Source organism: Shinella sp. (genome assembly GCF_052438155.1).
In the GTDB taxonomy this organism is placed as follows: domain Bacteria; phylum Pseudomonadota; class Alphaproteobacteria; order Rhizobiales; family Rhizobiaceae; genus Shinella.
Genome location: NZ_JBQVPI010000035.1, coordinates 1 through 41,668, shown reverse-complemented (window position 1 = coordinate 41,668; position 41,668 = coordinate 1). Strand labels below are relative to the sequence as shown.

General features: G+C 62.6%; 45 protein-coding genes and 4 pseudogenes. 20 read left to right on the top strand and 29 right to left on the bottom strand.

What is annotated here, in order from left to right; genetic code table 11:
- Positions 1–717: 717 nt before the first annotated feature.
- Complete coding sequence (locus ACT6VE_RS30860; protein WP_444802066.1) at positions 718–933, bottom strand: hypothetical protein; 216 nt, start codon at positions 931–933, stop codon at positions 718–720.
- A 178-nt stretch (positions 934–1,111) separates the two neighbouring features.
- The gene (locus ACT6VE_RS30855; RefSeq protein WP_444802065.1) at positions 1,112–1,609 is read right to left on the bottom strand and encodes a DUF1269 domain-containing protein; all 498 of its coding nucleotides are present in this window, start codon (positions 1,607–1,609) and stop codon (positions 1,112–1,114) included.
- A gap of 342 nt (positions 1,610–1,951) precedes the next feature.
- On the opposite strand from ACT6VE_RS30855, the pseudogene ACT6VE_RS30850 reads away from it, so the two are divergent.
- Positions 1,952–2,706, top strand: a pseudogene (locus ACT6VE_RS30850) (IS5 family transposase).
- A gap of 551 nt (positions 2,707–3,257) precedes the next feature.
- Here ACT6VE_RS30850 and ACT6VE_RS30845 read toward each other — a convergent pair.
- From ACT6VE_RS30845 to ACT6VE_RS30820, 6 genes are all read right to left on the bottom strand, one after another.
- Positions 3,258–3,620, bottom strand: a complete 363-nt coding sequence (locus ACT6VE_RS30845) for a c-type cytochrome (RefSeq protein ID WP_444802064.1) — start codon at positions 3,618–3,620, stop codon at positions 3,258–3,260.
- An 83-nt stretch (positions 3,621–3,703) separates the two neighbouring features.
- Positions 3,704–5,866 carry a molybdopterin cofactor-binding domain-containing protein gene (locus tag ACT6VE_RS30840; RefSeq protein WP_444802063.1) on the bottom strand — a complete coding sequence of 721 codons (2,163 nt, stop codon included), beginning with the start codon at positions 5,864–5,866 and terminating at the stop codon, positions 3,704–3,706.
- 13 nt (positions 5,867–5,879) lie between these two features.
- Positions 5,880–6,311, bottom strand: coding sequence for a (2Fe-2S)-binding protein (locus tag ACT6VE_RS30835; protein WP_444802062.1), 432 nt, complete (start codon positions 6,309–6,311; stop codon positions 5,880–5,882).
- Positions 6,312–6,396: 85 nt separating this feature from the next.
- The gene (locus ACT6VE_RS30830) at positions 6,397–6,972 is read right to left on the bottom strand and encodes an Isoquinoline 1-oxidoreductase subunit (RefSeq protein WP_444802061.1); all 576 of its coding nucleotides are present in this window, start codon (positions 6,970–6,972) and stop codon (positions 6,397–6,399) included.
- Positions 6,973–6,977: 5 nt separating this feature from the next.
- Complete coding sequence (locus ACT6VE_RS30825) at positions 6,978–9,128, bottom strand: molybdopterin cofactor-binding domain-containing protein (protein WP_444802060.1); 2,151 nt, start codon at positions 9,126–9,128, stop codon at positions 6,978–6,980.
- The gene (locus ACT6VE_RS30820) at positions 9,128–9,583 is read right to left on the bottom strand and encodes a (2Fe-2S)-binding protein (RefSeq protein WP_444802059.1); all 456 of its coding nucleotides are present in this window, start codon (positions 9,581–9,583) and stop codon (positions 9,128–9,130) included. The genes ACT6VE_RS30825 and ACT6VE_RS30820 overlap by 1 nt, the downstream gene beginning before the upstream one ends.
- 160 nt (positions 9,584–9,743) lie before the next feature.
- On the opposite strand from ACT6VE_RS30820, the gene ACT6VE_RS30815 reads away from it, so the two are divergent.
- The 5 genes from ACT6VE_RS30815 (at position 9,744) to arsK (ending at position 14,698) form a co-directional block, all read left to right on the top strand.
- Positions 9,744–10,463: a response regulator gene (locus ACT6VE_RS30815; RefSeq protein ID WP_444802058.1), complete on the top strand. Its 720-nt coding sequence runs from the start codon at positions 9,744–9,746 to the stop codon at positions 10,461–10,463.
- A complete protein-coding gene (locus tag ACT6VE_RS30810) occupies positions 10,457–11,779 on the top strand; it encodes an ATP-binding protein (RefSeq protein WP_444802057.1) in 1,323 nt (440 codons plus the stop codon). The genes ACT6VE_RS30815 and ACT6VE_RS30810 overlap by 7 nt, the downstream gene beginning before the upstream one ends.
- A 99-nt stretch (positions 11,780–11,878) precedes the next feature.
- Positions 11,879–12,991, top strand: a complete 1,113-nt coding sequence (locus tag ACT6VE_RS30805) for an XdhC family protein (protein WP_444802056.1) — start codon at positions 11,879–11,881, stop codon at positions 12,989–12,991.
- A 128-nt stretch (positions 12,992–13,119) separates the two neighbouring features.
- Positions 13,120–13,488: an ArsR/SmtB family transcription factor gene (locus ACT6VE_RS30800; RefSeq protein WP_444802055.1), complete on the top strand. Its 369-nt coding sequence runs from the start codon at positions 13,120–13,122 to the stop codon at positions 13,486–13,488.
- Positions 13,436–14,698, top strand: a complete 1,263-nt coding sequence (gene arsK / locus ACT6VE_RS30795) for an arsenite efflux MFS transporter ArsK (protein WP_444802054.1) — start codon at positions 13,436–13,438, stop codon at positions 14,696–14,698. The genes ACT6VE_RS30800 and arsK overlap by 53 nt, the downstream gene beginning before the upstream one ends.
- On the opposite strand, the gene arsH is transcribed toward arsK, so the two are convergent.
- The 7 genes from arsH to ACT6VE_RS30760 all read right to left on the bottom strand — a co-directional run bounded on the left by arsH (position 14,690) and on the right by ACT6VE_RS30760 (position 19,812).
- The gene (gene arsH / locus ACT6VE_RS30790) at positions 14,690–15,436 is read right to left on the bottom strand and encodes an arsenical resistance protein ArsH (protein ID WP_444802053.1); all 747 of its coding nucleotides are present in this window, start codon (positions 15,434–15,436) and stop codon (positions 14,690–14,692) included. The genes arsK and arsH overlap by 9 nt on opposite strands.
- Positions 15,393–15,815, bottom strand: coding sequence for an arsenate reductase (glutaredoxin) (gene arsC, locus ACT6VE_RS30785; RefSeq protein WP_444802052.1), 423 nt, complete (start codon positions 15,813–15,815; stop codon positions 15,393–15,395). The genes arsH and arsC overlap by 44 nt, the downstream gene beginning before the upstream one ends.
- Positions 15,816–15,817: 2 nt before the next feature.
- Positions 15,818–16,876, bottom strand: coding sequence for an ACR3 family arsenite efflux transporter (arsB, locus tag ACT6VE_RS30780; protein ID WP_444802051.1), 1,059 nt, complete (start codon positions 16,874–16,876; stop codon positions 15,818–15,820).
- Positions 16,876–17,403, bottom strand: a complete 528-nt coding sequence (locus ACT6VE_RS30775; protein ID WP_444802050.1) for an arsenate reductase ArsC — start codon at positions 17,401–17,403, stop codon at positions 16,876–16,878. The genes arsB and ACT6VE_RS30775 overlap by 1 nt, the downstream gene beginning before the upstream one ends.
- 38 nt (positions 17,404–17,441) lie before the next feature.
- Positions 17,442–17,795, bottom strand: coding sequence for an ArsR/SmtB family transcription factor (locus tag ACT6VE_RS30770; RefSeq protein ID WP_444802049.1), 354 nt, complete (start codon positions 17,793–17,795; stop codon positions 17,442–17,444).
- A 46-nt stretch (positions 17,796–17,841) separates the two neighbouring features.
- Positions 17,842–18,879, bottom strand: a complete 1,038-nt coding sequence (locus tag ACT6VE_RS30765; RefSeq protein ID WP_444802048.1) for a threonine aldolase family protein — start codon at positions 18,877–18,879, stop codon at positions 17,842–17,844.
- A gap of 102 nt (positions 18,880–18,981) precedes the next feature.
- The gene (locus ACT6VE_RS30760; RefSeq protein ID WP_444802047.1) at positions 18,982–19,812 is read right to left on the bottom strand and encodes an AraC family transcriptional regulator; all 831 of its coding nucleotides are present in this window, start codon (positions 19,810–19,812) and stop codon (positions 18,982–18,984) included.
- A gap of 269 nt (positions 19,813–20,081) precedes the next feature.
- Between ACT6VE_RS30760 and ACT6VE_RS30755 the strand changes: the two genes are divergently transcribed.
- Together ACT6VE_RS30755 and ACT6VE_RS30750 are read left to right on the top strand one after the other, a co-directional pair.
- A complete protein-coding gene (locus ACT6VE_RS30755; RefSeq protein ID WP_444802046.1) occupies positions 20,082–20,375 on the top strand; it encodes a DUF1330 domain-containing protein in 294 nt (97 codons plus the stop codon).
- 119 nt (positions 20,376–20,494) lie between these two features.
- The gene (locus tag ACT6VE_RS30750) at positions 20,495–20,899 is read left to right on the top strand and encodes a helix-turn-helix domain-containing protein (protein ID WP_444802045.1); all 405 of its coding nucleotides are present in this window, start codon (positions 20,495–20,497) and stop codon (positions 20,897–20,899) included.
- On the opposite strand, the gene ACT6VE_RS30745 is transcribed toward ACT6VE_RS30750, so the two are convergent.
- Complete coding sequence (locus ACT6VE_RS30745; protein WP_444802067.1) at positions 20,874–21,215, bottom strand: DoxX family protein; 342 nt, start codon at positions 21,213–21,215, stop codon at positions 20,874–20,876. The two genes, ACT6VE_RS30750 and ACT6VE_RS30745, sit on opposite strands and share 26 nt — an antisense overlap.
- A 121-nt stretch (positions 21,216–21,336) precedes the next feature.
- Here ACT6VE_RS30745 and ACT6VE_RS30740 point away from each other — a divergent pair.
- Positions 21,337–22,084 (top strand): annotated as a pseudogene (locus tag ACT6VE_RS30740) (IS5 family transposase).
- A gap of 76 nt (positions 22,085–22,160) precedes the next feature.
- Here the strand turns inward: ACT6VE_RS30740 and ACT6VE_RS30735 are convergent.
- From ACT6VE_RS30735 to ACT6VE_RS30685, 11 genes are all read right to left on the bottom strand, one after another.
- Positions 22,161–23,114, bottom strand: coding sequence for an alpha/beta hydrolase (locus ACT6VE_RS30735; protein ID WP_444802044.1), 954 nt, complete (start codon positions 23,112–23,114; stop codon positions 22,161–22,163).
- 138 nt (positions 23,115–23,252) lie between these two features.
- Positions 23,253–23,720, bottom strand: coding sequence for a VOC family protein (locus ACT6VE_RS30730; RefSeq protein ID WP_444802043.1), 468 nt, complete (start codon positions 23,718–23,720; stop codon positions 23,253–23,255).
- Positions 23,713–24,768, bottom strand: a complete 1,056-nt coding sequence (gtdA, locus tag ACT6VE_RS30725) for a gentisate 1,2-dioxygenase (RefSeq protein ID WP_444802042.1) — start codon at positions 24,766–24,768, stop codon at positions 23,713–23,715. The genes ACT6VE_RS30730 and gtdA overlap by 8 nt, the downstream gene beginning before the upstream one ends.
- A complete protein-coding gene (locus ACT6VE_RS30720; RefSeq protein ID WP_444802041.1) occupies positions 24,758–26,056 on the bottom strand; it encodes an MFS transporter in 1,299 nt (432 codons plus the stop codon). The genes gtdA and ACT6VE_RS30720 overlap by 11 nt, the downstream gene beginning before the upstream one ends.
- Entirely contained in the window at positions 26,053–26,703 is a 651-nt protein-coding gene (maiA, locus tag ACT6VE_RS30715; RefSeq protein ID WP_444802040.1) for a maleylacetoacetate isomerase, read from the bottom strand. The genes ACT6VE_RS30720 and maiA overlap by 4 nt, the downstream gene beginning before the upstream one ends.
- Positions 26,700–27,389 (bottom strand): fumarylacetoacetate hydrolase family protein, encoded by a 690-nt coding sequence (locus ACT6VE_RS30710; RefSeq protein ID WP_444802039.1) that lies wholly within the window; start codon positions 27,387–27,389, stop codon positions 26,700–26,702. The genes maiA and ACT6VE_RS30710 overlap by 4 nt, the downstream gene beginning before the upstream one ends.
- A 31-nt stretch (positions 27,390–27,420) precedes the next feature.
- On the bottom strand, positions 27,421–28,185 hold the full coding sequence (locus ACT6VE_RS30705; protein WP_444802038.1) for an SDR family NAD(P)-dependent oxidoreductase: 765 nt from the start codon (positions 28,183–28,185) through the stop codon (positions 27,421–27,423).
- Positions 28,186–28,313: 128 nt separating this feature from the next.
- The gene (locus tag ACT6VE_RS30700; protein ID WP_444802037.1) at positions 28,314–29,195 is read right to left on the bottom strand and encodes an alpha/beta fold hydrolase; all 882 of its coding nucleotides are present in this window, start codon (positions 29,193–29,195) and stop codon (positions 28,314–28,316) included.
- On the bottom strand, positions 29,192–29,530 hold the full coding sequence (locus ACT6VE_RS30695; protein ID WP_444802036.1) for a metal-sulfur cluster assembly factor: 339 nt from the start codon (positions 29,528–29,530) through the stop codon (positions 29,192–29,194). The genes ACT6VE_RS30700 and ACT6VE_RS30695 overlap by 4 nt, the downstream gene beginning before the upstream one ends.
- Complete coding sequence (locus ACT6VE_RS30690; RefSeq protein WP_444802035.1) at positions 29,523–30,599, bottom strand: amidohydrolase family protein; 1,077 nt, start codon at positions 30,597–30,599, stop codon at positions 29,523–29,525. The genes ACT6VE_RS30695 and ACT6VE_RS30690 overlap by 8 nt, the downstream gene beginning before the upstream one ends.
- 69 nt (positions 30,600–30,668) lie before the next feature.
- A complete protein-coding gene (locus tag ACT6VE_RS30685) occupies positions 30,669–31,616 on the bottom strand; it encodes a LysR substrate-binding domain-containing protein (RefSeq protein WP_444802034.1) in 948 nt (315 codons plus the stop codon).
- 290 nt (positions 31,617–31,906) lie between these two features.
- Between ACT6VE_RS30685 and wrbA the strand changes: the two genes are divergently transcribed.
- The 5 genes from wrbA to ACT6VE_RS30660 all read left to right on the top strand — a co-directional run bounded on the left by wrbA (position 31,907) and on the right by ACT6VE_RS30660 (position 35,619).
- A complete protein-coding gene (gene wrbA, locus ACT6VE_RS30680; RefSeq protein WP_444802033.1) occupies positions 31,907–32,506 on the top strand; it encodes an NAD(P)H:quinone oxidoreductase in 600 nt (199 codons plus the stop codon).
- A gap of 101 nt (positions 32,507–32,607) precedes the next feature.
- Positions 32,608–33,375, top strand: coding sequence for an SDR family NAD(P)-dependent oxidoreductase (locus tag ACT6VE_RS30675; protein ID WP_444802032.1), 768 nt, complete (start codon positions 32,608–32,610; stop codon positions 33,373–33,375).
- A gap of 30 nt (positions 33,376–33,405) precedes the next feature.
- Complete coding sequence (locus tag ACT6VE_RS30670; RefSeq protein ID WP_444802031.1) at positions 33,406–33,843, top strand: ester cyclase; 438 nt, start codon at positions 33,406–33,408, stop codon at positions 33,841–33,843.
- Between the two features lie 30 nt (positions 33,844–33,873).
- Positions 33,874–34,644 carry an SDR family oxidoreductase gene (locus ACT6VE_RS30665; protein ID WP_069063355.1) on the top strand — a complete coding sequence of 257 codons (771 nt, stop codon included), beginning with the start codon at positions 33,874–33,876 and terminating at the stop codon, positions 34,642–34,644.
- A 30-nt stretch (positions 34,645–34,674) separates the two neighbouring features.
- Complete coding sequence (locus ACT6VE_RS30660; RefSeq protein WP_444802030.1) at positions 34,675–35,619, top strand: quinone oxidoreductase family protein; 945 nt, start codon at positions 34,675–34,677, stop codon at positions 35,617–35,619.
- A gap of 6 nt (positions 35,620–35,625) precedes the next feature.
- Here the strand turns inward: ACT6VE_RS30660 and ACT6VE_RS30655 are convergent, their stop codons facing one another.
- Positions 35,626–36,552, bottom strand: coding sequence for a LysR family transcriptional regulator (locus ACT6VE_RS30655; RefSeq protein WP_444802029.1), 927 nt, complete (start codon positions 36,550–36,552; stop codon positions 35,626–35,628).
- Between the two features lie 130 nt (positions 36,553–36,682).
- Between ACT6VE_RS30655 and ACT6VE_RS30650 the strand changes: the two genes are divergently transcribed.
- The 6 genes and pseudogenes from ACT6VE_RS30650 to ACT6VE_RS30625 form a co-directional block, all read left to right on the top strand.
- Positions 36,683–37,588 carry a pirin family protein gene (locus ACT6VE_RS30650; protein WP_444802028.1) on the top strand — a complete coding sequence of 302 codons (906 nt, stop codon included), beginning with the start codon at positions 36,683–36,685 and terminating at the stop codon, positions 37,586–37,588.
- A 32-nt stretch (positions 37,589–37,620) separates the two neighbouring features.
- Positions 37,621–38,217: an NADPH-dependent F420 reductase gene (locus ACT6VE_RS30645; protein WP_444802027.1), complete on the top strand. Its 597-nt coding sequence runs from the start codon at positions 37,621–37,623 to the stop codon at positions 38,215–38,217.
- A gap of 256 nt (positions 38,218–38,473) precedes the next feature.
- Positions 38,474–38,908 carry a DoxX family protein gene (locus ACT6VE_RS30640; protein WP_444802026.1) on the top strand — a complete coding sequence of 145 codons (435 nt, stop codon included), beginning with the start codon at positions 38,474–38,476 and terminating at the stop codon, positions 38,906–38,908.
- 83 nt (positions 38,909–38,991) lie between these two features.
- Positions 38,992–39,468, top strand: coding sequence for an ester cyclase (locus ACT6VE_RS30635; RefSeq protein ID WP_444802025.1), 477 nt, complete (start codon positions 38,992–38,994; stop codon positions 39,466–39,468).
- Positions 39,469–39,566: 98 nt separating this feature from the next.
- Positions 39,567–39,857 carry an alcohol dehydrogenase catalytic domain-containing protein gene (locus ACT6VE_RS30630; protein ID WP_444802024.1) on the top strand — a complete coding sequence of 97 codons (291 nt, stop codon included), beginning with the start codon at positions 39,567–39,569 and terminating at the stop codon, positions 39,855–39,857.
- 89 nt (positions 39,858–39,946) lie between these two features.
- Positions 39,947–40,184, top strand: a pseudogene (locus ACT6VE_RS30625) (IS3 family transposase); the annotation flags it as partial.
- Between the two features lie 253 nt (positions 40,185–40,437).
- Here ACT6VE_RS30625 and ACT6VE_RS30620 read toward each other — a convergent pair.
- A pseudogene (locus tag ACT6VE_RS30620) lies at positions 40,438–41,586 on the bottom strand (IS3 family transposase).
- Positions 41,587–41,668: the final 82 nt, after the last annotated feature.

Here is a 41,668-nt window from a genome sequence, read left to right as displayed (position 1 = left end):
TGGGTGAGCTACGATGAGCCGAAAATCCTCTCTTCTCAATTAACCCAATTCTGTCTCATGGGCGCTGATGTCGGACACGTTTTGTTCTTCAGTCCGCATCGATTTCCCCCGAAATCCTGAAACCAAATGTGCCAATTTTCATTGAAGTGCGGTCGTATCCCCCCTTGATGCGGCACCCACTTCGTCAGGCGTGATCAAATCGCTGACGGGAGGCGTTTTCGAAAAACCATTGGCCGCATTCGGAAGCACCGACACACCTCCGCCGAAACGGACAGAACCATCGGCCGCAACTCGCAAAAAGGGTACGTGTTGTGGTTTGCCGCTCTTGTCCGCGGCCATAATCACGCGGGGCGGAGCAGCAACCCGCGTCGGCGGACGAGCGGAGACGGAGCAGGCGAAACAAGTGGCACCATGTTGCACATTTATGAATTCGACAGTGCCAGCGGTCATTTCTAGTGGTGAACTCCGCTGGCAGCAGAGGTCGCGCGGTTCTAAGGCAATGTCACTAGCCGGAACGGAGGAAGGCGCCGAACCTGCCGCTAAGTCGATTGTCCCAACAGAAAAGCAATACGCTGCCATTCCATTCCCCCCAGCGAACAATACTCCAAATGGGACGGCGAGCTACGAAGCGGAGCCATACATCCGAACCGTAGTTGCCAACCATAACGTGTTTTTTTCATTATAAAAGCACATTCTAAGTCAGAGAAGGCTGGCTGGTTAATGCTCGGTAATCCCATCGCAAAGTTGGTTTTTTTGGTACAGAAAGCTATGGAGCCAATCGCCTTGCGCGCCATCAACGCAAGCGAACTGCAGAGCGGCCGCAAAGAGGGGCGGGAATCCAGTTGCGACAAACAACCCGAGAAGCGGGATGCAGTTGATCACAAATCCCCAGACGACGAGACCGGTGAATGCTCTGGCGAGCGTGCGCACCATCAGGTGCCCGACGTCGCACGCCAGAGTTTTGCTGTATCGCGCGTGCTGGCACCACGGTCAGCGAGCATGACCCCGACGGCATTTGGGGAGTGCTTCCGTACCCTCCTGCAACTGGTTAGGCGGAGCGCCCCTGGTCAAACGCTGGCTTCGGCGGGATAACGGTATTGAGTGCAAGGATTTATTCGGCTGACGCGGTCTTTTGCAATGCGTCGCGCAGAACCTGTTCCTTTGTTTCGTCGAGCGACGTCTTGAGGACTACACCGCCATAGCCCGCTATTTCCTTGAGGACCTTGTCGGCAGTCATCTCCCGGATCAGAACGAACAACGCTGCGTTGCCCGGCTGAAGGTTGCTGGCTAGATCCTTCATGAAGGTGTCGTTGATGCCGACATCTGTCAGCGCACCGCCGATAGCACCAGACGCAGCGCCAACGGCCACACCCACGAGCGGGTTGAGGAACAGTACGCCAATGAGCAACCCCCAGAAGCTACCCGACGTCGCGCCGGCAGCTGTGGTGTTAACCATTTGATTCAATTTTACTTTTCCATTGTCGGTTTTGACTGCTATGACGGCGTCGCCGAGTTGGATCAGGTACTCTTTTTGCAGCCCGAACAAGCGCTGGCGCACTTCCTCAGCTTTCGTTTCGGTCGGGTAAACGATCGCGATCAAATCAGACATGGCTGCTCCAATAAATAAAAACTCAGAACGCGTGCACTGCACAGGCCTCAAATCATATCGCCTAATGCCCCGAAGGAACTAGCGCAGAATCCTGCGGCTGTGCATTGCGTCCCTTTCTCGATGGCAGTCCTTGAATTACGCCGGCCCTTGCGCCCGTGCCAGGCCAAGGGAGAACCTGGCCCGGCGATCCATTGCTCTTGCCATAGGAAAACCGCATCAATTTGCAGAGGTTTTTGGGTTGCCTAGCTTAACGTTACCCTTAGGCGGGATCGACATTCAGGATTCCCAAATCACCTGATCGCTGATTCATAGGACAGCGTGTTGAAGCACGGAGGTCTCTGGATGGCAGCCAAGCGATATGAATTAAGCGATGTTCAGTGGGTGAAGATTGCGGCGTTGCTACCGGGCAAGGTTGGCGATCCAGGCCGGACAGGCCTGAATAATCGGTTGTTTCTCAATGGCTGCCTATGGATCCTGCGCTCAGGATCGCATTGGTGCGCCTGCCGGAACGGTATGGCAAGTGGAAGACCGTGCATAAGCGCTTCAGCCGCTAGTGCCATGCCGGGGTCTGGGAACGGGTGCTTGAAAGGCTGATGGCCGACAGCGACAACCAGTATCTGATGATCGACAGCACGATCGTTCGTGCCCATCAGCAGGCGGCCTGCGGAAAAGGGGGCAAGGATCAGGCGTTGGGGCGTTCCCGAGGCGGACTGACCACCACGATCCACATGCTGGCCGATGCACTGGGCCGACCATTGCGTTTCATCGTGACCGCCGGTCAGTTCGGCGACATCACGCAAGCGCCGGCTCTTCTGCAGGGCCAGAATGGCGATGCCGTTCTGGCTAACGAGGCCTATGACAGCAACGCCTTGCGGTAAACCATTGCCGACATGGGCGCCGAGGCGGTGATCCCGTCAAACTGCTCGCGCAAGATCATCATCCCCCAGAATGAACGCATCTACAAACATCGCAACCGTATTGAACGCTGCTTCAACCGAATGAAGCACTTCCGCCGTTTCGCCACGCGATACGACCGAAGAACCATTCACTTCGAAGGCTTCGTCTATCTCGTCGCCGCAATGATCTGGCTGCGATGAATGTCGATTCGTCTTAGTGCTCTCCAGTCCCCTCGTGTCGACGGAGCTGGCCGCCAAGGTGTTCGGCGTGACAGCAGGGCGGTGCTGCGGATCGTGGAGGAACTCAAGCTGCGGGAGTTGATGGGCAGGGGCATTTTCTCATGGGGCCTCGCGCCTGGTCGTACGGTGTCGATGTCTCAACCGGGCCCGATCGATGTCTTCTTACGGGGAGACTGCGGAAGGAAAGCGTTGATGGTCTCCATGCAGGAAGCGGACCTGCGGGCAGGCGGTTTTACATGCGGTGCAACTTTTGCAGGGCTAAATTGCCAATGAATGTTTCCCAAACGGTAAAAAAGGGCATAGATGCCGCCATTTGATGCACATGGCGGTCTCCTCCCATGTCCGTTGCATCCGCTGTTCACCTCTGGAGGTTTAAATATCTCCACACTTCATGGGCCGCGGTTTTCCGTTGGCCCATTTTTTTTGCTTCGCGCGCAGTGCGGGAGAAACCGCTGTCGCCTGCCTCGTCCGAGGCTTTTCGATACCAAGGCTGCCGGGCGATAGCGAAATCCCTACGGCTGCGGGCTGTCCGCTCCGGCCGCGGCGAGCGTCTTCAGATAGGCGATGATGTCGGCGCGATCCTGGGCCTGGGCGAGGCCTATCATCATTGTCGTTCCGGGAACGAGCGTCCGCGGCGCCTGGAGGAACCGATCGAGGGTCTCGTCGTTCCAGACGACCCCCGAACCTTTCAAGGCACTGGAATATCGCGCGCCGGTGCTTGCGCCCGCAAGCCGGCCGACGACGCCGTCGAGAGACGGTCCCATCCTGTTCTGACCGGTCGTCGAATGGCAGGTGCCACATCGGTTGAAGACGGTTTTTCCGCGTAACGGATCCCCGTCGGCAAAAGCCGGTGCGGCGGGGAGGAGGACCGTCATGAGAGCGAGCCCCAATTTGCAGCGTTCGGGCGCGTACCGTCGGCGAGCAACGGCAGGCCTTTCCTTCGTCATGCTTTGCTCCCCTAGGCAGGAACGAGACCGCTCTTTGTGAGCGGCAAATGGCGAATGCGCCGACCGGTGGCGGCGAAGACGGCGTTCATGACCGCGGGCGTGGCCACGGCGATCGGCGGCTCTCCGCCGCCGCCCCAGAAATCCCGGGATTGAAGCACGACCGTTTCGATCTTCGGCATGTCAGCCAGCCGGATGACCCGGTAGGTGTCGAAATTGCTCTGCTGTATGGCGCCGCCCTCCATGGTACATTCGCCATAGAGCGCCGCCGACAGGCCGAACACACAGGCGCCTTCCGCTTGCCGGGCGATCAGTTCGGGATTGGCGGCATTGCCGACATCCGTCGCCACGACGAGCCTGTCGATCCGGATGAAATCGCCGTTCAGCGAGACTTCCGCCACCGCCGCCACATAGCTGCCATAGCCGTTGGCGACGGCAAGGCCGCGGAAAACGCCCTCCGGCGGCCGTTCGTCCCAGCGCGCGCGCTCGGCAGCCGCATTCAGCACGGCCAGGTGTTTCGGGTGGCTTCCCATCATGGCGCGGCGGAATACCAGCGGGTCCTTCCCAGCGGCATTGGCCAACTCGTCGATGAAGCTCTCGAGATAGAAGAGGTTCTGATTGAGATTAACGCCGCGCCAGGAACCCGGCCGGATCGGTGGATTGACCATGACATGGTCGATCAGGAGGTTTTCGATGTCGTAGCCCAGAATGCCGTTGCCAGCCGATTGGTTCAGCCCATGGAAGGCGCGGGCATCACCACCGCCTTGAAGGCTCTCCGGCCTCAGCGATCCCTGGATGGACTGGCCGCAAATGCGCATGTGCAGGCCGGCGATGTTTCCGTCCGCATCAAGGGCGCCGGTCATCCGGCAGCGGGTGACGGGATGGTAGTAGTCATGCGTCATGTCCTCCTCGCGCGACCAGATCATCTTGACCGGCGTATCCGGCACCTGTTTGGCGATCAGCACGGCCATGCGAGCGTAGTCGTGATAGAGGCGCCGGCCGAAACCGCCACCGAGATGCAGCCGATGAACCTCGCAGTTTTCGATCGGCACGCCGCTCGCCTCGGCAATGGTTTCGAGACAGGCGCCGGCATGCTGGGTCGGAGCCCAGATCTCGCAGCGACCCTCGGTATAAAGGGCGGTCGCGTTGATTGGCTCCATCGCTGCATGCGCCTGGTAGGGATAGCTGTAGTCCGCCACGACGACCCGTCCACCGCCACCGATGGCAGTCCGTGCGTCGCCCGATTCCGCGCCGGCAAAACCGTCCGGCGCCGCAAGCCCCTTCGTCAACTGCTCGGTGACGGCCGCGTCCGTGAGTTTTTCGTGCGGGCCGGGATTCCACGCGATCGCCAGCGCATCGAGGGCGCTGCTGGCCTGCCACCAGCGATCCGCCACGACGGCGACGGTGGTATCGTCGACCTTCAGGACATGACGCACGCCGGGCAGGGCGAGGGCGGCCTCGGCATTGAAACTTTGCAGGCTGCCGCCCGCGACGGGGCAGGCCCGCACCGCCGCATGCAGCATTCCAGGCAGGGTGACGTCGATGGCATAGACCTGCTTGCCGGTCAGCTTGTCGGGCGTATCGAGCCGGCGTAGCGGCTGGCCGGCGACCCGCCAGCTTTCCGGGTTCTTGAGCGGCACGATTGGCGGGGGTTCGATGCCGGCGGCAAGTGCGGCGACTTCGCCATAGGTGACGCGGCGCTGGCTGCGCGGATGGCGGATGAGGCCCGCGGCCACCCGGCATTCGTCCGACGGCACGTTCCAGCGCTTCGCGGCGGCGGCGATCAGCATGATGCGGGCGGCCGCCCCCGCATGGCGCAGGGGTTCGTGCAATTCGCGGATCGAGCCGCTGCCGCCGGTCTGGAAATCGCCCCAGACCTCGCCGCGGGCGAGATTTTCCCGCGGCGAGACATATTCGGTGCGGACATGCTGCCAGTCGCATTCCAACTCCTCCACCAGAAGCTGCGCCAGTCCCGTCAGCGAGCCCTGGCCCATTTCCGAGCGGGAAAGCCGGAGCACGACCGTATTGTCCGGATGGATCACGATCCAGTGGTTGATCTCGCCGGGACTGGCTTCCTGTGCCCCGACATCCGGCGCGAAACCGAGCACGAAGGCACCGACGGCCGTCGCCGAGGACTTGAGGAAAAAACGCCGGGAAATGGGCATGATCGCGGTCATGGAAGCGTCACTCTCAGTTCTTGTCAGCGGGTGTTGCCGCCGCCTGCGCGATGGCGGCGGCGACGCGGGCATAGGTGCCGCAGCGACAGATGTTGGTGATCTGCTCGGCGATGAGGGCAGCGGCGGCCATGATCATTCCGGATTGGCAATAGCCGCATTGCGGCACGTCGAGGTCCAGCCATGCCTGCTGGACGGGATGCAGCCCATCCTTCGCTAGGCCTTCGATGGTGACGATCTTCTGGTCGACCGTGACGGCCTCGACCGGGATCGAACAGGATCGCACGGCAAAGCCGTCGATATGCACGGTGCAGGCGCCGCATTGGGCGATTCCGCAGCCATATTTCGTGCCGGTCAGGCCCGCCTGTTCGCGCAGCACCCACAGAAGTGGTGTGCCCGGTTCCGCTTCGAGATCGCGATTTTCGCCGTTGATGTTCAAGCTGACCATGAGGCACCTTCTTTCGAGGGGCGGCCGTGGGCGACGGCCGGCAGGGATGTTTTGGATGGGGCCGGCGACCTGGGGCGGCCGGCCGTCAATCCGGGCATTGCGCACCGTTCTCGACCCAGGCCTGCACCAGTTCGCCAAACGCGCCTGCCGGAATGGGCGGCTTTTCCCGCGGCAGACCGTTGAGGTCGTTGCCGGGGTTCCATGCCCAGAGCACCAGCGGGTCGTGTCCCATATGCTCTACGAGCTGTTCGGACGTCATCGTGCTGCGCGCAGGATCGGTGAGCTGGCGGCAGATGCCGCGCCTGTCGAGGCCCTCCCAGGCCATCGAGAGCGGCGCGAGATGCCAGCTAGCATTGCCCGGCACGCCGGAGGGCGAATTGTTGTCCTGGTGGCAGGTCGCGCATTGCAGGGCCGGCGTGCCGTGATTGTCCGGCCCGCGTGCCACACCCATATTGTGGCGAAGGCGCGCATTGCCCTGGCGCGGGAAATCCGTGTTGGTGTGGCAGTTCATGCAGCGGGGATGCTCGATCACCGTCACCAGCCGGTCGAAAGCGGCGAGTGAGGCCGCCCTGTCCTGCTGCGAGGCCTGTTCCTGAGCCGTTACGGCAATGCTTGTTGCGGCGATCAGCGCCGGAGCGAGAATGAGGTAGGTAGCGCGCATCGTCGTCACGCCCCAAGATCATGGTTGCTGATCGGCAGGCTGCGCAGGCGCTTGCCGGTTGCAGCATGGATCGCGTTGGTCAGTGCCGGTGCGAGCGGTGGCAGGCCGGTTTCGCCGATCCCGCCCCAGCGTTCTCCGTAGCGGCCGAGGCTCGGCACCAGCGCGACATCGATGACGGGCATCTCCTCCATACGCAGGTAGCGGTAGTCGTGGAAATTGGTCTGCTGAACGCGGCCGTCCTCGATCGTCACCGCGCCGTAGAGCGCTGCCGCAAGACCTTGCACGATGCCGCCCTCGATCTGCTGCATCGTGATGTCGGGGTGCACGATGAAATTCGGATCGACCGCACAGCTGATCCGGTGCACCTTGAGGCGCCCGCCGGTCACCGAGATTTCGGCGATCTGCGCGCACCAGGCATCGTCACCCTCGACGATGGCGATGCCCTGGTGGCGTCCTTCCGGGGGCTTGCCCCATCCGGCGAGCTTTGCAGCAGCGTCCAGCGTGGCGAGCGCGCGCGGGTTGTCGGCCAGCAGTTCCCGCCGGAGAAAGTAGGGATCGATCCTTCGCGCCACGGCGATCTCGTCGAGGAAGGCTTCGCGGAACCAGCCGTTCTGGGAGAGATTGACGCCGCGCCAGAAGCCGACCTGGATATGGCTGTCGCGGCGAGCAACCCCCACCTCGAAGTTTGCGACGGCATAGGGCATGTCCTCTTCGACGAAACCGTCCATCAGCGCGTTGTCGACACCCTCCCTCAGCCAGAAGGGTGCAAGGGAGGCGGCGATCGAGGAGCCGGAAATCCGCACCTTCCAGCCGAGCATCCTGCCGTCGGCGTCAAAACCCGCCGTCTGGCGCGCCAGAACCATCGGCCGGTAGTAATCGTGGGTGAAATCCTCCGTACGGGACCACATCATGCGGACCGGCACGCCAGGCACCTGCGCGGCGATCTGCACGGCCTGGCGCGCCCAGTCCTGCGCGAGCCCCCGCCGTCCGAAGCCGCCGCCGAGTTGCAGCTTGTGCACGAAAATCTGCGAGGCATCGCGTTCCATGACGCGGGCGATGGTGTTCGTCGTGCCTTCGCCGTTCTGGGTCGGCGCCCAGAGGTCGATGCGCTCCGCGGTGACCTGTGCCGCGCAGACCTGCGGCTCCATGGTGGCGTGGGCGAGGAAAGGCGCCTCGTATTCCACGTCGATGACCTGTGCCGCGTCGCGAAGGCTCACGTCCACGTCGCCGATCCGGTGACCGATGGCCGCAGCGGGATCGGCGATGCCCGCGCGGAACATCGCCCTCAGCGTCTCGTTCGTGACGCCGGCGCCGATGCTCTCATCCCAACTGACGGGAAGCGCCTCGACCGCCGCATTCGCCTGCCGCCAGGTATCGGCAGCGACGGCGACCGCGTCCTTGCCGACCTGAACGACGTGCCGCACACCCGGCAGGCCGGCCACGGCTGCGCGATCGAACGAGACCACGCTGCCGCCGATCGTCGGACAGTTCTTGACGGCGGCATGCAGCATGCCGGGGAGGTTGACATCCGTTGCGAAGATCGGCTCGCCGAAAACCTTGGGTCGGGCCTCGAGCCGGGCGGCGGACGTACCGATCAACCGCCATTCGGACGGGTGCTTCAACGCGACAGCCTCGGGAACCGGCCGTCGCGCGGCGGCAGCCGCAAGTTCGCCAAACCGGAAGGTGCGTCCGGTAGCGCTGTGCGTGACGATGCCGGCGCGTGCGCTGCAGGTATCCGGCGCCACATCCCAGCGCGCCGCCGCCTCGGCGATCAGCATCTCGCGTGCCTGCGCCCCGGCCTGGCGCAGATATTCCTGCGAGGCGCGAACGGAAATCGAGGTCGACGTCGCCATGTCGCCCCAGGGCTTGTCGCGCGACAGGTTCTCGTTCGTGTCGGCATATTCCGCGCGCACCTTCGCCCAGTCGCATTCGAGTTCCTCGGCGACCAGCATCGGCAGGGCGGTAAAAATGCCCTGGCCCATGTCGCTGCGGGCGACGCGGATCGTCACCGTGTCGTCCGGCGCGATCACCACCCATGCGGTGACTTCGCCAGCGGAAGCGTGGGCGTGCAGTTCCGGAAGACCGACCAGCATGCCGCCGGCGACGGCCGAAACACCGAAGAGAAACTGTCGTCGGTTGAGCGCGGGCGTCTTCATCAGATCATCTCCGCAGCGCGGTGAATGGCGGCGCGCACGCGGCTATAGGTGCCGCAGCGGCAGAGGTTTCCGGACATCGCCGCATCGATATCCGCGTCACTTGGCCTCGGGATTTCCCGCAGCAGCGCGGCGGCCTGCATCATCTGCCCGGATTGACAGTAGCCGCATTGCGCGACGTCGATTTCGAGCCAGGCGGCCTGCACAGGATGCGGTACGGCGGCGGTTCCCAACCCTTCGATGGTGGTGATCTCGGCGTCTGCGACATCCGCCAGCGTCGCAACGCAGGAGCGCATGGCCCTTCCATCCGCATGTACGGTGCAACAGCCGCAGAGCGCCGCACCGCAGCCGTAGCGCGTGCCGAGCAGTCCGAGTTCGTCGCGAAGCACCCAGAGAAGCGGCGTATCCTCCGGTAGATCGATGTCGTGCTGCGTTGCGTTGATCGTGAGAACCGGCATTCTTGCCTCCAGCAATTGAGCGGATGGCAAGGTAGGCGCGACATGTCGCAGAACTTTCCCGCGAGGGCAAAGAATTGTATCCGATTGTCGCAGACGCCTGATGCAATTTTTTACAATTTTTCGCTGCCGCGAGGGCGCCTCGATCCTGTATTAAAATGCCATGGCTCCGCTCCCCCACATCGTCGTCACCGACGACAATCCTGATATCCGCGAACTCCTCGCCGACTATCTCGGCGCGCGCGGCTTTCGCGTCGACACGGCCGATGGCGGAGGCTCGCTCCGGCAAATCCTGCAAGTCTCATCGCCGGACCTGATCATCCTCGACATCATGATGCCGGGGGAGGATGGTTTTACGCTCTGCCGCGACCTGCGCGCCAATACGGAAATTCCCGTTCTCTTCCTGACGGCGATGACGGACGAAATGGACCGCATTGTCGGCCTGGAGCTGGGGGCCGACGACTATCTCACAAAACCCTTCAATCCACGCGAACTGCTGGCCCGCATCAAGGCGATCCTGCGGCGGGTTCAGTCCCTGCCGCCGCAGCGCGACGTCATCCGGGCGAGCTTCGTCCACTTCGGCTCCTGGCGGCTCGATACCGGCCGGCGCGAGCTCGTGAATGCCGACAATGTCGGCGTGCCGCTCTCCTCTGCGGAATTCCGCCTGCTGAAGGCCTTTATCGACCATCCGGGCATTGTGCTCAGCCGGGACCAGCTTCTCGACCTTACGGCCGGCCGTATCGCCGACCCGTTCGACCGGGCGATCGACAACCAGGTCAGCCGGCTGCGCAAGAAGATCGAGGCCGATCCGAAGAGCCCGGAAATCATCCGCACGCATTGGGGAGGGGGCTACAGTTTCACGCCCTCCGTCGCAAAATGCTGAAACTGTGGAGACGAAGCCTCGCCGGCCAGTTTATCATCGTGATGCTGGTTGCCCTCTTCATCTCGCAGGCGATCGGCTACATCCTTGCCTCCGGCGACCGCATCCGCGACCTGCGCGCATCGGAGGAGACGGAGTTCCGCCGGGCCGCCAAAGCGCTGGCGGATGCTCTCGCCTCGGCGACGCCGGAGATCGCCAAACGGGTGACGGCCGCAAGTGGAACGGCCTATACGCGCTTCTGGATCGCCGACGCGCCGGCGCCGCAACCCGGTGCTGTCTGCGTGCCGCCAGGCACGGCCGGCAGCAACCCGCCGGGGGCGTTCCCGGAAAAGCCGCAGGCCGATTGCACCGAGAGCAGCTACATCGATGGCAACGGGCTCGGCCTGGCCGTCCCCTCCGGCGAACGCTGGCTGAACGGTATCTACTACAAGCGGTTCAGCAGCGGCTCGCTGCAGCGCCAGTCCATCATCAGCTTTGTCCTGTCAGCGCTTGTGCTCGCCGTCGGCGGCGGTGTTTTCGCGCGGCGCATCGCTCGGCCGCTCACGGCGCTCAGCGATGCCGCGGATCGTCTCGGCCGCGGTGAGCAGCGCCGCCCCCTGCCCGAAACAGGCCCGGATGACCTGCGCAAGACAGCCGCCGCGTTCAATCGCATGCAGGCCCGGCTACATCGCTTTGTTTCAGATCGGACGCAGATGCTCGCCGCCATCGGCCATGACCTGCGCACCCCGCTGACGACGCTGCGATTGCGCGCGGAATATATCAAAGACACCGCTTTGCAGGAGCGGATCATCGCCACGGTCGACGAGATGCAGTCCATGGTGGATGCAACGCTCGCCTTTGCCAAGGGCGAGGCGACGGCCGGCGGGACCCGGACGATCGATCTGAACGCGCTGGTGGAAAGCCTCTGCGAGGACATGGCGGCGGTCTACCCGGATATCGCCTTTGCCGAAGGCGAGCGGCTCGCCTTCGGCTGCCGACCGGAAAATCTGCGTCGCGCCCTGCGCAACCTCATCGAAAATGCTGTGCGTTATGGCGGTGTGGCGCGCGTCAGTGTTGCTGCCTCCGACAGCGAGGTAAGGATTTCCATCGAGGATGACGGTCCGGGCATTCCGGAAAACCAACTCGAAGCGGTATTTTCACCCTTTCTGCGCCTCGAAGACTCGCGCAATCGCCAGACCGGCGGCGTCGGCCTCGGCCTTTCCATCGCCCGAGCGATCGCCCACCAGCATGGCGGCGACATCCACCTGTCCAACCGCAACCCGGGCCTGAGGGCGGTGCTGATCCTGCCGCGCGAAAATCGCGATGACGTCGCCGCCTGAACCCCGCCTGCGACAAAGGAATACAAAATCCTCCCGATCTGGCAAAGCTGCGCGACAGCACCGGCGTAGGCTCCTCCCATCATAAGAGAGGAGTTGGCAATGTCTGCACACGAGATCGCAAAGGCGGAATGGCCCGTCCATGGTCTGGAAGACGACGTTCGCGATTTTCTCACCAGGGCGGTGGAAGAACGAAGGCATGTCGCGCTTGCGACCGTCTACTCGACATCCGGTTCCGCCATGCGCGGCATCGGCGCCCAGATGGCCCTCACCGAATGGGACGTTGCCGGATCGCTCGCCGGCGGCTGCATCGATGCCGATCTGGTCCACAGGGGCCTGGAGGCGCTGGAAACTGGTATGCCGCACTGGCTGACCTATGGGGAAGGCGGGCCGATGGACCTTCCGTTGCCCTGCGGCAAAACCATCGAAGTGCTGATCGAAACGGTGCCGCCGGGCGACCCGGCGCTTCGCGTCCTGCTCGAAGCAAGACGCGACCGCAGGCATGTCGTCTGGATGTCGGACGGGCACCGCCGCTCGTGCCATCGCTTCGAAGGCGAGGGCCGGTCGCGCGCGCTCGCCGGCGCCATAGGTAGCCCCCGCTTCATTTGGCGCCGGCACCTTCCCCGTCAAAGGCTGGTCGTCTGTGGCCATGATCCGAGCATGCTGATCCTGTGCCGGATGGCGCTGCTGTTCGGCCTGGAAACCGTTCTCCTGCGCCCAAATGGGCCGGAAGCCGCGCCGCCGATCGAGGGGCTGCGCTACCTGCGCTCCTGCTCGGCGGAGACCATCGCCCATCTGCTGCCCGATCCCTGGACGAGCATCATCGCGGCAACCCATGACTCGGACCGTGACTTGGACATTCTGAGTGCGGCGCTTGCGACGGACGCCGGCCATATCGGCCTCCTGGGAAGCCGAAGCCGCTGGCAGCGCCTTGCCGGGGCCTTGCTCGACCGCGGCTTTGACACCATGGAAACCGGGCGGATCCGCGCGCCCGTCGGCCTGCCGCTCGCCAGCAAGACCCCGCACGCCATCGCCACCTCGATCCTCGCCGAGGTCATCAATGATCTTTCCGATCAGGGAGAAGGCTTGCCCGAGATCGAGGCACCTCAAGGTCCCGCGGCCCGATCGGCCAGCGGCGCTATCGGGGATCCTGGCTTCCGGCAGGCCAAACCAAGGGAGCGGCCTACCGAAACGGTTAATGCTGCCGTGCCCTGAGACGGATTCCCTCCGGTCGCCTGCAAGCGCCTTAAGAAGGCGACCAAGCCTATGTGTGAAAAAACTGTCTTGTCGATGACCTTCATGTGCACTACTCATCGATTCAATAATTCAAGGATTATTGAATCATGGACGAGCGCCAAGCCCTCACATCCTTTGCCGCACTTTCCCAGGAGACACGCCTGGCCATCGTCCGCACCCTGGTCGTCGCCGGTCCCGAAGGGCTTGCCGCCGGCCTGATCGCGGACCGCATGGGGGTCTCGCCTTCGAATGTCTCGTTCCATCTGAAGGAACTGGAGCGGTCGGGCCTGATCTCGCAGAGACGGGAGTCGCGCTCGATCGTCTATAGTGCCAGCTACGGGACCTTGGCCGGTCTCGTGACATTCCTGATGGATGACTGCTGCGCGGGACATCCCATCATCCGCGAAGGTGTGGCGCGCTCCGATGCTTGCTGTACGACCGAACCTGCCCCGGGCGAGGACGACGTCGTTGCGTGAAGCAAAGGTACCCCTCGGCATCGTCTCCGCGCTCGGCCTGACGCAGATCATCGGTTATGGCAGCCTCTATTATAGCTTCAGCATCCTGGCGCCCGGAATGGCGAAGGATCTCGGTCTCACCGTCGCGCAGGTCTTCGCCGTCTTCTCCGCGTCGCTGTTCGTCGGCGGTTTGTCGGCGCCCTATATCGGCAGGCAGATGGATCGCATCGGTGCCGCAATGGTGATGGCGATCGGCTCGGCCCTGGCTGCGCTGACCCTGATCCTCTGCGCGTGGTCGCCGTCGGTGGCCGTCTTCGCGCTGGCAATCGTCCTCCTGGAGATATCGTCCGGAATGGTCCAGTACCAGGCCGCTTTTGCGGCACTGGTGGAATCCGATCCCCGATCCGCCTCCCGAAGCATCACCTATCTCACGCTTATTGCCGGCTTCGCTTCCACGATCTTCTGGCCGATCTCCACGGTGCTGATGGGCTATCTGTCCTGGCGCGAGATCTATCTCGTCTATGCCGGTCTCAACCTTGCCGTCTGCATGCCGCTTCACCTCTGGATCATGCGGAAGGGGAAGGTTGCCACGGCCAGCGGGTCAAGGCCGGCGCGCGAGCCAGTGATCGGAACCATTCCGCGCGAACGCCGCCGCGCTGCCGTGCTTGTCGTGTCCGCTGCCTTTGCGCTTGTGAGCTTCACCCTGGGGGCGATGCTCGCGCATATGGTGCCGATGCTTGGCGCGCTCGGCCTTGGAAGCGCCGCCGTCGTCATCGGTTCGCTGTTCGGCCCGGCGCAGGTCCTCAGCCGCCTGATCAACATGATCTTCGGCACGCGGCTGCCCCCACCCGGCCTTGCCGTCGTATCCGCAGCCCTCATGGTGGTCAGTGTTCTCATCCTGGCGCTGTCAGGCGACTGGCTTGCGGGTGCGGTCGCCTTTTCCGTTTGCCTCGGTCTCGGATCAGGCATCAACAGCATCGCCCAGGGCAGCCTGCCTCTCTATCTGTTCGGCTCGGATGGGTACGGCGCTCTCACCGGCAAGATGGCAGCGGCAAGGCTGGTAACTGGCGCTGCCGCTCCCTTTGCCTTTGCGGCGGCGATGGAGCAGTTCGGGATAGGCGCTTCGCTGGTCTTGAGCGCCGCCCTTGGTGCGATCGGCATCCTAGCGTTTATCGCCGTCGCGATGGCGACGAAGCGAAGCCTCGTCGCCACCCCCAAAACGTCAGATTGACCGCAACGACACGCGCTTCTCGAGGTCTGCCGCCTGTTCCTTGCGCTCGCTGTAGCGGTCGGTCAGATAGGCGGAGGCATCGCGTGTCAGCAGGGTGAACTTCACCAGTTCCTCACAGACGTCAACCACCCGGTCATAATAGGACGACGGCTTCATCCGGCCGTCGGCATCAAACTCCTGGAATGCCTTGGCGACGGAGGACTGGTTGGGAATGGTGATCATCCGCATCCAGCGGCCGAGGATGCGCATCTGGTTTATGGCGTTGAAGGACTGGCTGCCGCCGGAAACCTCCATGACCGCAAGCGTCTTTCCCTGCGTCGGGCGGACCGATCCCAGCGAAAGAGGGATCCAGTCAATCTGCGACTTCATGATGCCGGTCATTGCGCCGTGACGTTCTGGACTCACCCAGACCTGGCCTTCCGACCATTGGGAGAGATCGCGCAATTCCTGCACCTTCGGGTGGCTGGCCGGCGTTTCGTCGGGCAGCGGAAGGCCCTTTGGGTCGAAGATCCGCACCTCGCAGCCGAGCCGCTCCAGAAGCCGCCTGGCCTCGAATGCCAGCAGGCGGCTGTACGACACCTCGCGGAGCGAGCCGTAGAGGATCAGGATGCGCGGCTTGTGTGTCGAGAACGCCGGCCGCAAGGCCGCAAGGTCGGTCGAATGCAGATGTTGTTCGTGCAATGCCGGGACTGTATCAGGCAAGACGCTTTCCTTCCTGGTCGAGAACCTGCTCGCCATCTTCCTTGAAGAACGGCCCCTTGAAACTATCCGGCAGGATATCGAGGACGGCCTCGGAAGGACGGACCAGCCTTGTTCCGAGCGGTGTCACGACGAAGGGGCGATTGATGAGGATCGGGGTCTCGATCATGGCGTCGAGCAACTGGTCGTCGGTCAGGTCAGGATTGTCGAGGCCGAGTTCGGCGTAGGGCGTACCCTTCTCGCGAATTGCCTGGCGAACCGTCAGTCCCGCGTCCGCGATCATCTTTACCAGCTGCTCGCGCGTCGGCGGCGCCTGCAGATACGCGATGACCGTCGGTTCTATCCCGGCCGCACGGATCAGCGCCAGCGTGTTGCGAGACGTCCCGCAGGATGGATTGTGGTAGATGGTGGCGTCCATGGTCATTGCCTTTCGGTGATGGTGGTTCGGGAAACGGCAGGTGCGGCCTCGTACCAGTCCTTCGAGCGGTTCACGATCCAGACGACCGAGAGCATCACCGGGACCTCGATGAGCACGCCCACCACGGTCGCCAATGCTGCGCCGGATTGGAAACCGAACAGGCTGATGGCGGCCGCGACGGCGAGTTCAAAGAAATTGCTGGCGCCGATCAGTGCCGAGGGGCCGGCGACGCAATGCCGTTCGCCGGTCATGCGGTTCAGGAGATAGGCAAGCCCCGAGTTCAGGTAGACCTGGATCAGGATCGGGACGGCCAGCAGGCCGATCACCGCCGGCTGAGCGATGATCTGCTCGCCCTGGAAGGCGAAGAGCAGAACCAGCGTTGCGAGCAGCGCCAACAGCGAAATCGGCTGCAACGTCGCGAGCATGCCGTCCAGCGCCCGTGTGGTTCCGTCGGAAGTGAGCAGGCGCCTGACGATCTGCGCGAGAATGACGGGCACGACGATATAGAGGGCAACCGAGAGGACAAGCGTGTCCCAGGGTACGGTGATGGCGGAGAGACCGAGCAGCAGGCCGACGATCGGCGCGAAGGCCACGACCATGATCGCGTCGTTCAGCGCGACCTGCGACAGCGTGAACAGCGGCTCGCCGCGCGTCAGGTTGCTCCAGACGAACACCATGGCCGTGCACGGGGCGGCCGCGAGAATGATCAGTCCGGCGATGTAGGAGTCGATCTGGTCGGCGGGGAGGTATGGCCTGAACAGCCAGCCGACGAAGAGCCATCCCAGCAACGCCATCGAGAACGGCTTGACGGCCCAGTTGATGAACAAGGTCACGCCAATGCCGCGCCAGTATGTGCCGACCTGCGCTAGCGATCGGAAATCGATCTTCAGCAGCATCGGGATGATCATCAGCCAGATCAGGATCGCGACGGGAATGTTCACCTTGGCGATCTCCGCCGCGCCGACGATCTCGAAGACCCCAGGCATCAGGTGGCCGAGAGCCACCCCGACGATGATGCAGAGGAAGACCCAGAGGGTGAGGTAGCGTTCGAACGTGGACATCAGGCCGGCTTTCCATCCGGTGCCGTCGAGCCTTTCATCGCGCCGATCTGCCGGAGCCTGGTCTCGAGCGCCATTCGGTCGATCGAGGCCAGCGGCAGGCTGACAAAGGCGGTGATGCGGTTCTTGAGGAAGCGGGCGGCACTCGCGAAGGCGCGCTGGATCTGGACGTCGGTTCCGACGGCGGCCGCCGGATCCTCGACGCCCCAATGGGCCGTCATCGGATGGCCGATCCACACCGGACAGGCTTCGCCGGCGGCGCTGTCGCAGACGGTGAAGATGAAATCCATCTGCGGGGCGTCGGGCTTTGCAAACACATCCCAGTTCTTCGACGAGAACCCCGTCGCCGGATAGCCCAGTGCTTCGAGTTCTTTCAGCGCATGCGGATTGATTTCGCCTTTCGGTTGGCTGCCGGCCGAGTATGCCTTGAACCGACCGCCACCCTCCTTGTTGAGGATGGACTCGGCGAGAATAGAGCGAGCGGTATTGCCCGTGCACAGGAAGAGCACGTTATAGGTCTTGTTGGTCATGGTGTTGGTCCGTGGTTAGGTCGGCTGCGTGGTTGGCTTCATGACGGCCTCACCTCCGGGCTGCAGCAGGGTGTGAGCTCGGCGATCAGCGGGGCACAAAGTTCGGTCGAGCCGCCGCAGCAATCCTTCAGAAGGAACAGGGTCAGCTCGCGCAGTCCATTGAGGTCTGCCCGATAGATGATGGACCGGCTCTGCCGCTCGCTCGTGACCAGGCCCGCCCGAGACAGCGTGGCGAGATGCGCCGACATGGTGTTTTGGGGCACGTCGATGAGGCGGGCGAGTTCGCCGGCCGGAAGGCCATCGGGCTCATGACCAACGAGGAGCCTGAACGTTTCGAGGCGCGTGGTCTGGGCCAAGGCGCTGAGCGCCGCTATCGCAGTGTTATTTTCCATATATCCAGAATAATGGATACGTTTCGATTGTCAACAGGTACGAACGTCAGGTGGCGAATTCCTCCACCCTTGCCGCAAACGCCTCGATATGCACGTCCTGCGTCGCCCATGAAGTCACCAGACGAATGACGGATGCGGATTCGTCATGGGGCTCCCAGATGTAGAAATCGAAGTGTTCCTTCAGTTTCTCGATAAGGGCATTGGGCAGGATCGGGAAAAGCTGGTTCGTTTCGGTTTCAGCAGCGAAGCGGTGGCCTGCATGTGCGATTTTCGATGAAAGTCGCTGGGCCATGCCGTTGGCATGCCGGGCGAGATCGAAGTACAGCCCGTCCCGGAACAGCTCCCTGAATTGCAGACCCAACACACGGCCCTTTGCAAGAAGACCGCCGCGTTGTTTGATCTGGAACTGAAAATCCTCGCGCAGCCGGGGATTGGGAATGACGATGGCCTCTGCCAGAAGCGCGCCGACCTTCGTGCCACCGATCCAGAAAATGTCTGTCAACTCGGCGATATCCTTGAGTGTGAGGTCATTCTTTTGCGCAGAGAGCGCCGCGCCTAGCCGCGCGCCATCCAGCAGGAGGAGAAGGCCGTGTTCCTTGCAGAGCCGTGAAATCGCCTCAAGCTCTTTCTTCGTATAGAGCGTGCCCACCTCGGTCGCATTGGAAAGATAGACCAGCCGTGGTTTCGCCATGTGCGGAAAGTGGGCATTCGCCTTCAAGGCAGCGGCAATGCTGTCCGGTGTCAGTTTTCCATCGACCGGAGGAACCGTGATGATCTTGTGGCCCGTGGCCTCGATCGCGCCGGTTTCACGCACGACGATATGGCCGCTTGCAGGCGCGATCACGGCTTCATGAGGTCGTAACGCGCTGGAAATCGTCAGGATGTTGGCAAGCGTGCCGCTTGCAACGAACCACACGCCCGGATCGACGTCGCCCATGTGCTGACGGATCAGGAACCGGGCCTCCTGCGAATACGCGTCGTCGGCATAGGCCGTCTGCTGGACCATGTTGGTTTCGGACAAGGCTTTGAGAATGGCGGGGTGGGCACCTTCGCTGTAGTCATCCAAGAAGCTGTGTCGGTTCATCCTGATCTCCCTGCCGGCGCAATCGGTGAACATCGCGTAGAAATGGCCGGATCGTTTGGCAGTTTTAAACGCCTGTATTGGCGATGTTTTGTAAGAAATTGCTCAGCGCGCCCGTTTGGTGGCCTGGAGCATGCCGGGCGTATAACCAAGCGACCGGCGGAACATATGGGTCATATGCGCCTGGTCGACGAAGCCGACCGTCGCCGCGGTATCTGCGAGGTCATTGCCGGCGCGGATCAGGGCTGACGCCCGGTGCACGCGCACCTGAGACAGATAGGCGTGCGGCGGCAGGCCGTATGTCGCTTTGAACTGCCGCAGCAAATGGAACTTGCTGATGCCGGCAAGGTCCTTCAGTTCGGAAAGGCCGATGGCCTCGGGGTGGCGATCTTCAAGCAGGTCGCGCACCTGACGGAGAGCCACCCAATGGCGTGCCGGATCCGCCTCGGGGCGCCGGCCGGCATGACGCTCGACCGCCATTCGGATGGTGGCGAGATAGAGCGTCTCGAATTCGAGGCGTTGCAAATGTGGCGAGGCCGTCATCTGGTGGAGCCGTTGCAGGCAGGCATGAAGCTCGGGATCATCGACGGCTGGGGACTTGAAGGCGACGTCGGATGTGCCGAAGATATCGTCTGCGGCTTGTCCGACGAGGGAGGCGGACGGATAGAACATCCGGTAGGTCCAGCCATTTTCGGCACCGACCCACCCCTCATGCACCATGCCGGGAGAAATCAGGCAGACCGTTCCGCGCGGGAGGTCGACACGATGGCGACTGTCGTAGGAAAACGCCTGGCAGCCTTCCTCGATAATTCCGATGGCGAACTCTTCGTGGAAATGCCGCTGGAAACGATGGTCGCGATAGTTCGCCCACAGAAACAGCGTGTCGGCCAGGGCGCTGGAGCGCCACATCTTGACCGTGTTGACCCCGAATTGCATGTCGTCCTTCCAAGATATCGGCAGTGGGCAGGATCGAAACGAAAGCACTTATCTATACCGTAGTTAGGCTGGTGATAAAACGTTGCATGGGAAGCCTTCGCTTTCGGTCCGAAACGAGCCTGTACGATTGATTGGCTGAACCCGGCCCGTTCACCCTCTGCCGATCCCGAAACGCGCAAGATCCCGAAGGCTTCCGCAAGCCGGCAGGAGAGGCGCAGGTTTCCGCCTGCCCATCCGCATGGGTGAGGTGTCCAAAACAGGAGCTAGCCATGTCAGCCTATCTCGTGGTCGATCTCGACAGTCACGATCATGATGCGATCACGGGCTACCGTTCCAAGGCCCTGCCGCTCATCGCCGAAGCCGGCGGCCGGCTCGTTGCCCTGGATGACGCGCCCCTTCAACTCGAAGGCTGGGCGGCAGGCAACATGCTGATCATCCAGTTCCCGACCATGCAGGCGATCCAGGACCTGTTCGCCTCGCCGGATTGCGCACCCCTTGCCAGGCAGAGGCAATCCGCGGCCGGATCGCAGATCGTTGCGTTACGCGGTTTCGAGCCCGCCTGATAGCAAAACACGTTAGGTCGGCGGTGAAAATGTCGCGTGGGGTTGAAAATCGACGTGAGAGCGGCGAGATTGTTTGATATCGATAAACAATCTCGCCGTTCGTTTCCTGCGAGGAAACGATGACGCCAACCGCCCAAGGCAGCGAATTCGCGCAATTGCAAACCTTCGTCACCGTCGCGGGGCTGTTGAGCTTCAGCCGCACGGTGGAGCGGCTCGGCATCACGCCGGCCGGCGAAGCCCTTTTGCTGAGCCTGCGCCCGGCGATGGATGAAATCAGCGCGACGCTCGGCACCTTCAGCCGGTCCTATCCCGAGATTACGGTCGGTGTGACCGTCGACGATGCGGGTATCTCCTTTGCGCAGAATCGGGAAACAAAGAGCGAGGCGACCAGCGGGAGGATCTTGAGAATACGCATGGGTTTTTGCTGTTCGATTGCTGCTTTGGAGGAGTTCAACGGGATGCGAAAGCGCCGGCCCGGGGTCGGCGTGATCCGGTCGCCTAGCGGCGCCAGCAGTCGATGCTGAGCTTACCGCCACCAAGCGCGATGACATTCGGCAGCCCGTCGGTTATGGCGATGTTCTTGAAGAAGTTGATGAGGTCTGCGAGATCGTTGTGGAAGCTGAGAGCGGTCGCGACCGAGAACGCGGCAAGCGCGGCGGCGGCAAGGCGTGTCTGGTAACCCACCGCCTGGGCGAGGCCGCCGATGATCTCGACGATGAGCGCCGTGCCGTAGGCCAGCGTCGGGAAGGGCAGGCCGACGGATCCGATATAGCCGATTGTCATGGCCAGAGCGGCAAGCTTGCTCAGACCGGAAAGCACGAAGATCAGGCTGATGAGAATGCGGCGGGCGGTCGGCAGGACGGTCTGTACGGCGGCGAAAGAGGCTAGGCTCAGGCCCTATTAATTAAGTCTCTCCCAAACTTGGCCTGATTTTGATTCACTCGTGGCAGGAGGTGCTGCCATGAGTGATTTGTTTTTTCTGACGCCGTCGCAGCCTGGCCGGATCAGGCCGTATTTTCCGCTGGCCCACGGGGTCGAGCGCGTCGATGATCCCAGGGTCGTGAGCGGTATAATTTATGCGTTAAAACATGGGCTTCAATGGAAAGACGCGTCGAAGAAATATGGCCCGCTCAAGACACTCTATAACCGATTTATCCGCTGGAGCCGACTGGGTGTCTTCAACCGGATTTTCGAGGCGCTTACGGGCAAAGCTGGCCGGCCCGACAGGCTGATGATCGATGCAACTTATCTCAATGCCCATCGCACGGCAGCCAGTCTGCTTAAAAAGGGCTCTTCCCCGCTGTATCGGACGAACGAAAGGGGGGGCTGAATTCCAAGCTGCATGCCGTGACCGACGGATTGGGGCGACCTGTGTTGTTGTTTCTGACCGGTGGCCAGGTCAGCGACTATAAGGGTGTCCAGCATCTGCTTGATCGGCTCGCCAAAGCCAGGGAGTTGCTTGCAGATCGCGGCTACGACGCCGATTGATTCCGCAACGCATTGAACGACAAAGGCATTTCCCCTTGCATCCCGCCACGCAAAAAGCGACTGACTACGACAAAACCCTCTCCAAACAACGATACCGCATCGAGAACATGCTCGGCAGGATCAAGGACTGGATGCGCGTCGCCACCAGATACGATCGATGTGCACACACCTTCCTCTCTACAATCCTCATTGCAGCAACATGTTGCTACTGGCTCGATTAATGAGTCCTGAGCCAAGGTATCCCACCATATTTTCCATTCCATCGCAGAGAAACGTCCATCCGATGTATGGAGACCGTCACCCAAAACGCGCGTTCCATCGGCTCAATGCTGCAGCGCGATCGAAACGGAACTGGCGGCCGAGTGACGTTTCGCCGATCAGGTCGAAGCCGTGCACGGCGCCGGGATAGACGTGACACTCCACGGGCACGCCGGCCCGGGAAGCGCGAAGTGCGAAACTCACGCCTTCCTCCAGGAAGAGATCCAGCGCACCGACCGCCAGGAACAGAGGTGGGAGGCCATCGAGACGTTCGGCAAGACCTGGCGAAAAATAACTGGCACGCGCGTCGTCGATGGCATAGCTGCCTTTCATCGAGGACCATCCGAAGCGGTTGTCCTCAGCGGTCCAGATGTATCCCCCTGTCGTGGGGTTCGGCTGCACATCCCGGTCTGAGCCCGTCCGCTGGTCGAGCATCGGATAGATCAGCATGACGCCTGAAGGCAGGAACTCCCCCCGATCGCGCGCTAGAAGCGTCGTCGCGGCGGCGAGGCCACCGCCGGCGCTGTCACCCATAATCGTGATCCGTCGTTCGTCGACGCCGAGCATATCGGCATTTTTGAACAGCCAGCGCAGGCCGGCATAACAATCCTCGACCGGGCCGGGAAACGGCGTCTCCGGCGCCAGCCTATAGTCCACGGACACGACGACGCTCGCGGTTTCCGTTGCCAATTGCCGGTTCAGGCCATCGTTCGACGCTGCGGAGCCCAGAACGTAACCGCCGCCGTGGATATTGTAGATCGCAGGCCTCGGACCAGCCCCGGGTGGGGTGTAGATCCGCAACTGAACCGGCGGCCCGCCTGCCGGGCCGGCGACGTCGACAATGCGGGGCGCCTCGCCAATCATGCCCATCTGCCCGAAGGACTGCTCCACCGCCGCCCGCACATCCGCAAGGTTGCCGGCGTTGAGGCCGAAACCCGCCCCTCCAAGCAGGAACGGGCGGAGTTCCGGGTCGACCAGCGTCTCTCCAATCATGATCATGCTCCTCGATTTGCCTGACGCCGATCTTAGCCTCGACGCGTGCGCCAACCAGATGGATAGTCTCGAACGTAACGTTCCAAGCATTCGATGAAGCATGAGCGGGTGTGGGGGCGGATTGCCCCCGGCACCCGCTCAGTCCTCCCCCGGACCTGGTTCGACGAGTTCAATCAGCATGTTGTCCGGCCCCTTCAGATAGACGACGCGCCGGCCTGCCCAGGGGCCTTTCGCCACAACCTGCGGCATGCCGAAAGCGGCCCAGCCGTGGGTCGCCGCCACGCAAAGCAAGGCATCGACATCCTTCACCAGCAGGCAGAGATGTGAAGCGCCGCTGTCGCAGGCCTGAAAGGCAAGCGCTTTGCGTCCGAGGGCCGTTTTGTATTCCAGCAGTTCGACGACGTGCGGCCCCTTTGCCAGCATGGCAAGTTCGATGGACCCGTCATGGACGCCCGTGACGTCGCGAACGAAGTCACGGTCCTGCAACACATCCCGTCCGACCAGTTCGAAACCGAGGATATCGATCCAGAAACGCAGCGACGTTTCCAGAGACGTTACCGTGATCCCGACATGGTGCATGGCAATGCCGGTCGCATCGTCAAGCATTGCCGCGATCTTCCCGAAACAGATAGAGCGCCTGCTGCACGGGGCGGTCCGAGAAGGAGAAGAGGACACTGTCCTCGTCGCTCTCGTGCCGCTCGTGATGCCATGACGGCACGACGAAAATATCGCGTTTGCCCCATTCGATGACGGTGTCGCCGATATGCGTCCGGCCGCGTCCTTCGATCGGGACGAAGACGGTGGCGTCGGTCGAGCGATAGGGAGACGTGGAAAACCCTTTTGGCAGAAGCTGTATGAAGGTTCCGATGGTCGCCATCGCGTGGTTGCCGGTGATCGGATTGGTGTAGCGCATCTTAAGCCCGTGGCAGGGGTCCCAGGCGTCGTGGCGGCGCATGCGTTCGAGCGCGTCGCGGGTTCGATCAAAGGGATAGTTGAAGACGGGGGACGTGCCGCCGCGTGCGCCGTGATCGACGGGCAGAAGGTTGGCGCCGTAACGGGCGTCGCTGTCGCCGATCGGGCGGTCCAGCGGCTGCTCGTCCCGGTCGAGATGTTCTGCAAACGAGGCATCGAGGAACTGAACGATGGGAATATCGAGCCCGTCCAGCCAGAAGATCGGGTCCGAACTCTGGTTGCCGTGATCGTGCCAGGCCATCGGCGGGGTGATAATGAAATCGCCCTCGTGCATGATGGTCTTTTCGCCGTTGACCGTGGTGTGGGCGCCGCCGCCCTCCAGCACAAAGCGCAGCGCGCTCTGTGTATGGCGGTGCGCCGGGGCGACCTCGCCGGGCAACACGAGCTGAACCCCGGCATAGAGATCGGTGGTGATCTTGGATTGCCCGCGCAGGCCCGGATTTTCCAGCACGAGGACACGCCGCTCCGCCTCCTTCGCCGTGATCAGCCCGCCCGCCTCCAGGATCGCCTCGCGGATCGTCGCAAAGTCCCAATGCGCCGGGCGGCAAAGGCTGCGCGGGGTCGGCGTGACGAGATCGGCGAGCGACGTCCACAGCGGCGTCATGTTGCTCCGGCTGATCCGGTCATAGAAGTCCTGGCGCACAACCTCCGTCGAGGTGGCCGTGAGATGATCAGCCGACATGCGCGCCTCCTGTTGCAAGCGGTTCTGCGCCGGTCTTGCCGCGAAGCCGGATGGGGGCAGTTTCCTTGAGCAGCAGGATGACGACGATTCCGAGGCCGAGGGCATAGAGCGGGACGGCGGCGGCGTGCTCGATGCCGTAGTGTTTTGCGATGGTGCCGGCGATGGCGGGCGCAAAGCCGCCGCCGAAAATCTCGCCGATGCCGATGACCATGCCGGAGCCTGTCGCCATCAGGCGGGCGGGCACGGATTCCGCGGTGATCGGGCCGACTGTCAGTGTGAGAAGCGCATAAAGGCTGCCCATCGCGACCATCATGCAGAGGAAGAGCACGGTGACGTTCGCGCCGGCACCGCCGAAAATCCAGAAGGCGCCGAAGGCCAGCACGGCGGAGAGCAGCATGACGGGTTTGCGGCCGATGCGGTCGGACAGTGCGGGCAGCGTCAGGGCGCCGAGCGCGCCGCCAAAACCCATGGAGGACAGGATGAGGCCCATCTGGTCCATGTTAAGGTGCAGGTAGTCCACCAGATAGCTCGGAAACAGTGCTGCCACGACGATGATGCAGGTCAGCCAGAACAACTGGCAGAGAATGGCGAGCGGCACGTTGCGGTAGGTGAAGACCTCGTACCAGCTGTGTGTGCCGGCATCATGGGTCGCGCTGTGGGTGGCGATTTCCGATGGGGTAGACTGCTGCAGGACGCGGTGCAACAGGTAGGCGATGACCACGCCGGGGATGGCGACCATCAGGAAGATCCAGGGCCAGTCGATGACCTTGAGCAGTTGCGTCACCGCGAGCGGCGCAAGGCCGAGGCCGAGCAGCGCCGGCATGGTCTGCTGGATGCCGACGTTCAGCCCGTGCCTTTTCGGCGGCGAAGCATCCATCGTCGCGATGATGCTCGCGGGGGTGAAGGCGCCTTCGGCCAGCCCCATCAACACACGCGCCAGCACAAGCGAGGCAAGGCCCGTTGCAAGACCGCTGAAACCGGCGATCAGCGAGAAGATGAACAAAGCCGGCACGATGATTTTCTTGAAGCCGAAGCGGTCGGACAGGTTGCCGGTGAACAGCGAGGACAGGCCCCAGGCCACCGCGAGCGCGCCGGTGATGATGCCGAGATCCTGGTAGTCGAGGCCGAGATCGCTGGCGAGAACCGGCATCATCGGCACGATGATGAACCGGTCGACGCCGACGAGGCCAAGGCCGAGCGACAGCAGCGTCACCGCCTTCCACTCATAGCCCTTCGGCCGGCCGGATCGGTCGACCGTATCGTTTGCATTGGTCACGACGGGTATCATTCTGCATCCTCCTGGTTGGCTGGCAAAGCCTGTTCGAAAGCGGTGAGCGCCAGTGCTGCATCCGCGATACGTTTCAATGTCGGAAAGGGAGAGAGGTCCAAGGCGTAGGTTTTTGCGTTGATGACCTGCGGCACGAGGCAGATATCGGCGAGCGACACCGTATCGCCATGGCAGAACCGGCCGGTCTCGGCACTTGTCGAAAGCGCGGTCTCCAGCGCGTAAAATCCTTCGGCGATCCAGTGGTTGTACCAGCGGGCGACCGCCTCATCCGGCAGGCCGAGCGGCCCGCGCAGGTAATTAAGCACCCGCAGATTGTCGATCGGATGCACATCGCAGGCGATGATCTGCGCAAGCGCGCGGACCCGGGCCCTGCCTGCGGCATCACCGGGCAGCAACGGCGGCTCGGGCCGCGTCTCGTCCAGGTATTCGATGATGGCGAGCGACTGCGTGAACGTCTTTCCGTCGATCTCCAGCGCCGGGACCAGACCCTGCGGATTGATCCGGCGATAGTCCGGCTGGTTCTGTTCGCCGCGCCGCAAGTGATGCGGAATAGTTGTGTACGCCGCGCCCTTGAGGTTGAGCGCGATGCGGACCCGGAACGAAGCCGACGAGCGGTAGTAGCCGTGGAGAGTGACGGGTTCGCTCATGTGACCGACACCCGAAGCGGCGGAAGGCCATCGATGCGGGCTTCGAGCGCGTCACCGCGCACTACGGCACCGACACCCTCGGGCGTGCCGGTATAGATGAGGTCGCCCGGGGCGAGGTCCATGTAGCGCGACAGCCAGTGGATGATCTCGTCGACCGACCAGATCAGCTTGGCGAGCCTGCTTTCCTGCCGACGCTCGCCGTTGACGTCGAGCGTCATAGTCGCATCCGCAACCGCATTCCACCGTGCGACGGGAACGATCTCGCCGATCGGGGCGGAGCGATCGAACGCCTTGCCCATGTCCCACGGGCGGCCTTTTTCACGGGCGGCGATCTGCACGTCGCGGCGCGTCATATCGAGGCCGACGGCGTAGCCGAAGATATGGGACGCGGCGCCCGCGACCGGAATGTCAGCGCCGGCCTTGCCGATGGCGACGACCAGCTCGACCTCGTAGTGGTAGTTGCCGGTCATCCGGGGATAGGGAATACGCGCGCCGTCCAGCTCCACCGTATCGCCGGGTTTCAGGAAGAAGAACGGCTCCTCCCGGTCGACCTCAAAACCCATTTCCCGCGCATGGGCCTCATAGTTCCGGCCGACGCAGTAGATGCGCCGGACCGGAAAGTCGCCCCCGCCGACAACCGGAACGATCGCGACGAAAGGGGGTTGGAATACGTAACTGCTCGTCATGACACTCTCCGTCGATCCCGGGATTGGGGCCTCACCAGGCCGTGAGGCCGCCATCCACCTTGATGTCCGTTCCGGTCACCCAGCTCGCCTCGTCCGAGACGAGGTAGACGATGGCCCAGGCGACATCATCGGGCTTGCCGTGGCGGCCGATCATCGTGTTGGTCTTCATGGAGTCTTCGAAGCCCGGTAGGTTGTCGAAGGCAAACTGGGCGGCCGGGGTGTGGATGATGCCGGGCGAGACCGTGTTGGCGCGGATGCCGTGGCGCGCGCCCTCATAGGCCATCTGGCGGGTCATCGAGAGCACGCCGCCCTTGCCGGTGGAATGGGCGATCGCGCCCATGTTGCGGGTGGCGCCCCAGGCGGAGATCGAGGCGAAGTTGACGATACTGCCGCCGCCGCGCTTGATCATATGCGGCCAGGCGGCGCGCACCGGCAGGAAGACGATGTCGAGTTCGCCCTTCAGCGTCTTGTGCCACTGCGCCAGCGTCATGTCGGGCACGGCCGCGAACTCGACGAAGCCCGCCGCCGTCACCAGCGTGTCGATGCCGCCGTATTTTTGCGCGACATAGTCCATGAGGGCGGCAGCACCCGCTTCGCTGGTCAGGTCATAGGAGACGGGGTCGATCTCGAAACCGTCGGCCTTTGCGGTGGCCACGGTGCCGGCCAGCGCCTCCTGGTTGACATCGACGCCGATGACGGTCGCGCCCTCCCGGGCAAACAGCAGCGCGGTTCCCTGGCCGATGCCGCTGGCGGCGCCGGTGACGATTGCGACTTTTCCTTTGAGACGATTGGGCATGTCATGCTCCCTGAATGGTTGATGCCGGTGATGGGTCCCTGCCCCGTTTTCGGGCGCAGGTGTTCGTCGCCGCCGCTTTCGCGACGCGGTCGATTTTCGATGGTCGTTTGATAGTTGCTCTGCGGCGGTCAGGCCGCGACGGGTTGTCCGGCCGCGTCCGCCAGGAAATCGAGGATGAGATCCCCCACGATGTCCGGCCGCTCGATATTGGCGCAATGGCCGCAACCCGGGATGACGGCGACCGTACCGCCCGGAATGCGCTTGGCCACTTCGCTGGCGTAGCCGGGCAGGCGCAGCTTGTCTTCCGCCCCGGCGATCAGAAGCGTCGGAACGCCGATCGCCTCATAGTTCGTTGCATCAGCCTGTCCGAATTCCTTGCGCTCCGGGGCATTCGGCGAGCGGAAGCGCGCGGCCGCCACCGCCTCCCAGGCGCCCGGCGCGATGCTGAGCGCATGGCGCCGGCGGACATACTCCTCATCGCTGTGCCAGACGCTGCCCTCGAACAGCGACTGGAGGATACCGACCATGCCGTCGAGGCTGCCATCAAAATGGGTGAGCCGCCTGCGCGCCTCGTTCTCCGGCATCCAGCCGCCGCCGCTGATCGCCACGAGCCTGTCGATGGCAAAACCCGGATGCCGTTCCGCCGCGATCTGCAGCAGGAACGTCGCCCCCATGGAATTACCGATGAACGACGCCCGATCGATCGCCAGAACGTCGAGGAAGCGTGCCATATGCGCGATCATGCGCGCCCGCTTGCCGTCGAAGTCATGGATCTTCGCCGTCTGCCCGAAGCCTAGCCAATCCGGCGCAATCACCCGGAAGTGTTCCGCAAGCCGGGGTATGAGGTACTCCCAGCTCAGTTCCGCACACCCGCCAAACTCGCCGCTGTGCAGTAGCACGACGACCGGCCCTTCGCCGGCCTCAAGATAGTGCGTGCGGATTCCGTCGACACTCACGAAACGGCTACGGTAGGCTTTTGTTACCGGCGGAACCTTTTCGGCGGCGTTCATGGCCGCGCCTCCGGCAACGGACGCAGGCGCCGCAGGCGTGCTGTTGCGTCCGGATGCATCATGTCGGGCATCCACTGCGCCCGGCCGTTCAGCGCGCAGACCACACTGTCGGCACCCGGCAGGGCGCCGACCGCCTTTTCGACCATGGCGATGATGTTGGCGGCCTGCCAGCAGACAGGACTGGTCAACCTCAACGTCACCCGCACCGCGCCTTCGTCGATGTCGATCGATTCGATCATGCCCATTTCCCTGAGCGTGATCGGCGCCCCCGTCGCGATCGAGCACGGGTCCACGACCCGTTCGAGGGCCTCGTAGATTGCTGCCTCGTCAAGCATAGGCCGCCTCCTGCATCGTCGAGAAGGGTGCTGCGACACCTGCGCGGCGGCGCTTGGCGAACTCGTCGTCCTTCGTTGCGGCAATCCGCGATTCCAGGTCGAGGCCGGTCATGCGGGCATAGTTGTCGAAGAGGATCTTCTTCTTCGCCGCCCGGTCGATCTGCGGCAGGCCCGCGCCGGAAACCAGTTCGTCGGGGAAGGCGAACTTGTGCACAAACGCTTCGAGCAGCGGCTGCGGATGGAAGGCCATCGCGCCGGTCCCCCAGAGGATGCGGTCGATTGCATTCTGTCCGCCGGGGCCGACGAGCGAGGCCATGATGTGCTGGAAGGCGGCCGGCCGGGTCGCGGCAAGCGCGCAGGTGATTTCGAGGTTCACATAGACATTGGGGAAGCGCGCCAATTGCCAGGCGGTCTCTTCCGCAAAGGCCATGCCGCCATGGATGATCTCGAAATTGAGGTCCGGGAAGGCCATGCAGGCGCGGTCGATGTCACTGACACGATAGTGCTCGATGGCGACCGGGCCGAGCGGCAGCGCCTTGTGGATCGCCACCACCTTGATGCCCAGCTCCTGCGCCCGCTGGAACAGCGGGAACGCCACCTCCGGGTCGTCCATCTTCCAGCCCTGGATTTCCTGGCCGACCCAGCTGTTGGGATAAAGCTTCAGGCCGACGGGCTTCAGGATTTCGACCTGGCGTTCGAGTTCGTCGAGCGCTGCCGCACCCGTCAGCGGATCGACGCCGCAATAGGTGATCATCCGGTTCGGCCACCGTTTCTTCGCCTCGACGGCCTTTTCGAAACTACAGAGACCATCGTGGAAGGAGTAGATCGGCAGGGCGTGATAGACCGCCAGATCCGTGTCGCTTTCGACAAAAACCTGATCGACCGTCTCCTCGATACTCCAGTCCCGGTAGAATTGTTTTCGCGTCGGCGCATAGCCTGGAAGTGCGGCGGCTATGACAGAGTCATAGACAAGATCGCACAAAGGTTTTGCGAAGCGATTCGCGAAATTACTTTCATCCATATTGTAGGCGTGGATGACCGCATCTATTACGTTAAGTCCGTCTATCATCTGGAGCCTCCCATCTCGATTTGCGTTGCTTACAGTGTTCTAAAATTTACGATCTTCGTCCAACGAGGATTAGTGACCTCGTGATCTGGGTTTGAGATCAGGGCCTGCAGGTGCGCGGCGCACCGGCAAGGTCATCTGCACGACGTCATGCGCCACCTCGCGAAAGGTGGCCGCGGACGGGTTCGGCTCATCGTCCTTCCAGGCGAGGAGCAGTTCATAGGGCGTGGAAAAATCTGCAAGGTCGCGGAAGACGACCCCCGGCTGGGGAAGCTGCGCTACCCATTTCGGCACCAGCGTGACACCGAGCCCCGCGCTGACGAGGGAGAGCAGCGTATGCAGCTGCCCGCCTTCCTGCGCGACGCGCGGGGCAAAACCCGCCCCCGCACAGGCCGTCTTGAGCAGGTCCAGGATGCGGCTGTTCATCTGCAGGGGGAAGGTCACGAAGGGTTCGGCGGCAAGCTCCGCCATTTCGACCGTGGCCTTCAGCGCCAGCGCGTTCGCCGATGGAAGGGCGACCATCAACGGTGCGGAAATCAGCACCTCGGTACTGACCGAAGCCGCGAGATGGGAAGGGGCCGGAATGATGCCGATGTCGACCGTGCCGGCGGCGATGGCCTCCACCTGGACATCCCGGTCCATCGGGATCAGCTTGAGATCAACATGCGGCCAGCGCTCGCGAAAATCCCGGATGATCGGCGACAGCAGCGTCCACAGCACATTGTCGACGAAGCCGATGGAAAGGCGCCCGACAATGCCGCTGGCTGAGGCCTTCAAGCGCCGGACGGCCTCGTCCGTACGTTGCAGGATGTCGCGCGCCTCCGGAAGAAACACCTCGCCAAGCAAAGTGAGGCTGACATCCTGGCGCGAGCGCCTGATCAGGGTGAAGCCGAGCTCGTCCTCCAGAAGCTTCAGCTGCTGGCTGACGGCCGATTGCACCACATGCACCCGGTCTGCCGCCCGTCCGAAATGAAGCTCTTCGGCGACGGCCACAAAATACCGAAGTCTCCGCAGATCCATGACCGCCTCCTTCCCCAAGCGCACTCGCTTGTATGTTCGGAAAGGCTACACGTCTGAGAGTCCGGCAACAGCGGCAAAGATTCGAGGGTTACGGTCGAAATACTCGAACGATCGGGTCCGCAACGCCCTCGGCCCTGAAGTGACGTCATGTCCAATACCAATTCGGCCCCGTACATCGTTCGATTTCTTCGACCGTAACCACTCATTTTATTCGACTGTTCCCCCAAGCCGTTTGATGCCAGCTTATTCCAAGCCGCAAGGGCGACTGCATTCAACCAACGGAGAACAAAATGGCGAAGGTACTGGTCCTCTATTATTCGACCTACGGACATATCGAGACGATGGCCTATGCCGTCGCGGAGGGCGCCCGCAAGGCTGGAGCCGAGGTCGACGTCAAGCGCGTTCCGGAAACCGTGCCGGAAGAGATCGCCCGCAACGCCCATTTCAAGCTCGACCAGAAGGCGCCGATCGCCACCGTCGCGGAGCTGGCGGACTATGACGCCATCGTCATCGGCACCGGCACGCGTTTCGGCCGCATCACCTCGCAAATGGCGGCTTTCCTCGACCAGGCCGGCGGCCTTTGGGCACGCGGCGCGTTGAACGGCAAGATCGGCGGCGCCTTCGCCTCCAGTGCCACGCAGCACGGCGGACAGGAAACCACGCTGTTTTCGATCATCACCAACCTCCTGCATTTCGGCATGATGATCGTCGGCCTTCCCTACAGCCATCAGGGCCAGATGAACGTCGATGAAATCGTCGGCGGTGCACCCTATGGTGCGACCACGGTGGCAGGCGGCGACGGATCGCGCCAGCCGACCGAAATCGACCTCGCCGGCGCACGCCACCAGGGCGAACTCGTGGCTGCCGCGGCCATCAAGGTCTTCGGCTGACCTACTGATCGGCCGGAGGTTCAATCCTCCGGCCCCACCCTGCCTCACCACGACAATCACAACGGAAGCGTCGTCCCACAGCGCGGGCGAGGAGCGAAGCTATGCCTACGGATTTCGACGGTAAAGTGGTTCTGGTCACCGGCGCAGGCTCGGGGATCGGCCGGGAGGCGGCAAGATTGTTTGCCGAGCGCGGCGCGCATGTTTTCGCGGCCGACCTCAACCTGGGCGGCCTTGAGGAAACGAAGGACATCGCGGCAGCCGGAAAGATCGACATCGACCGTATCGACGTTTCCAGCGAGGAGGAGGTGAAAGCCTTTCTCGCGCGCATCGAAAGGGACGCCGGCCGACTGGATGCAGCGTTCAACAATGCCGGCATCACCGGCGGTACCCACCGCATCGAGGACTACCCGACCGACGATTTCGATCAGGTGCTGACCGTCAACCTGCGCAGCGTGTTTCTCGGCATGAAATACGAGATTCCGCTGATGGCGAAGACGGGGGCCGGCGCGATCACCAACACCGCCTCCGTCGCCGCGCTGACGGGGCCGGGCGGCATGAGCGCCTATGCCGCCTCCAAACACGGCGTCCACGGCCTGACCCGCGTCGCGGCGATGGAAAATGCCAGCCGCAGAATCCGCGTGAATGCGCTTGCCCCGGGCTGGACGGAAACGCCGATGGTGGCGGCGAACAGTGCCCAGAACCCGGCCTTCGCCGACCTCGCCCGAAAGGCCATCCCTGCCAAGCGCGGCGGCCAGCCGCGCGAACTGGCCGAGGTCGCCGTTTGGCTCAGTTCCCCGGCGGCAAGCTACATCTTTGGCCAGATGATCGTCGTCGACGGCGGCATGACCATCGGCGGTTTTGAACTTTAACCCTCAATTCCAGACACGAAGGATACGACCATGACCAGAAGTGCAGAAAGCGAAGCAGCGATTGCAGTGGTGCGCCGCAACACCGAGGAAGTGCAGGGAAAGGGCAATTTCGCCGTCTTCGACGAGGTCTTTTCCGAGGATTTTCTCGACCACACACCGCAGCCGAACATGGTGCCGGACAAGGAAGGCGTGCGTGGCCTCTATGCCGGCCTGCGCCAGGCGTTTCCGGATTTCCACGCGGACATTCATTGGCAAGCGGCCGACGGCAATCTCGTCACGACCTTCAAGACCTATCACGGCACGCATAAGGGCACCTTTCTCGGCATTCCTCCGACCGGCAAGACCATCCAGTTCGAGACGGTCGATGCCATGCGTGTCGTCGACGGCAAGATCACCGAACACTGGGGTGTCGCCAACCTCTATTCGCTCGTCGGCCAGCTCGGCCTCCAGCTCCAGCCGACGGCTTGAGCCGGCCCATCATCCCGAAGGAAGACTGCAATGAGTGACATTCTGAAGAACAAAGTCGTCGTCGTGACGGGTGCATCGAGCGGCATCGGCCGCGCCATCGCCATCCGCGCCGCCGAACATGGCGCCAAGGCCGTCATCGTCGCCGACATCATCGAAACACCGCGCGAAGGCGGCAGGCCGACGGTCGAGGAGATCGAGGCCATCGGCTCGGCCGCCCGCTTCGTGAAGACCGATGTCAGCAAACGCGCCGACAACGATGCGCTCATCGCGGCATCGGCCGAATTCGGTGGCGTCGACGTCATGGTCGCCAATGCCGGCATTACGCTGCGCAACGACGGCGCAGACGTGCCGGAGGACGATTATCACCGACTGCTGTCGATCAATCTCGACGGTCCGCTGTTCGGCGCGCAGGCGGCGGCCCGCCAGATGAAGGCGAACGGCAAGGGCGGCAGCATCGTGCTGATGGCCAGCATGGGCGGCATATCGGGCGCCGGCATCACCGTCGCCTATTCCACCAGCAAGGGCGGGGTGGTGTTGATGGCGAAATCGCTTGCCGACGCGCTCGGCCCAGACGGTATCCGCGTCAACGCCGTGGCACCGGGAACCATCGATACCGAATTGCTGCGCACCAGCCCCGGCATCGCCGAGGCATCGGAAGGGTTTCGCAAGCGCACGCCGCTACGCCGCCTCGGCCAGCCCTCCGAAGTGGGCGACGCGGTCGCCTATCTCGGCTCGGATCTCTCCAGCTACGTTTCGGGCATTGCCCTTCTCGTGGACGGCGGCCTGCTGGCCGTCCTCTGACGCGAAACGCCCCCGCAAAGGATTTTGACAATGAAAGCCATTCGTTTTGAACAATTCGGCACGCCGGATGTCCTCACCCATCAGGATGTCCCCGTTCCCGCCCTCAATGCCGGCGAGGTGCTGGTCAAGGTCCATGCGGCGGCGATCAATCCGAGTGACGTCAAGATCGTCAGCGGCCTGTTTGGTGGCTCGGTTCCGCGCACGCCCGGGCGGGATTTTGCCGGCGTGGTCGTCGAAGGCGGCCTTGCCGGCAAGGAGGTCTGGGGCAGCGGCGCCGGCTTCGGGTTCCGGCGCGACGGCGCGCATGCGGACTATGTCGTTCTCCCTGCAAGCTGGCTATCGGAGAAGCCCGCCAACCTGTCGATGGCCGAGGCCGCGGCGGTCGGCGCGCCCTTCGTCACGGCCTGGCATGCGCTTGTCGATGTCGGTGCGCTGAAGGCGGGCGAGACATTGCTGATCACCGGCGGCCTCGGCGCCGTCGGACGCGCCGCCACGCAGATCGCCCGCCACCTCGGCGCCCGCACCATCGTGGCGGCGAGAAGCAGGGCCGCGAGCGAGGCGGACGACTTCATCGACCTCTCGAAGAAAGACCTGCCGGAGGCCGTGCGCGCGGCCACCTGGGGCAAGGGTGTCGACGTGGTGCTCGATGCGGTTGGTGGCACGATGTTCGAGCCGGCGCTCAAATCACTAGCCCTGGGTGGCCGCCAACTCGTCATCACCAGTGTCGGCCAGAAGCGCGTCGAGTTCGACCTTGCCGACTTCTACCACAACCGCTCGACACTTTTGGGCGTCGATACCGCAAAACTCACGGGCGAGGAGATCGCCGGCATTCTCGACCAGCTCAAGGCGGCCTTCGACGGCGGCGCCTTCAAGAAGCCGCCGCTGCGGGAATGGGACTTCGATCAGGCCGCCGACGCCTATCGCAGCACCGCGACGGGCGAAGCCATGGAAAAGAATGTCATCCTCATGACGTGACGGAGGCTACCACCGGTTGGAATAGGTCATGTCGTCGTCTTCGGCCTGATTTTCGAAATGCGCAATCAGGAAGCGGCCGGCTGGGCCGGGCGGAACATCGGTGCGGTGAACCGCCTGGAGCCGGTAGGGGCCGCCCTTGCAATCCGGCATGTCGAGATGGACCAGACGGCCCGTCCGGATATCCTCGCGCACCATGGGCTCGGGCATGTTTCCCCAGCCCATGCCCTCCTTCAAGAGCATGTGCTTGGAACCGAGGTCGGCCAGTCGCCAGGTGCGTGCGCCGACGACGCCGAGTTGAAACCCCTGCGTTAATGTCGAGCGGTCGGTCAGCACGAGCTGCACATGTTCGCGTCCGGCGCCCGGCAGTTTTTTTCCCGCTTTCGCCAGAGGGTGCGAAGGTGCTGCAACCGGAATGAGGTGGACGAAACCCGCGCCGATCCGCTCCAGCCCGTCGACCTCGATGTCGAGCGGGCCGCTGACGCCGATCACCGCCGCCCGGTTCAGCACCATTTGCGTCACCGCCCCCAAGGCCTCGACATGGAGATGCAGCGTCACGGACGGGAAGGCTTCGCTGAAGGCTTTCAAGGCATCGGTGACACGCGAGGCGGGCAGCATGACATCCAGAGCGACGTAGATTTCCGGTTCCACGCCCTCCAGCATGGCCCGCACCTTGGCGCGCAGGCCATTGATGCCGTTCGAGACGATTCTCGCCTCCGCCAGCACGGTGCGCCCCTCCGTCGTCAGCTGCGGTTTTTTCGTCGTATCCCGATCGAACAGCGAGACGCCGAGCTGCGCTTCGAGATTGGCGATCGAATAGCTGATCACCGACGTGGCGCGTCCCAACTTGCGCGCGGCCCCTGCGAAACTCCCGACATCCACCACCGTGAGAAACACCTTGAGCTGGTCAAGGGTGGGCATGCCGGGATTCTGCATATCTATTTCCTCGAACGTTTCTGTCCAATTTATGTCAGTTTTTTCCGCAAGCCACCAGCGGTAATTTGAAGCTCGACAGCAACATCCTCCTCGCCTTTCGCTGAAGCGGGGATCGTTGAAGGAGCTCAAAATGACATTCGCTTCGAATGCCCGAATAGAACAGATCATTCTTCCGGCGACACGCGATCTCGGCGGTTTTTCGGTGAAACGCGCGCTACCCTCGCCGCTGCGGCGGACCGTCGGTCCTTTCATCTTCCTGGACAGTTTCGGGCCTGTGACCTTCGGCGCTGGCGCCGGCATCGACTCCCGGCCTCACCCGCATATCGGGCTTTCGACGATCAGCTATCTGATCGACGGCGAGATCATCCATCGCGACAGCGAGAACTACGTCCAGAAGATCAAGCCCGGCGAGGTCAACGTCATGACCGCGGGACGCGGCATCGTCCATTCCGAGCGCAGCAGCGATACGCTGCGGGAAGCGGGCGGGCGGCTGTTCGGCTTCCAAAGCTGGGTGGCGCTGCCGGCCAGCCACGAGGAAACCGACCCCGGCTTCCAGCATCTCGGCGCACAGGAACTGCCGCGCGTCGAGGGCGAGGGCATCGACATGCGCCTGATCGCCGGCTCGCTGCACGGCCGGCGAGCGCCGACAAAAACCTTCTCCGACCTGTTCAATGCAGACGTCGCCCTTGTATCCGGCGCACGCTTTCGCATCGACGGGGAACATATCGAGCGGGCCGTCTTCGTCATCAGTGGCGCCGTTGAAGTCGTCGGGCAGGACGAGCGGTTCACCGAGGACCAGTTGATCGTCTTCAAGCCCGGCTCCGAAATCGTCCTCAAGGCGATCGGCCCTGCACGGCTGATGGTGCTGGGCGGCGAGCCGCTCGCCGAGAAGCGGCATATCTTCTGGAACTTCGTATCGAGCCGCCGCGACCGGATCGAGCAGGCGGCCCTCGACTGGCGAAACCGGGTGTTCCCGGGCGTGCCGGGAGAAACCGAGTTCACACCGCTGCCCGATGGGCCGGCAAACATAACCTAACCCCAACCCAACGAACCCAAAGGAAATCGAACATGACCTACGCAATCATCGGCTCGGGCGCGATCGGCTCGGCTCTCATCACGCATTTTTCGGAAAAGCGCATACCGGTCAAAGTAGCCAACAGCCGCGGCGCGGCATCCCTCGACGCCGTCGCCGGGAAACATGGCGACGCAGTCATTCCCGTCGAACTCGACGAAGCCCTGGCGCAGGATATCGTCATCCTCGCCCTGCCGTTCACGGCGGTGCCAGACCTTGCAAAGGTGCGCAAGGACTGGTCGGGCACCATCGTCGTCGACGCGACGAATGCGATCAAGTTTCCCGAATTCCGCCCTGCCGATCTCGGCGGCAGGCTGTCGAGCGAAATCGTCGCCGAGGCTCTGCCCGGCGCGAAAGTGGTCAAGGCCTTCAACACGATACCGGCCGCAGTGTTGGCCGCCGATCCCGTCGAGGCCTCCGGGCGCAGGGTCGTTTTGTTGTCGGGCAACGATGAGGCCGCCAATGCCAGCGTCGCCGGCCTGATCGAGAAACTGGGCTTCGCGGCGCTCGATCTCGGCAACCTCAAGGCAGCCGCTCCAGTCCAGCAGTTCGGCGGCTCGCTGGTCGCCGTCAATCTGATCAAGAAAGGCTGACCAAGCCCTCTCGCCGCACGGTCGATACATTTCATACCCGATGTCCAAGCCCCCATCGCACAAACGATGGGGGCTTTTCGCGTTGGGTGTCGCTGCTGGCGATCAAGGCCACCAGAGCCACAGCTGACGAGCAATTATTCTAAATTTTAGAGCGTTATTGTCTATTTTATTCGGCTTTTACGATGAGTGAGGGGCCGCCATAGTGCGTCTCACAGGGCGGCCATGGTGGCCTGCCGATTTCGAAAAGGATACGAACATGTCGCACACAGCAATCGCCCGCCAGGTAGAAGACCTGGCCTCTTCCGCCGCTGTACAGGCCGTCCTGCCGACCGCCGGCCGCATTCTCATCAGCCTGATTTTCGTGCTTTCCGGTCTGAACAAGCTTGCCGCTCCGGCCATGACGATCGGCTACATCGGATCCGTCGGCCTGCCCTTCCCGACGCTGGCTTACGGCACGGCGCTCATCGTCGAGATCATCGGCGGCCTCGCCCTTGCGCTGGGTTACCAGACGCGCCTTGTCGCCGCCGTGCTCGCCGTGTTCTCGGTCGCGACCGCCGTCAGCTTCCACAACGATCTCGCGGACCTCAACCAGTTCATCCACTTCTTCAAGAACATCGCCATGGCCGGTGGCCTGTTGAATGTCATCGCACTCGGTGGCGGCAAGCTCAGCATCGACGGCTGGCGCCGCTAAGCGGGTGGATCACGCCGGCCTCGGGCCGGCGTTCTCGCGTCACGTCAAAATCCCCCAAAGCAACGATCGAACAGGAAAAACCCATGCGTATTCTGAAAATTCTCCCGCTGGTCGCCTCGCTCCTTGTTGGCCAAGGGGTCATGGCGGCGCCGGAAAGCCAGGAAATGGCAATCGCGGTCAAGTGGTACGAAGACTTCGACAGGAATCAGCCGGAAATCCTCGAAGCCATCCTCTCCGACACCTGGCGCGACATTCCCGATGCACCCGATACGGCGCCTGGAGCCCAAACGGCAAAGGCCGTTCTGAAGATGCTTCACACCGCCTTCCCGGACTTCCGGATCGCAGTCGAGGACATCGTCGCGGAGGGCAACATGATCGTTGTCCGGTCGACCATTTCCGGCACGCAGACAGGGCCTTTTGCCGGTCTCCCGGCATCCGGCAAAAAACTCCGAATTCAGGCCGTCGACATTCACCTCGTCGAAGGCGGCAAGATCCAGAAGACCTGGCACACCGAGGACTGGATGACAGGCCTGCGCCAGCTCGGCGCCTTCGAGCAGTAAGACTTCATTTCAAAATGCCGGCAGGTGCTAATTCCCTGCGGCACTCCCCAATCGAGACCAATCAGGAGGCAGGCCCTGCTTGCCCAATGGAGAAAGCCATGACGTACGTCGTCAAATACAGCCAATGGGGCGGTCCGTCCGTCCTGCATGTCGAACAGGAAAATGCCCGCGCACCCGGCGCCGGCGAGGTGCTGATAAAACAGGACGCCATCGGCGTGAACTTCGTCGACACCATGTTCCGGGACGGCACGTTCAAGATCGGCCTGCCTGCCGTGGCGGGGGTCGAGGGCGCCGGCACCGTCGAAGCGATCGGCAAGGGCGTCAGCCATTTTGCCGTCGGCGACCGGTGTCCCGGATCAGTGCCTCCTAGACAGATCATGCGTAACTAAGGAGAGAGGATTTCTGGTTCATCGTAGCTCGATCAAAGGAAGCGAAGATGAGATAGAAAACCGGGCCGCAGAAACCGGCGGACGAACAGGTGATCAAGGATATCCGCCGTGCGACGCGCAAGCATCATTTGGCCGAGGACAAAATCCGAACAGTGCTGGACGGTTGCGGGCGAGGAAAGCATAGCCGCTCTTTGCCACCGCGAGGGTATCGCCGAAAGCCTGTATTTCAGTTTGTTGAAGGAATTCCTCGAAGCGGGCAAGAAACGGTTGGCCGGAGACGCGGCGCGTGCCGCAACTTCCGACGAAGTGAAGGTTCTGCGCCGCGAGACTTTTCGCTGTCAAGGGGCCGCACGCTGACTTCTTGTCCGTCAGTATGCGGATTGAAGGACATCGGGCTTTCAGAAATCATAGCAGTCGATTTGCAAAGCTGTTGACTTCTGGTTCTGCTAGAAGAGGCAGTGCTGGAGGGAATCCTCAATAGTTATCAAGCGTAGTACCAACCCTCATTGATCAGAACCTATTGGCCCATTTTCTTCGTCCGATGGACATGATCTTCCAGGGCTGCTGCTCTGAGCCCCACCTAGGACCGCCGGGAGTTGGAGTTTTCCGGCGCTGATCCCGATGGCGGGCTGGTTGCGCCATCGGGATTGTGCATGGCAATCGGGACGTTATACCCGATTGCGCTGTGAGGACGATCCTCGTTGTCGTATCGACGCCAAGTCGCCAGCTTTTCGCGCGAATCCGCAAGGGTCAGGAACCAATGCGCGTTCAGGCACACCGCCTGCAGCTTGCTGTTGAAGGCCTCGATGAAGCCGTTGTCCGTTGGCTTTCCGGGCCGCGAGAAATCCAGCGTGACATCGTTTGCGTAGGCCCAAAGGTCCAGATCGCGCGCGATAAATTCGCTGCCATTATCGACCCTGATCGTCTTGGGATAACCGATCTTCTTGCAGACGCGTTCCAGCGTCTGGACCACATCCTCACCACGGTAAGTGAACCGGGCATCGGTGGCGGGGCAATAGCGGGAATGGGTATCCACGACGGTCAGTATGCGCAGTTTCTTGCCTGTTGCGAGCTGGTCGTGGACAAAATCCATCGCCCAGACATCGTTCGGACCAAATGCAACCTGGCGGTCATCCCTGAGCTTTGCCTTGACCCGACGCTTGGGATGCTTGTTGCGCAACTGAAGGCCTGACTCGCTGTAAATCCTGCGTGTCTTCTTCATGTTGATCGTCCATCCGTCGTGACGCAAGTGGACATGGACACGCCGACATCCGTAGCGCACCCGTGTCTCGCAAATCTCCTTGATCCGTCTTTCGAGAGCGGCCTGTCCGGTTCTTCGGGACTTGTAATGATAGGTGAAAGTGTCGAAACGCAGGGTCTTGCAGGCCCGTCGGATCGATATTCCCCAATCCACCAGAATCCCGTCGATCAGCTTGCGCTTGCGGGCAGGCCTCAGAGCTTTCGGCGGATGACGTGCGGATGACGTCCTGTAACATCTCCCGGTCGAGCGTCAGACCGGCGACGATCTTCTTCAGGCGGCCGTTCTCATCTTCCAAAGCCTTCAGCGACGCATCTCGTCAGGCAGCAGGCCTCCATACTTCTTGCGCCAGTTGAAATAGGTCGCCCGGCTGATTCCTGCTTTCCGGCAAATCTCAGCGACCGGCACGCCATCGACGCCTTGTTTCAAAATAAACGCCTTCTGGGCGTCCGAAGAATTCGATGCTTTCATCGCTTCCGCTCCTGTTCCCAGCCGGGAATCTAGCGCGAAAAACTCCAATCAAAAACGATCCAGTCTTTGGGGATCAGAGCAG

Excerpts from the sequence above, each read along its gene's own strand:
- ACT6VE_RS30860 (WP_444802066.1), bottom strand. The coding sequence starts at position 933 with ATGGTGCGCACGCTCGCCAGAGCATTCACCGGTCTCGTCGTCTGGGGA.
- ACT6VE_RS30855 (WP_444802065.1), bottom strand. The coding sequence starts at position 1,609 with ATGTCTGATTTGATCGCGATCGTTTACCCGACCGAAACGAAAGCTGAG.
- ACT6VE_RS30845 (WP_444802064.1), bottom strand. The coding sequence starts at position 3,620 with ATGACGGTCCTCCTCCCCGCCGCACCGGCTTTTGCCGACGGGGATCCG.
- ACT6VE_RS30840 (WP_444802063.1), bottom strand. The coding sequence starts at position 5,866 with ATGACCGCGATCATGCCCATTTCCCGGCGTTTTTTCCTCAAGTCCTCG.
- ACT6VE_RS30835 (WP_444802062.1), bottom strand. The coding sequence starts at position 6,311 with ATGGTCAGCTTGAACATCAACGGCGAAAATCGCGATCTCGAAGCGGAA.
- ACT6VE_RS30830 (WP_444802061.1), bottom strand. The coding sequence starts at position 6,972 with ATGCGCGCTACCTACCTCATTCTCGCTCCGGCGCTGATCGCCGCAACA.
- ACT6VE_RS30825 (WP_444802060.1), bottom strand. The coding sequence starts at position 9,128 with ATGAAGACGCCCGCGCTCAACCGACGACAGTTTCTCTTCGGTGTTTCG.
- ACT6VE_RS30820 (WP_444802059.1), bottom strand. The coding sequence starts at position 9,583 with ATGCCGGTTCTCACGATCAACGCAACGCAGCACGACATCGATCTACCG.
- ACT6VE_RS30815 (WP_444802058.1), top strand. The coding sequence starts at position 9,744 with ATGGCTCCGCTCCCCCACATCGTCGTCACCGACGACAATCCTGATATC.
- ACT6VE_RS30810 (WP_444802057.1), top strand. The coding sequence starts at position 10,457 with ATGCTGAAACTGTGGAGACGAAGCCTCGCCGGCCAGTTTATCATCGTG.
- ACT6VE_RS30805 (WP_444802056.1), top strand. The coding sequence starts at position 11,879 with ATGTCTGCACACGAGATCGCAAAGGCGGAATGGCCCGTCCATGGTCTG.
- ACT6VE_RS30800 (WP_444802055.1), top strand. The coding sequence starts at position 13,120 with ATGGACGAGCGCCAAGCCCTCACATCCTTTGCCGCACTTTCCCAGGAG.
- arsK (WP_444802054.1), top strand. The coding sequence starts at position 13,436 with ATGCTTGCTGTACGACCGAACCTGCCCCGGGCGAGGACGACGTCGTTG.
- arsH (WP_444802053.1), bottom strand. The coding sequence starts at position 15,436 with ATGGCGAGCAGGTTCTCGACCAGGAAGGAAAGCGTCTTGCCTGATACA.
- arsC (WP_444802052.1), bottom strand. The coding sequence starts at position 15,815 with ATGGACGCCACCATCTACCACAATCCATCCTGCGGGACGTCTCGCAAC.
- arsB (WP_444802051.1), bottom strand. The coding sequence starts at position 16,876 with ATGTCCACGTTCGAACGCTACCTCACCCTCTGGGTCTTCCTCTGCATC.
- ACT6VE_RS30775 (WP_444802050.1), bottom strand. The coding sequence starts at position 17,403 with ATGACCAACAAGACCTATAACGTGCTCTTCCTGTGCACGGGCAATACC.
- ACT6VE_RS30770 (WP_444802049.1), bottom strand. The coding sequence starts at position 17,795 with ATGGAAAATAACACTGCGATAGCGGCGCTCAGCGCCTTGGCCCAGACC.
- ACT6VE_RS30765 (WP_444802048.1), bottom strand. The coding sequence starts at position 18,879 with ATGAACCGACACAGCTTCTTGGATGACTACAGCGAAGGTGCCCACCCC.
- ACT6VE_RS30760 (WP_444802047.1), bottom strand. The coding sequence starts at position 19,812 with ATGCAATTCGGGGTCAACACGGTCAAGATGTGGCGCTCCAGCGCCCTG.
- ACT6VE_RS30755 (WP_444802046.1), top strand. The coding sequence starts at position 20,082 with ATGTCAGCCTATCTCGTGGTCGATCTCGACAGTCACGATCATGATGCG.
- ACT6VE_RS30750 (WP_444802045.1), top strand. The coding sequence starts at position 20,495 with ATGACGCCAACCGCCCAAGGCAGCGAATTCGCGCAATTGCAAACCTTC.
- ACT6VE_RS30735 (WP_444802044.1), bottom strand. The coding sequence starts at position 23,114 with ATGATTGGAGAGACGCTGGTCGACCCGGAACTCCGCCCGTTCCTGCTT.
- ACT6VE_RS30730 (WP_444802043.1), bottom strand. The coding sequence starts at position 23,720 with ATGCTTGACGATGCGACCGGCATTGCCATGCACCATGTCGGGATCACG.
- gtdA (WP_444802042.1), bottom strand. The coding sequence starts at position 24,768 with ATGTCGGCTGATCATCTCACGGCCACCTCGACGGAGGTTGTGCGCCAG.
- ACT6VE_RS30720 (WP_444802041.1), bottom strand. The coding sequence starts at position 26,056 with ATGATACCCGTCGTGACCAATGCAAACGATACGGTCGACCGATCCGGC.
- maiA (WP_444802040.1), bottom strand. The coding sequence starts at position 26,703 with ATGAGCGAACCCGTCACTCTCCACGGCTACTACCGCTCGTCGGCTTCG.
- ACT6VE_RS30710 (WP_444802039.1), bottom strand. The coding sequence starts at position 27,389 with ATGACGAGCAGTTACGTATTCCAACCCCCTTTCGTCGCGATCGTTCCG.
- ACT6VE_RS30705 (WP_444802038.1), bottom strand. The coding sequence starts at position 28,185 with ATGCCCAATCGTCTCAAAGGAAAAGTCGCAATCGTCACCGGCGCCGCC.
- ACT6VE_RS30700 (WP_444802037.1), bottom strand. The coding sequence starts at position 29,195 with ATGAACGCCGCCGAAAAGGTTCCGCCGGTAACAAAAGCCTACCGTAGC.
- ACT6VE_RS30695 (WP_444802036.1), bottom strand. The coding sequence starts at position 29,530 with ATGCTTGACGAGGCAGCAATCTACGAGGCCCTCGAACGGGTCGTGGAC.
- ACT6VE_RS30690 (WP_444802035.1), bottom strand. The coding sequence starts at position 30,599 with ATGATAGACGGACTTAACGTAATAGATGCGGTCATCCACGCCTACAAT.
- ACT6VE_RS30685 (WP_444802034.1), bottom strand. The coding sequence starts at position 31,616 with ATGGATCTGCGGAGACTTCGGTATTTTGTGGCCGTCGCCGAAGAGCTT.
- wrbA (WP_444802033.1), top strand. The coding sequence starts at position 31,907 with ATGGCGAAGGTACTGGTCCTCTATTATTCGACCTACGGACATATCGAG.
- ACT6VE_RS30675 (WP_444802032.1), top strand. The coding sequence starts at position 32,608 with ATGCCTACGGATTTCGACGGTAAAGTGGTTCTGGTCACCGGCGCAGGC.
- ACT6VE_RS30670 (WP_444802031.1), top strand. The coding sequence starts at position 33,406 with ATGACCAGAAGTGCAGAAAGCGAAGCAGCGATTGCAGTGGTGCGCCGC.
- ACT6VE_RS30665 (WP_069063355.1), top strand. The coding sequence starts at position 33,874 with ATGAGTGACATTCTGAAGAACAAAGTCGTCGTCGTGACGGGTGCATCG.
- ACT6VE_RS30660 (WP_444802030.1), top strand. The coding sequence starts at position 34,675 with ATGAAAGCCATTCGTTTTGAACAATTCGGCACGCCGGATGTCCTCACC.
- ACT6VE_RS30655 (WP_444802029.1), bottom strand. The coding sequence starts at position 36,552 with ATGCAGAATCCCGGCATGCCCACCCTTGACCAGCTCAAGGTGTTTCTC.
- ACT6VE_RS30650 (WP_444802028.1), top strand. The coding sequence starts at position 36,683 with ATGACATTCGCTTCGAATGCCCGAATAGAACAGATCATTCTTCCGGCG.
- ACT6VE_RS30645 (WP_444802027.1), top strand. The coding sequence starts at position 37,621 with ATGACCTACGCAATCATCGGCTCGGGCGCGATCGGCTCGGCTCTCATC.
- ACT6VE_RS30640 (WP_444802026.1), top strand. The coding sequence starts at position 38,474 with ATGTCGCACACAGCAATCGCCCGCCAGGTAGAAGACCTGGCCTCTTCC.
- ACT6VE_RS30635 (WP_444802025.1), top strand. The coding sequence starts at position 38,992 with ATGCGTATTCTGAAAATTCTCCCGCTGGTCGCCTCGCTCCTTGTTGGC.
- ACT6VE_RS30630 (WP_444802024.1), top strand. The coding sequence starts at position 39,567 with ATGACGTACGTCGTCAAATACAGCCAATGGGGCGGTCCGTCCGTCCTG.